This window comes from Pseudomonas sp. VI4.1 (genome assembly GCF_002029345.1).
Taxonomy (GTDB): domain Bacteria; phylum Pseudomonadota; class Gammaproteobacteria; order Pseudomonadales; family Pseudomonadaceae; genus Aquipseudomonas.
In genome coordinates this window covers 1-57,671 of the sequence record NZ_MULM01000144.1, presented here as the reverse complement: position 1 = coordinate 57,671, position 57,671 = coordinate 1, and the positions used below count along the sequence as shown (strand labels likewise).

The window sequence follows — 57,671 nt, the reverse complement described above, 5'->3', positions numbered from 1 at the left end:
GCCGGCGAATTTGTTGAAAAAGCCGAGCTGGCCGAACATCGGCCCGATACCACCCATCTGAAACATCAGCCACTGGATCGTCTCGTAACGAGCGGCCGACTCCTGGGCCAGCAATTGCCCGCTCTTGTCGGCCAGGTAGATCAAAATCGCCCCGGACTCGAACAGCGGCAGCGGTCGGTCGTCCGGGCCATGGGGATCGAGGATGGCGGGAATCTTGTTGTTGGGGTTCAGCGAGAGGAATTCGGCGGACAGCTGATCATTGGTATCGAAGCCCACCCGATGCGGCTCGTAGGGCAGCCCGATCTCTTCGAGCATGATCGAGACCTTGACGCCATTGGGGGTCGGCAAGGAGTACAACTGGATCCACTCGGGGAATTGGGCCGGCCATTTGCGGGTGATCGGGAACGCGGACAGATCGGGCATGGGGGAGAATCCACGGCAAAATTGAGACCGTTGATCATAATGCAGGCGCTGGCGAAGGCTACGAACTTTTGGCGTTATCGATATTGCTGATGAGCAAGATCAAAGGATCGCCGCGTTCGCAGCCGCCATCACCTGTACCCTGTCCATAAATCCGCAACATCCTGTTGATAACCTTTGCCCCAATCCGCTCAAGGTTGCCGCTAAAGTGCTGCGCTCGCTCGGATCGAACCAAATGGGCCCGGGAGACTCCAAGGGACCTGCCCCATGACATGGAAAAACACCGCAGCCGGGCTGCTCGCGGTGTAGAGGTTTGTCAGCCTTAACCGAATGCGCCGAAGATCACCTATCCACATGATGAACCCTTTGAAATTCGCCAAACGTTTTAAACATCGCGCGTACATTTTCCTGCCCTCACTGCTGGCAGTGAGCGCGCTGTTCCTGTCCCTGGAATCCAGCGAAAGCCGCGCCCAACCGGCGGATGGCACCCAGACGCTGGTATTTTTGCGCCACGCGGAAAAACCCGCCGGCGGCCTGGGCCAGCTCAATTGCCAGGGCTTGAACCGCGCCATCGATCTGGCCACCTTGCTGCCGGAAAAATTCGGCAAGGCCAATTACGTGTTTGCCGCCAACCCGACGCGCAATGTCGAGGAAGGCGAGCTGGACAATTCCTACAGCTATATCCGCCCCTTGATGACCATCAGCCCCAGCGCCATCAAGCTCGGTTTGCCGGTGAACATCAATTTTTCAGCCAACGATACCAGCGACCTGGCTGATGAACTGCTGCACGACAAGTACCACAACTCGGTCATCTACACCGCCTGGTCCCACGGCTACCTGCCCGAGCTGATCAACAAGGTCGCTGGCGAAGCCGTCGGCAAGAAACAGAACATCACCGATGACTGGGAATCCAGCGACTTCGACACGTTGTACGTGCTCACGCTGACCTGGCACAACGGCAAGGCCAGTGTGGTGAGCCACAGCTACAAGCAAGGGCTGGATAATGGTCAGGAGACCTGTCCGACCTGAGCATCAGTGAGTCGGGCGGGGCGGTATTGATTCAAGGTTTGTAGCGTCTGCGAGGGCCCCTTCGCGAGCAAGCCCGCTCCCACAGTTGATCTGCGTCGTACACAAATTTCGTGTCCATTGAAGATCAAATGTGGGGTGGGCAAAAACACCATCAACCTCGCAAATTCACCCGCTCGCGAAGGTATTCGAGAACAGCCCCCCGCTCCCCCGCAAACTCGATCCGCGCGCCCTTCTTCTCCCGCTGAAACGCATACATCGGGTCGTAATACTCGCTCAACAACCCTTCGATCCAGCCCCGGTGCAGATCCACCGCCCCACTGTTCGCCTGCTCCGCCAGGGCATCTTCCATCAAGATCAGCATCCGCCGGTGGCGCTCGCCGCCCAGGCGCTTCTGCACATTATTCAGGCTCGCCAGCAACCGCTCGGAAAACAGCCCGAAGCCTTCGTCGCCATGCACCCCCATGAACTCGGCGCACAGATCCACCACGTAGTCGCGCAGGATCCGCTCCACCCGACCTTCCAGGCTGTCTTCCAGCCACACCATGGGAAACTGCTGCATGCCCTGATACAGCGGCAACGGCAGCGCGCAACTGCCGATCGCGCGGCTCTCGTCTTCCAGCACGAACTGCTCGATACCACGGGCACGCTTCTTCAGCACGTCCACGGCGAGGCGGTTTTCAAAGTCGATGTTGGAAGGTTGACCGGTGGCGCGCTTGCCGAAACTGGAACCGCGATGGTTGGCGTGGCCTTCAAGGTCCAGCCCGTTGCTCAATTGGGTGAGCACCTCGGTCTTGCCGGTGCCGGTCATGCCGCCCAGCAACACGAAATCGCACTGGGCAATGGCTTGATCGACCGTGTCCAACAGGAACGTGCGCATCGCCTTGTAGCCGCCACCGACCCGCGGATAGTCGATCCCCGCCTCGTCCTTGAGCCATTGCTGGACGATCTGCGAGCGCAAGCCGCCACGAAAACAGTACAAATACCCCTCGGGATGCGCCCGCGCAAAATCGGCCCAGGCCCGAATGCGCTCGGCCTTGATATCGCCGGATACCAATTGATGCCCCAACGTAATGGCGGCTTGCTGACCGTGCTGCTTGTAGCAGGTGCCGATCCGCTGCCGCTCGTGGTCATTCATCAGCGGCAGGTTGACCACGCCGGGGAATGAACCCTTGAGGAATTCGACCGGCGCGCGGGCATCCAACATTGGCCGGTCGTTGAGAAAGATGTCGCGGTAATCGGTGCAGTCGAGTGACATCAAAACACCTCGACCGCGTTAGTCTGTCGCTCGATCAATTCGCCGATCGGCTCAAGGTTCAGGCCCAGCCCGGCGGCCACTTCGAGAAATTGTGCGTTGCCTTCAGGGGTGACCGCAACCAGCAGGCCGCCGCTGGTCTGCGGGTCGCAGAGCACGCGCTTGTGCAGTTCCTGCAGGCGTCCGAGCTTGCTGGCGTAGCTGTCGTAGTTGCGCAGGGTGCCACCGGGCACGCAACCCTGTTCAAGGTAGTACTCGACACCCGGCAGGCGCGGTACCCGGTCGTATTCGATGCGCGCGGTCAGCTGGCTGCCATCGGCCATTTCCACCAGATGGCCCAACAGGCCAAAACCGGTGACGTCGGTCATCGCGGTCACGCCCTCGAGCTTGCCGAAGCGGCTGCCGGGTTTGTTCAGGGTGCACATCCAGTCACGCGCAAGGCCGATGTCGGCGTGGCGCAACTTGCCCTTTTTCTCCGCGGTGGTGAGGATGCCGATGCCCAGGGGCTTGGTCAGGTAGAGCAGGCAACCGGCGGTGGCGGTGTCGTTGCGCTTCATGTGGCGCTTTTCCACCAGCCCGGTCACGGCCAGGCCGAAGATCGGCTCCGGCGCGTCGATGGAATGCCCGCCGGCCAACGGGATTCCCGCTTCATCGCACACCGAGCGTCCGCCGCGAATCACTTCCCGGGCAATCTCCGGCGCCAGTACATTGACCGGCCAGCCGAGGATGGCGATGGCCATCAGCGGATCGCCGCCCATGGCGTAGATATCGCTGATGGCATTGGTCGCGGCGATGCGGCCGAAATCGAACGGATCGTCGACGATCGGCATGAAGAAGTCGGTGGTCGACACCACGCCACGCTCTTCATCGATGGCATACACCGCCGCGTCATCGCGTGAGGCGTTGCCGACCCAGAGTTTCGGATCAAGGTTCTGCGCGCCGCTGCCGGCCAGGATCACCTCCAGCACCTGGGGCGAAATCTTGCAGCCACAGCCTGCGCCGTGGCTGTATTGGGTCAGACGGATCGGCTCGCTCATGGGGAAATCATCTCGTGAAGTCATAACCCAAGAGTCTACAACAACCCCGATTTTCAGGCGCTGCCACAGCCGTCCGACAATCCGAATGAATTTTCCGCAGCCCCGATGATCCCTCTATTACCACAGGGAGGAATACGGGCTATATGAACAATGCAAAACTTTTCGTCATTGAATACACCCTTCATGGCGCTCCCAAGTCTTTCATTATCCGCCTGGAAAAAATGGATAACGCGGAGGCCTGGCATTGGGCGAGCTGCGACGCCGGCGTGGGTCGGATCCCGCGCTTCGGCCGGGAAAAGGTGCAAAAGACCAGCAAGCCGATGGCGGAGAAATTTGGCGTGGAGAACGTCAAGTGGCGGCCGGCGAGTTGACGGTCGCGCCCCGCTTTGGACATTGAGAGCGGACATTGAGAGGGGACATTGGGAGGAATCAGTGCATGACCACGACACCACTCACCAGCATGGCTCACATCGATTACGGCCTCGATACGCTGTTCGGGCGGGTCACTAAAAGCGCCGAATGCCTGGTCGGGCTGGAACAAGTCGAAAATGATCCGACATGCTTTGCGTTACGCGTTCAACCCCCCGTGCCCGAGGATCTGGAGAAGGCCAAGACGCTGGTGGTGAAGGTTGCAGGACGACGTTTTAATGGTGTCGTGCGCCATACCGAGCGACTGGACGATGAAAGCCTGAAACTGGAAGTGGAGCCCGACTAGGCTCCACCGTTGCCTGGATGAGCTATTTGCCGTGGGCACACTTGCACCCTTTACTGGCGCATTCTTCGCCGTGTTCATGGTGCTTGGCGCAGGCTTCGCAGCAGTAGTGCTTGCCGTGGCGGGCGATCGGATGTTCGCCTAGCTTGCAGGAGCATTTGGGGCAGTCGCAGATACTTTCACTGTCGATCATGAGTCTGACTCCATAGGTATGGTTGTCCGGCGCTGGACTGCGCACCGTAATACCAGTGTAGGAGCGTCATGCCTGCCGTGTAGTGCTGCGGTACATGAACAGCAAGGCCAGGGCGAGTAGCAGCATCGCCAATACCCGACTGCCGGACAGCTCGATCTGCGGGTTGCCCAGCCAGCCGAAGTGATCGATCAACATTCCCATGCCCAGTTGCCCGACGATCACGGCGACCGTTGCCACCGCTGTGCCCACCCGGGGTACAGCGCCGACCATCACCATCATGTAGACCACGCCGAACAACGCCCCGCCGAGCTGCCATTTCGGCACGTCCAGCAGGCTCATGGCATGGGCCGGTTCGAAAAACAGGATCAACAACCCGGTGAGCACGGCGCCCACCACGAACGTCAGCAAACTGCTGCGCAATACGCCGACCGTTTCGCCCAGTCGCCCGTTGATCGCCGCCTGGATACTCAGCACCGCACCGGCGGCCACGACCACCACCAACAATATAATCAGATTCATCATCAACCCCGAGCGATCAGAACAAGTGCCGCGACAATCAGCAGCAAGGCCAGCCAACGTTCACCGTTGACCTTCTTGCGGGTGGTGCCGAACCAGCCGAAGTGGTCGATCAACACGCTTTTGCCGACCTGGCCGGAGAGGATCGCGATCATGGTCATGGCGATACCAATGTGCGGTGTGGCCAGGGTCAGCACCACCACGTACACCGGCCCGAGGAAACCGCCGAGCAACTGCCAGCGCGGCAACTCGCTGAAAGCCGGCCCCTGTTGCGGGCCGCTGAGCAGCAACAGGAAAAACAGAATCGCCGAGCCGACGCCGAAGATGCTGAAGGTGGCCCACAGGTGACCGACCTGAACCCCGAGCGGCCCGAGCAAGCCGGCCTCCACGGATAGGCCCATGCCGGCGAGGATGACCAGGGGCAGCAGCAATAGCCGCAACCCGGGTTTGGGAGTTGGCGTTGCGACAACATCAACGTTGTCGATTGAAGAAGATTGCATCGGGAGTTCCTGGGTAGTCGATCAAAGCACGAACCCCCTGTAGGAGCTGGCTTGCCAGCGAAGAGGCCATCACATCCAACATCACTGTTGCCTGTGCCACCGCCTTCGCTGGCAAGCCAGCTCCTACAGGGGGTTTGCGTTGTCAGTGGGATAGGCGCGCATTATCGGCTGGCGATGCTTTGCGATAAATGGGAGTATCCCGACAACACTTTTGCGTAAAGCGCACAGCAGGATTGATCATGCACGGCCTCAACGAACTGGGATTCAAGGCACTTCGATTGTTTGTCGCCGTTCTCGACCACGGCAGCTTTTCCGAGGTGGCTCGCCGTGAGGGCCTGGCGCCCTCTTCGATTTCCCGGCAGATCCAATTGATGGAGCAGGCGCTGAGTCAGCAACTGCTCTACCGCCACACCCGCGCCGTATCGCCCACTGAAGCCGGGCGTATGCTCGGCCATCACGCGCGCCTGGTGCTGGTGCAACTGGAAGAAGCCGAACAAGCCTTGCAGGAACAGCAAAGCGAACCCGGCGGGCTGGTACGGATCAATGCGCCGGTGGTGTTTGGTCAACGGCATTTGACGCCGTGGCTAGGGCAACTCTGTGAGCGCTACCCGAAACTGCAACTGGATATCCAGCAGACCGACAGCTACATCGACCCGTTGCAGGAAGGCGCCGATCTGTTGTTTCGCATCGGCCCGCTGCACGATTCGAGCATGCAGGCGCGCATCCTGGCGCCCCAGCGTTTTCAGGTGGCGGCGAGCCCGGCCTACCTGAAACGGCACGGCACACCGCAGCATCCCGACGAGCTCGCGGCGCATCAGTGCCTCGCCTACAAGGGCGTGGCCGGTCAGCAGCGCTGGTTCTTTCGCCAGGGTCAGCAGGACTGGACGCCTTACTCGATCAAGGGGCCGATCACCGGCAACCATGCCGACACCCTGACCCAGGCTGCCGAGCAGGGCCTGGGGTTGGTGATGTTTCCATCGTGGCTGATTGGCGAAGCGGTGCGCAACGGCACGCTGGTGCCGGTGCTGAAGGACTATGAGGTGTCCAACAGCCTCGAACCGCAACAGATCGCCGTGCTCTGGCCGGGCAGTCGACGGTTGTCGGTGAAGGTCAGGACGGTGATCGATTTTTTCGTCGAGTGTTTTGGTGCGGTGCCTTACTGGGACAGGCCGTAAAGCCTCTAAACACCGTAATCCTTGTGGGAGCGGGTGTCTGGGAGGGACGGGTTACAAAACCATCGCGGCCACCCAGCCAAACCCCAGCAACGGCAGGTTGTAGTGCAGGAAAGTCGGGACCACGGTGTCCCAGATATGGTGATGCTGGCCATCGATGTTCAGGCCGGAGGTCGGGCCCAGGGTCGAGTCCGAGGCGGGCGAACCGGCGTCACCCAGGGCGCCGGCCGTGCCGACGATGCTGACGATCGCCAGCGGGCTGAAGCCCAGTTGCACGCACAGCGGCACGAAAATCACCGCCAGGATCGGCACGGTGGAAAACGACGAGCCGATACCCATGGTCACCAACAGGCCCACCAGCAACATCAGCAACGCGCCGATAGCCTTGCTGTGGCCGATCCACGAGGCCGAGGTTTCGACCAGCGTCTGCACCTCTCCGGTGGCTTTGATCACTTCGCCAAAACCGGAGGCGGCGATCATGATGAAGCCGATCATCGCCATCATCTTCATGCCTTCGGTGAACAGGTCGTCGGTGTCGCGCCATTTGACGATGCCCGATGCCGAAAAAATCAGAAACCCTGCCAACGCACCGATGATCATCGAGTCCAGCAGCAACTGAACGATGAACGCCGCGGCGATGGCCAGGCCGGCCACCATCAGGCTCAGCGGGTTGTACTGCACCGCGACCTGCTCGACCTGTTCGATTTTTTCCAGGTTGTAGACCCGCTTCTTGCGGTAGCTGATAAACGCAGCGCCAAGGCCAAACACCATGCCCAACGCCGGAATGCCCATGGCATGGGTGACGTTGATACCGCTGATATCGACGCCGCTGCGGGCAACGTTGGCCAGCAGGATTTCATTCAAAAAGATGTTGCCGAAGCCCACGGGCAGGAACATGTACGGCGTGATCAGGCCAAAGGTAATGACACAGGCGATCAACCGCCGGTCCAGTTGCAGCTTGGTCAGCACATATAACAGCGGCGGTACCAGCAGTGGAATGAAGGCGATATGTATCGGCAAGATATTCTGGGAAGCAATGGCCACCACCCACAGCAAGCCAATCAGCAGCCACTTGACCTGTCCGCCACCGCTGGCGTGCTGGCGATCGACCATCGCCAAGGCCTTGTCGGCCAGGGCATGGGCCAGGCCGGACTTGGCAATGGCCACCGCGAACGCACCCAGCAAGGCGTAGGACAACGCGACCGTCGCCCCGCCGCCGAGGCCGCTGTTGAACGCCTTGAGCGTCGCGTCGATGCCCAGGCCACCGGTCAGGCCACCGACCAGCGCGCCGACGATCAGCGCGATCACCACATGTACGCGGGACAGGCTGAGTATCAGCATGACGCCGACCGCGGCAATTACTGCATTCATTATCAAGACCTCAAGACAAACGGAATGAGTCCGGCCGGCAGTCTGCGTGAGCCGCCAGCGGGTTGAAGAATGGGTTTTATTAGAGGGCGCGCACTGTGCCGGACCGTCGCGGCCTTGTCAAAGCCAATGCCCTCCATGCAGACGGGCCGCCACTCCCTGTAGGAGCGAGCTTGCTCGCGAAGGACGTTAACGATAATGCGTTCTTTCTGAGTGAATGCGTCGTCCTTGAGACCATCGCGAGCAAGCTCGCTCCTACAGGGGGGGGGCTGTGCAAGGCATCAATTTCACACTGGTCTCTTATTCGCCGGACGGCATAAAGAAAGCCGAAACCCTGCCGCTACAGTGCCGAGTCTCAGATAATTATCGAATAAAGGACGTCTCCATGCCGCTCAGACAACTGTCCATTCAATGGAAGATCACCCTGCTCGCCGGGCTCTGCCTGGCCGGTATCGTGACCCTGCTGGTGGGTCTTTCGCTGTATCGCATGGAGCACAGCGCCGCGCTGGTGAAAGCCTCGAGCATGGAGATGCTCACCGAAGCCGCCCAGGCCCGGATCGAATCCCAGGGTGAAAACCAGGCGTTGGAGATTCGCCAGCAGTTCATGGACGCCTATCAATACGGCCACGGATTTTCCCGCCAGGTGCTGTTCTTGCGCGACCAGGCCGAGAAGCGCTTTCTCGACGCCTTCGACCTGCGTGAAGACCTGACCCGCCAGGTCAAGTCGGCGCTGCAAGCCAACCCGGAACTGCTTGGCCTGTCGCTGGTGTTCGAAGCCAATGCGCTGGACGGCAAGGACGATCTGTTTGCCGGCCAGGCGGAGCTGGGCAGCAACGACAAGGGCCGTTTCGCCCTGTATTGGTCGCAACCGACGCCAGGCAAGGTGACCTCCATGGCACTGCCCGAAAGCGACATGACCGACACCGCCACCGGCCCCAGCGGCGAGCCGGCGAACGCCTGGTTCACCTGCCCGCGCACCACGCTCAAGCCCTGCGTGATCGAGCCCTACTTCTATGTGATCGACGGGCAGAAGGTGCTGATGACCAGCATCGTTTTCCCGCTGATGGTCAATGGCAAGGTCATCGCGTCGCTGTCGGCGGACATCAACCTTAACAGCCTGCAAGCGGTCAGCCAGGGCGCAAGCCAGAAGCTGTATGACGGCCAGACCCACGTCAGCATCATCAGCCCGGTCGGTTTGCTCGCCGGCTACAGCCCGGACGCCAGCAAACTCAGCCAGCGCCTGGATACCGTGGACCCGACCGACGGTGCCGAACTGATCCGCATGCTGGCCACCAGCAGCCAGACCGAAAGCCTGCACAGCAAACAACAGCTGAAAGTGCTGGCGCCATTCCAGCCGATTCCCGGTGGCAAGCCTTGGGGCGTGTTGCTCGAGGTGCCGGAAAAAGTGCTGGTGGGCCCTGCCGAAGCCCTGAAGAAACAACTCGATGACAGCAACACCGCCGGCACGCTGATGGAACTCGGCCTCGGCGCACTGGCGGCGTTGATCGGCCTGTTGCTGGTATGGCTGATGGCCCGCAGCGTGACCAAACCGATTCTCGGCGTGGCGCACATGCTCGAAGACATCGCCAGCGGCGAAGGCGACCTGACCCGTCGCCTGGCCTATGACAAACAGGACGAATTGGGCCAGTTGGCCGGCTGGTTCAATCGCTTCCTCGACAAGCTGCAACCGATCATTGCCGAGGTCAAACGCTCGGTGCAGGACGCGCGCAGCACGGCGGATCAGTCCTCCGCCATCGCCACCCAGACCAGTGCCGGCATGGAACAGCAATACCGCCAGGTGGATCAGGTCGCGACCGCCTCCCACGAAATGAGCGCCACCGCCCAGGATGTCGCCCGCAGCGCCGCACAAGCGGCACAAGCGGCGCGGGATGCTGATCACGCCACCCGTCGTGGCCTGACCGTAATCGACCAGACCACCACCAGCATCGACAACCTCGCCGCCGACATGAGCGCGGCCATGGTCCAGGTCGAAGGCCTGGCGGCCAACAGCGAGAAAATCGGTTCGGTGCTGGAAGTGATTCGCGCCATCGCCGAACAGACCAACCTGCTGGCCCTCAACGCCGCGATCGAAGCGGCGCGCGCCGGTGAGGCCGGACGCGGTTTTGCCGTGGTGGCCGATGAAGTGCGCAACCTGGCACGCCGGACCCAGGAGTCAGTCGAAGAAACGCGCTTGGTGATCGAGCAGTTGCAGAGCGGCACCCAGGAGGTGGTGGGATCGATGAGCAATAGCCATCGACAGGCTCAAGGCAGCGTCGAGCAGGTGGGTCAAGCAGTGACGGCGCTGCGCCAGATTGGCGAAGCAGTGACGGTGATCAGCGACATGAACCTGCAGATCGCCAGTGCCGCGGAAGAGCAAAGCGCGGTGGCCGAAGAGATCAACAACAACGTGGCGACGATTCGGGATGTGACCGAGTCGCTGTCGGGGCAGGCCAATGAATCGGCGCGGGTGAGTCTGTCGCTGAACAGCCTGGCCAATCAGCAGCAGAGTTTGATGGATCAGTTCCGCGTCTGACCCGATTTTATCTGACGAAACGCCCCCCTGTAGGAGCTGGCTTGCCAGCGAAAGCGGTAGCACATCCAACACATATGTTGCTGTCAGGACGCCTTCGCTGCAAGCCAGCTCCTACAGGGGACCGTGTGAACATTAAGATCTGGGTCAGCGCCTGGGCAATTCGATCACCACCTTCAACCCGCCCCACTCACTCTCCTCCAGCCTCATCAACCCACCCCACGTATCAACGATGTCGCGCACAATCCCCAAGCCCAACCCATGCCCATCCATCTGCTCATCCAGCCGCGTACCGCGACTGAGCACCTGCTCGCGGCGGTCCTCGGGAATCCCCGGGCCATCGTCTTCCACGCTCAGCTCAAACCCTTGCGCCGTCTCGACCACGCTCAAGCGCACCTCGGCATCCGTCCACTTGCAGGCGTTGTCCAGCAGGTTGCCGAGCAACTCCAGCACATCCTCCCGATCCCACGGCAACAGCAAGCCCTTGGGCGCTACATAGCTGAGATCCAGGTGTTCACCGTGGATCATGTTCAACGTCGCCAGCAACCCCGGCAGTTCCGCATCGCAATCAAACAGCGCCCCCGGCAAGGCGTCGCCGGACAACCGGGCGCGGTTGAGTTCGCGGTTAAGCCGCTGTTGCACGTGCTCAAGCTGCTGCTGAATCACTTTGCGCAGTTCCGGCTGAGCGTCGAATTTTTCGCTGGAGGCCAGGCTCAACAACACTGCCAGCGGGGTTTTCAAGGCATGCCCGAGGTTGCCCAGGGCATTGCGCGAACGCTTGAGGCTGTCTTCGGTGTGGGCCAGCAAATGGTTGATCTGCGCCACCAGCGGCTCCAGCTCCACCGGCACCTGATCATCGAGTTGCGAGCGCTGGCCCTGCTGCAACTGGGCGATTTGTTCACGGGCCTTTTCCAGCGGCCGCAAGGCGCGGCGCACGGTGATCCGCTGCAGCAACAGAATCAACAGCAACCCCGCCAGGCCCAGGCCGAGTCCGACCTGTTGCATGCGCAAAAAACTGTCGCGCACCGGGGTGTAGTCCTGGGCGACGCTGATGGAAATCGACTGGCCGAGGCGGCGATAGTCCGAGGCGCAATATCAGCAGCTGCTGCCCTTCCGGCCCCAGCTGCAGGTTGCTGTGCAGCCCGGGATGGTCCAGGCGCGGCAGTTCCTGATCCCACAGCGAACGGGAGCGCCAATGGCTGTCGGCAAAGTCGATGCGGAAATAGTGCCCGGAAAACGGGCGCTGATACGCCGGCGACAGGTGTCGTTCATCCAGCTGCAACCCCTGAGGCCCGCGCACCAGCGCTACCAGCAGGCTTTCACTGTCGTTGCGCAACCCGGCTTCGAGGTAGCGCTGCAAACCCATTTCGAACAGCCACAGGCTGGTCTGCGCCAGCACCAGGCCGACGATCACCATCACGCTGATCAGGCCCAGGCTCAAGCGGCGCTGGATCGACCTCACCGGGCTTGCCCGCCGAACAGGTAACCCTGGCCGCGACGGGTTTCGATCACGCTGCGCCCGAGTTTGCGTCGCAGGTGGTTGACGTGGACTTCCAGCACATTGGAATCGCGCTCGGTCTCACCGTCGTAGAGGTGTTCGGCGAGGTGGCTTTTGGACAAAATCTGTTCGGGGTGCAGCATGAAATAGCGCAGCAGGCGGAACTCGGCGGCGGTGAGCTGGATGTCGGCGCCGTCGCGGCTCACGCACTGGCGGCCTTCATCCAGATGCAAACCCGCCGCCTTGAGCGTCGGCTGGTTGGCCTGCCCATGGGAGCGGCGCAACAGCGCCTGGACCCGCAGGTGCAATTCTTCAGGGTGGAACGGTTTGGTCAGGTAATCGTCGGCGCCGGCCTTGAGGCCCTCGATGCGCTCGGCCCAGGAGCCGCGGGCGGTCAGGATCAGCACCGGTGTGGCCAGGCCGCCGGCCCGCCATTGAGTCAACACATCCAGGCCCGACAGCCCCGGCAGGCCGAGGTCGAGAATGATCAGGTCGTAGGGCTCGCTGCTGCCCTGATACACCGCATCGCGACCGTCCGCCAGCCAGTCCACGGCGTAGCCCTGGCGGTTGAGGCCGGCCATCAGTTCATCGGCCAGGGGCACGTGGTCTTCCACCAGGAGCAAACGCATGGGTCAATCTTCCTTGTCTTTCAGTAACTCGCCAGTGCTGGCATCGAGGTCCAGCTCACGGACCACACCGTCGGTGGTCAGCAGCTCGACTTCATAAATGTAGACGTCATGTTTTTCCTCAAGCTCGGCTTCCAGCAGCTTGGCCCCGGGATAACGGTCCAGCGCCTGCTGCAACAGTTGCTCCAGCGGCAGGATCACCCCTTGTTGGCGCAGGCGCAGGGCTTCGTCCTGATCCAGGTCCCGGGCCATCGCCATCGAGCAAAAAACCAGCAGCGCCAGGGCCAGCCGGCTGCCGGCGCGCCGATTTGCAATACAAAGCACCTTCATTACGTATCCTGATGATCCTTGAGCACCTGCCCGCTGACAGCGTCCAGTTCCAGGTCCCAATCGATCCCTTGAGGGTCACGCATTTCCACCTGATAGATGTACTTGCCGTACTCTTCTTCCAGTTCGGTTTCGGTGATGGTGGAACCTGGGTGTTTGGTCAATGCGGTGGCGTTGAGCTTCTCGAAAGACACAATGGTACCAGCGTCGCGCAACCTCAGGGCTTCATCGGGGCCGAGGTCGCGAGCCTGGGCAATGCTGGCGGTCAGGGTGATGAGGGTGGCGGTGAACAGGGCAGTCAAGGTTTTCATGGGTGTCTCCGTATTTTTATGTGTTGCTTACGGCGGCCACTATAGCGACATCAACTTAACTGAAACTGAATTGCCATCATTGACCCTTTAGTCAGTGTTTTCCCGCAAGCCCAAACGCAAACTGTTAAACTCGCCCCCTGCCCACATCGCCGCGGCGATCGCCACCTGACAGAGCTCAAACCACTGTGGAAATCTTCAAAGAATTTACCTTCGAATCCGCCCATCGCCTGCCCCACGTCCCGGACGGGCACAAGTGCGGCCGCCTGCACGGTCACTCGTTCAAGGTGGCGATTCATTTGAGTGGAGATCTTGATCCGCATACCGGCTGGATTCGCGATTTTTCGGAGATCAAGGCGATCTTCAAGCCGCTGTATGAGCGGCTGGATCATAACTATTTGAATGACATTCCGGGGTTGGAGAATCCGACCAGTGAAGTGCTGGCCAAATTCATCTGGAAAGAATTGAAGCCTCTGCTGCCGGAACTCAGCGCGATCCGCATCCACGAAACCTGCACCAGCGGCTGCATCTATCACGGCGAATAAACCAGACAACACATTTCCTGTGCAGGAGCTGGCTTGCCAGCGAAGGTCGTTAACGATAACGCGTACATTCAGGATAAACGCGGCGCCTGGGAGTCCTTCGCTGGCAAGCCAGCTCCTACACGGGGCATGCGTTTCGTCAGTGAATGATCAAACCACCTTTAGCGGTGGTTTTTTTATGCCTATGCTTTTTCGCTCGCACACGCAAGAGGACGCACCCATGACTGACTGGCCGCTGGCTCAGACCTTTCGTTTCAACGGCCACTCCGTGCGCTTCGCCGTCCGGGGCGACGGCCCGCCGCTGGTGTTCGTGCATGGCACGCCCTTCTCTTCTTACGTGTGGCACCGGATTGCGCCGCATTTCATCACCACGCACCGGGTGCATTACTTCGACCTGCTGGGGTATGGGCTGTCCGATAAAGTCGAGGGCGACGTGTCCCTGGGTGTGCAGAACGAACTGCTGGCCCGGCTGCTGGAGCATTGGGGCCTGGATTGCCCGGATGTGGTGGCCCACGATTTCGGTGGCGCTACCGTGTTGCGTGCGCATCTGCTCAATGGCAAGGATTACCGCAGCCTGACGCTGATCGACCCGGTGGCGCTGACGCCCTGGGGGTCGCCGTTCGTGCAGCATGTGCGCCAACATGAGGCAGCGTTCAGCGCACTGCCCGATTACATTCAACAGGCGATCGTACCGGCCTATATCCGCGGGGCGATCAAACGTGACATCCCGGACGAAGAGCTCGCCCCTTATGTACAGCCTTGGCTGGGTGATCCGGGGCAAGCGGCGTTTTATCGGCAGATCGCGCAGATGGATGAGCGTTATACCCGCGAAGTCGAGGGGCAGTACCCGACCGTTCGCTGCCCGGTGCAGATTCTTTGGGGCGAGGACGATCAGTGGATTCCCGTCGAGCGTGGGCGGGCGTTGCACCGGATGATGCCGGGGTCGCAGTTTCATCCGATTGCGAATGCCGGGCATCTGGTTCAGGAAGATGCGCCTGAAGCCATCGTCGCGGCGTTGCTGCGGTTTTTGCCACTACACAAATCCCCCTGAAGAAACCCATTATCCCCCGTAGGAGCTGGCTTGCCAGCGAAGGCGGTGGCTCAGTGAACACTTGTATTGGCTGACACACCGCCTTCGCTGGCAAGCCAGCTCCTACAGGGTTCTGTGTTCCTTCAGATAGTTCGCGCCCTCTGCCGAACCAAACGCCCGCTCTCGTCTATAAATAACAACACCTGCCCCGCTTGGCACGACCGCTGCAACACCCTCGCGTCCTCCCATCCCGCAAGGAACGCCCCATGACGCAGAACGCTCCCGGCAACGACTACCCCCTCAGCGAAGTGCCGATGCATGCCCGCAAAGGCCTGGCCTCCACAGCCATGGTGCTGCTGGGTTTCACCTTTTTTACCGCGACCATGTTTGCCGGCGGCAAGCTCGGGGTGGCGTTCGGTTTCGGCGAGATGATGGCGGTGATTGTCGTCGGCAATCTGCTGTTGGGGATCTACGCCGCAAGCCTGGGCTACATTGCGTTCAAGAGTGGCCTCAATTCGGTGCTGATGGGACGTTTCTGCTTTGGTGAAATCGGCAGCCGGCTCAGCGACCTGATCCTCGGCTTCACTCAGATCGGCTGGTACGCCTGGGGCACGGCGACCGCGGCCGTGGTGTTGGGCAAGTATTTCGAATTGAGCGAAGGCCCAGTACAGGGCCTGATGGTGCTGTTCGGCCTGATGTTTTGCGCCACGGCCTATGTCGGTTATCGCGGGCTGGAAATCCTGTCGTACATCGCGGTGCCCGCCATGATGGTGTTGCTGATGCTGTCGATGTGGGTCGCCACGACCAAGGTCGGCGGGCTCGATGGCTTGCTGGCGGTCGTGCCGACGGCCACCCTCGATTGGTCGACCGCCATCACGCTGGTGTTCGGCACCTTTGTCAGTGGCGCGACCCAGGCGACCAACTGGACGCGCTTTTCGCGCTCGGCCAGGGTCGCCGTGCTGGCAAGCCTGATCGGTTTTTTTATCGGCAACGGCCTGATGGTGTTGATCGGCGCCTACGGCGCCATCGTCTACCAGCAACCGGACGTGGTCGAAGTGTTGCTGTTGCAAGGCTTCGCCATGGCCGCGATGGCGATGTTGCTGCTCAACATCTGGAGCACCCAGGACAACACCATCTACAACTTCGCCGTCGCCGGCTGCAACCTGTTGCGCACCGGCCGGCGCAAAACCGTGACCCTGGCCGGCGCGGTGATCGGCACGCTGCTGGCGCTGCTGGGCATGTACGACTATCTGGTGCCCTACCTGATTCTGCTGGGCACGGTGATTCCGCCGATCGGGGGCGTGATCATGGCGGACTTTTTTTATCGCTACCGCGGTCAATATCCACGCCTGGCCGATGCCCGGTTGCCGGCGTTCAATGGCTCAGGCCTGAGTGCTTATGCGGTCGGCACCGTTGCTGCGTTCAGCTCGCCATGGGTCGCGCCGCTGGCAGGGATTGCCGCTGCCGCGCTAACGTATGTGATATTGACCGGGGTACTCGGCACCCGTACCGCCAACGCGCCACTAGAAGATCTATAAAAGGATTCGCCCGATGCACATCATCAACGCCCGCCTGCGCAACCAAGAAGGGTTGCATGAGTTGCACCTGGAAAACGGTCTGATCAGCAATATCGGCCGACAGACCGAGGCGCCAACCCTGGGGCCCGATGATCTGGACGCCGGCGGCAATCTGGTGATTCCACCCTTCGTCGAGCCGCATATCCACCTCGATGCGACACTGACCGCCGGCGAGCCGCGCTGGAACATGAGCGGCACGCTGTTCGAGGGCATCGAGTGCTGGAGCGAGCGCAAGGTGACGATCACCGCGGAAGACACCAGGAACCGCGTCAGGAAAACCCTCCAGAGCCTCGCCGCCCATGGCATCCAGCATGTGCGCACCCACGTCGACGTCACCGACCCGCAACTGACGGCGCTGAAGGCGATGCTCGAAGTGCGCGAAGAAAGCCGACACCTGGTCGACATGCAGATCGTCGCCTTCCCCCAGGAAGGCATCGAGTCATACCGCAATGGTCGGGAGCTGATGGAAGAAGCGATTCGCATGGGCGCCGATGTGGTCGGCGGCATTCCGCATTTCGAGTACACCCGGGACCAGGGGGTGAGTTCAGTGAAGTTTCTCATGGACCTGGCCGAGCGCACCGGCTGCCTGGTCGACGTGCACTGCGATGAAACCGACGATCCGCATTCACGCTTTCTCGAGGTGCTGGCCGAAGAAGCCCGCAGCCGCGACATGGGCTCTCGGGTCACCGCCAGCCATACCACGGCCATGGGCTCCTATGACAACGCCTACTGCGCCAAGCTGTTTCGCCTGCTCGGGCATTCCGGGATCAGTTTTGTCTCCTGCCCCACCGAAAGCATCCATCTGCAAGGGCGCTACGACAACTTCCCGAAACGCCGCGGCGTGACCCGCGTCAACGAGTTGCTCGAAGCGGGCATGAACGTGTGTTTCGGCCAGGACTCGATCGTCGACCCGTGGTACCCGCTGGGTAACGGCAACATCTTGCGGGTGCTCGAAGCCGGCCTGCACATCTGCCACATGCTCGGTTACCGCAACCTGCAAAGCGCGCTGGACCTGGTGACCGACAATAGCGCCAAGGCCATGGCCCTGGGTGATCGATATGGACTGGAACGGGGGCGGCCGGCGAATTTGCTGATTCTGTCGGCGGACAGCGATTACGAGGTGATTCGCAGCCAGGGTTTGCCGTTGTATTCGGTGCGGGCGGGCAAGGTGTTGATGAAGCGGCAGATGCCGGTGGTGGAGCTTTTCGGCGATCAGGGCTGAATTTTGCGTTGACTGGGCTGACGCCATCGCGAGCAAGCTCGCTGCCACAGGTTTTGCGTCGTGTACAAGTGTTGTGAACGACATGAATCCTGTGGGAACGAGCTTGCTCGCGATGGCGATCTATCAATCAACCAATCAATCGAGCCGTACCGAACAAGCTGACCCGACTCAACGCCCCCTGCTCTTCTTCCAGCAAAATCGGCGCCGTGCCGCCAGGCATGACGACTTTCACTTCACCCGCCGCAACCCACCCGACCCGCCATGCCGCAAACGCCACCGCACTGGCGCTGGTCCCCGACGACGCCGTCGGCCCTTCGCCCCGCTCGAACACCCGGGCCACGATCCGCCCCTCGGACTCAAGCATCGCCCATTGCAAATTGACCCCGGCCGGACACGGCACGCCTGCCCCGGTCGGCATGGCATAGGCGATCCGCGTCAGCCCTTCGGACAACTCCGGTTGACGCATCTGCTCATTGCTCGGCAAGGCCGCAGCAGCATCCACAAGGGTCACGCAGTGCGGATTGCCAACCCGCGCGAACTGGCTTCGCGACCATGCGGCATTGAGTGACGACAACGGCTGCACATGGCTGAGTTCGCGTCCGTTGAAGGCCACGCTCTCAACCCCCTGGGCACTGACCGCCCCCGGCCCGAACGATGGTTTGCCCAGGTCCAGCCAGAACCCGCGCACATCTTCGACCTGCGCCGCTTTCACCGAGGTCTCCCCTGGTGAATCCACGTCGGCCTTATCGTGATGAACCCTGAGCAGACACGCCTGGCCTGCAGGCCAAAGCCCCTGGTCGCTCAACGCCTGGGAAAAAATCGTCAGCCCGTTGCCACTGCGCTCGGCCAGGGTGCCGTCGGTGTTGACGATCAGCAGATCAAAAGGCTGCGATGACTGGAACGGGCCGACCAGCAAACCATCGCTGCGATGGTCCTTGCTGCCGGAGGGTTGTGTGCCGGGGGCCCATCCACAGTAAGCCTCGATGGCTGCCAACGCCCATGCCTCGCGGGTTTGCACGGCCTGGTCGGCCTGATCGGGCAAGTCGATACCGTCGCGGCGCATCTCCTCAGGCGCCACCACTACGTAAATATTGCCGCGTGCATCGTACATCCGCGCCATGGCGCCCCCCTCTGAAGGAATCGATTCGGGCACAACATATCGCGAAACAGCACTTGGCTGTGCAAGGATGTCACCCTGCCTGAACGCGATTGCATCGAGACGCTGATAGAACCCCACCGGTGCGTCACTGTCCCTTGCAGACGCGACGTTTTTTGCCAAGGATTGATATGACCAACCTCAACACCCGGGCCTCATTCGTTCCCGGTCGCCTCGAACAGATGTCCACGCGCATCGCCTTTTTCATCGCCGGGGCAGGCATCGCCGCGTGGGCGCCGCTGGTGCCTTACGCCAAGACCCGGGCCGGGCTGGATGAAGGCACCCTCGGTTTGCTGTTGTTGTGCCTGGGGGTGGGCTCGATTCTGGCGATGCCGCTGGCGGGGATCCTGGCCACACGCTTCGGCTGTCGCCGGGTGGCGGTCGGCGGAACGTTGCTGATCTGCCTGGCCCTGCCGTTGTTGGCGACGGTGTCCTCGATTCCGGCGCTGATCGCCGCGTTATTTCTGTTCGGCGCCGGGCTGGGCACGGTGGATTCGACGGTGAACCTGCAAGCGGTGATCGTCGAGCGGGCCAGCGGCAAGACCATGATGTCGGGTTTTCATGGCCTGTTCAGCCTTGGCGGAATCGTCGGGGCGGCGGGCGTCAGCGCCTTGCTGGGCTTGGGCGTGTCTCCACTGGGGGCGACGCTGGTGGTGAACGTGATGCTGCTGATCGCGCTGTGCAAGGCCGCGCCGCACCTGTTGCCCTACGGCAGCGAAAGTTCGGGACCGGCATTTGCCGTGCCCCACGGCATCGTGCTGTTCATTGGCGGGATGTGTTTCATCGTCTTCCTCGCCGAAGGCGCGGCCCTGGACTGGAGCGCGGTGTTCCTGGCGCAGGAACGCGGGATCGACACCGCCTATGCAGGGCTGGGTTATGCGGCGTTTGCACTGACCATGACTGTCGGCCGACTGACCGGGGACGCGATCGTGCGGCGCCTGGGCGCCACCCGGGTGATTGTGTTCGGTGGGCTGACGGCCGCTGCGGGGCTGTTCCTGGCGACGTTCGCGCCAAACTGGGAGATGGCGCTGGTGGGGTATGCACTGCTCGGGGCGGGTTGTTCGAACATTGTCCCGGTGCTGTACACCGCGGTGGGAAAACAGACGGTCATGCCCGAAAGCATCGCGGTGCCAGCCATTACCACCCTGGGTTATGCCGGGATTCTTGCGGGGCCTGCGTTGATCGGGTTCATCGCCCATGGCAGCAGTTTGAGTTTTGCCTTTGGGTTGATGGCGATGTTGCTGGTGGCGGTGGCGATTGGCGGGAAGGTGTTGAAAGTTTAAAAGCTTCGCGAGCAGCTCCCGCGAAGGCTGCTTTCCTGCCGATAAAGATGGCGCCTGATACACCGCTTTCGCCAGCAAGCCGGCGCCTACAGTTGATCCGTGTCGTGCACAGATGTTGTGTCCGCCGGAGATCCCTGTAGGAGCAAGCTTGCTCGCGATGGATTCACCGCGGTCTGGTCTATCAGAACCCCACACTGGCCTGCACAAAGAACGTGCGTGGCGCGCCGACGTACATGCCCGAGTTGTTGTCGCTGGAGCGGGTGAAGTACTGCTTGTCGAAGATATTCTTCACCCCGGCCCCGACTTTCAGGTTCGACAGGGTCGGGCCGAAGTCATAACCGCCGCGCACGTTCCAGGTGACGTAACCCGGGATATCGCCGTACTGGCCATCTGCGGTGCCTTCGGTGATGTAATTGCCGCTGAAGCTGCCATCGGCGTTTACCGCAACGCCCGGCGAGCGCTGTTTGGACTGGGCAAAGGCATCGAGGTTGTAGGTCCAGCGGTTGATGTCATACCGCAGGCCGGCGGTCGCTACCTGGCGCGAATAGAACGGCAGGTCACGGCCCTTGAACCCTGGAATCTCCCCTTCATAGACCGCGCGGGTGTAGGTGAACCCGGCATTGGCGGTCAGCCCATCAAGGCGTGGGTCCAGCGCTGCCATGTCGTAGTGCACCGACGCCTCGATGCCCTGGTGCGTGGTCGCGCCGAGGTTGGTCCAGCCCGCGTCGTTGCTGATGTACTGCAATTCTTTATCGAAGTCGATGTAGAACAGCGTCACTTCACCGCCCCACACATCATCGTTGTAGCGCGTGCCGACCTCATAAGTCTTGGCCTTTTCCGGCTCCAGGCCATTGGCGGTTTCGTCACCCGCGCCCCCCTGGCCGAGCTGGAAATACTGCAGGCTGCCGAACGAGGTTTCGTAGTTGGCGAACAGCTTCCAGGCATCGGACAGGTGATACATCACGCTCAGGGCCGGCAGCGGTTCGTTGCTTTCGATGCTGCGGCGCTTTTCCGGCACCGGCCGGCCTGCGGTGTCGAGCACGGGGCGATCGTGCCAGTCGGTGCTGATGTGTTCAAAGCGGATGCCCGGGGTGATGGTCCAGTTACCGACATCGATCTTGTTGTCGACATACACCGAATTGGCTTCAGTGCCGCCGGTACGATCCTGGTACACGTGCCCGTCCGAACCCGGACGCACCACCGGCTCGTTGTTGACCAGCGCCAGGCGGCTGGCCTCTTCGTGCATGGCTTCCTTGAGGTAGCGATAGCCGACACTGACTTCCTGGGTGGTCGGGCCGACGTCGAACACACGGGACACCCGCGGCTCGATGCCAAAGGTGTAGTAAGTGCGCGGGAACGAGCCCAGGGTCTTCTGGTCGCGAGCGGCGATGTTGCTGCCCCGGAAGCTGTCGGTGTAATAGGTCAGCACTTCGGCCTGGGTGCGGTCGTCGATCTGCCGGGTCCACTTGAACGACACGTCCTTGCGGCGCCCGCTGAAATTGTCATTGTTGCGGTCCGACTGAAACGGATTGGCGTCGTACTGCGCCTGGGTCAGGCCGCCGGGCATGTCGGCGCTGGCGTCGTAGTAGTGAAAGTTGAGGCTGAAATCGTCGACATCGGTGGGCGCCCAGTGCGTCTTGAGCAGCACGTCGTCGATGTCGTTGCCGTGGTTGCGTTCGCGGTAACCGTTGCCGTTCACGCCCGAGTACAACAGCGCCATGCCGATGCCATTGTCCGCGGTGCCGCCGACGAATGCCGTGTCGATATGCTTCCAGCCACCGTGCCGGGAGGTTTCCAGGGTGCTGCCGATTTCAGCGGAGGCTTTCTCCGGGATCGCGCGGGTCACGAAGTTGATCACGCCACCGACGTTCTGCGGTCCGTAACGCACGGAACCGGCTCCGCGAACCACGTCGATGCTGTCGAGGTTGCCGGAGGAAATCGGCGCCATCGACAGTTGTGGCTGGCCGTACGGGGCGAACGCTGCCGGCACGCCATCGATCAGCACGGTGGAGCGTGGCGACAGGCGCGAGGTCAGGCCACGCACGCCGACGTTCAGGGAAATGTCGCTGCCGCCGGTGCCGTTGGCTTCCTGCACTTGCACACCGGGCACGCGCTTCAACACGTCGCCGACATTCATCGCGCCTTGCTCGACCATCGCCTCGCGGCGGATCACGGTACGGGCGCCAGGGTGGTTTTGCACCACCGCGGCATCCGCGTCACCGAGCCAGTCGCCGACCACCTTGATGTCCGTCACGCCCAGTTCCAGCGGACCATTGGCAGCGGCACCGGGTGCAGGCAGCAAAGTCACCGAACCTTCGTCGATCTGGTAGTGCAGACCGCTGCCTTGCAGCAGCTGGCGCAGCGCGTCCTCGGGCGAGAGGTTGCCGTCCACCGCCGGGGCCTGTTTGCCGGCGACCAGCTCAGGGCTGAAAAACACCTGCAGCGAGGTTTGCTGGCCCAGTTCACTCAGGGCCTGACCCAGGGGTTGCGCCGGAATGTGAATAGCCTCGGCGGCAAAGGCCTGGGGCAGCGCAACGTTGACCGCCAGTGCGAGGACCAGGGGCAACCAAGGGAGTTTGTTGTTGTTAGCGGTGGTTTTTTTCACGTCGAACCTAGTCCTGTGGATCGCAAGAGTGTGCGTTTGTTAATGCAAACCAGTTGCAGTTGGACTAGAAGACGATGAACTCGAAAAAAAACCTGAATCTATTTTGAAATTATTTGCTGGCTGCCGTCATCGAGGGTCCGCACGGCCACCGGCAGAATGCTCGGCAAGGCCTTGAGCAGTGCGTCGGTGTTGTCGGATTTGAACACGCTGGTCAGGCGCAGATTGCCCACTTTATCGTTGCCGACGGTCAGCGGTTGCTCCCGATAGCGCGACACTTCTTCGGCGACGTCGCGCAGGCTGGCGTTGTTGAACACCAGTTTGCCGCTGCGCCAGGCGGTCAGTTCCGCAGGATTGACCGCATAGGCGGCGGCCACTTTGCCCTGGGCATCGACCCGCGTCCCCAGGCCGGCGGTGAGGCTGATGAATTCACTGTCGCCAGCCTCGCGGCCTTGAACCTTGACGGTGCCCTGCTCGACCACGACCCGGGTTTCAGAGGCGCCGCGACGCACGTCGAAGCGGGTGCCGGTCACTGTGACCTTGCCACTACCGGCCTCGACCACGAACGGCCGGCGGGTATCGTGTTCGACGCTGAACATCGCTTCGCCCTGCAGCAACTCGATGCGGCGCCGGTCCTGTTCATAGTGCACCTGGACGCGGCTACGGCCGTTCAGGTCGATCACCGAACCGTCCGGCAATGCCACCTGCTGTCGCTCGCCCAGGGCCGTGGAAAACTCGGCGGTGTAGATCGCCGGCTGATGCAACTGGCTGAACACGCCCAACCCGACCGCCACGGCCATCACACCGGCGGCCACCGCATAACGCACCAGCGGGCGACGTTTGCCGCGGGCCGGCGGGCTCTCGCACAAGGCCTGCAGACGCGCCGCAGGCAGCAGATCAGCCGCCGTCCACAGCCCCTCGAGCAATTGAAACTCGTCGCGATGCTGGGGATGCTCGTGCAGCCAGCGCTCGAAGCGTCGACGCTCTTCGACGTCCACCGCCGGCTCCTGCAAACGCACAAACCAGCGCGCCGCCTCGTCGCGAACCGTCGTTTGCCCGCACGCGCAATCACCAGTATCCATCATGGAAGTTCCTGTCTGGCCGGGGATGAGAAGGCGCGGCCGATCATGGTTGCAACCCGTCCAGACGGTCGCGCAAATGCCGCAGGGTGCGGATCATATACTTTTCCACCATGTTCTTGGACAGCCCCAGGCGTTCGGCGATTTCGGCCTGGGTCAGGCCTTCGATCTTCTGCCAGACGAACACCTTGCGGCAGTTGACCGGCAGTTCGCTGAGCGCCCGCTCGATGGAATCAGCCAACTGGATCGCATGCATGAAATGCTCCGGGTCGCCGGACGACGACACACTGTGATCGATCGCCTCCGACTCCATGGCGCCCCGCCGATCCTCACGCCGGTAACCATCCACCGCGATATTGCGCGCGGTCTGGTGCAAGTACGCCCGGGGTTGCTCCACCGCGGCCGAATCGGACTCAAGCACCCGCACGAAGGTGTCGTGGGCCAGGTCCTCGGCCTGCTGACGATTTCTCAGGCGACGGGTCCAGGTGCCAACCAACTCTTCGTAATGCTCGAAAAAGCCGTGTCTGCGGGGCAGCTTGGGGGTCATTGCGGCGTGCTGTGAAGACGGGGCGTGAATAGTAATGCTTCCTATTAACTGGAAGCAATGGATTCCAGACAGGTGCTGGTACGGCCAATTCCGGTTATCCGCAAAAAATGACGGGCAGCGAGTTGTGGCTCGTCTGCCCGCCCAAGGGGTTACACGGTGCTGACTTATCCCTTGTTCTCGTCAATCCCCGATTGCAACGTTTGCCTGTCGAAACGACCACCAAGGTTCCCGGGGCCGAATTTGATACCAAGCTCATCGACAATCGAGATCTCGGGTTTGCTGCCCTCGGTCCCCGGTTTTTGCGGCAGGTCGAATCCGCCCTTGACGCTGTAATCCAGGTTGCTCAAGGTCGTTGTACCAACCCCCGAGTCACCCAAACCGACACGGCCTTCGGCTGATGCAATCCGTGCTCCCGTCAGTTGCGTCGTGCCGCCGACGTTGAGATTCACTCCCTGTGTACCGCTGATGCCGGAAGCCTGGCCCACGCTGTCCTTGTATGCATAGGCGCCATCGAACTTGAGGGTAGGCTTGTAATCGAGCGCTTTGAATCCGCTGTTTTGCGCCAGTTTGTCCTGCTCGACCGGCGCTGCTTTTTTGCCGGTCAGCCCCAGGTCAAGATCAGCCTTGGTCGTGGTCTGGTGGTCCTGACGGCTTTCGACGCTCAGATTGCCGGCGACCGTGCCACCGACCTTCCCGGCATCGATCCGCGCCCCCGCCAATTGCACATCGCCTGCGCTGTTGAGCTCGACACTGTCCGCGGTGATCCGGCTGTTCTGCTCAGTCGTGCGGTTGAGCTGATCCACCCCGAGCTTGGCGCCGGCGTTCAACCCATAGTCAGTGGTCGCGACGCCTTCGGTGGCAGTGGGGGTGCTGCTGCCAAGGTTGCCCCCGGCCTTGAGTTCAAGACTCCTGTTGTTGCGGTTCTGCGTGGATTGGGCGGATTGCGCCTGGATCCCGCCCCCCCGTGCATCGAGACGCACATGCGGGGCGTCCGCCCGGGTGCCTTGCAGGTAGATCGAATCGCCGCCGAGACCGATCCTGTCCTGGCTCTTGAGCTGGACGCCCGTCAAGGTCTGCGCCGACTCATCAACCCGACCGGCATTGAAATTGATGCCTAGGGTGCCGGTCTTGGCGACGCTGTTTTCGGTGCTGGTTTTGCTGCCGCCCAGATCCAGGCCGCCCCCCAGATTGCTGCCCTTGACCAGGTGGGTGTCGCTGGCCGCTTGCAGACCGAGTTTGCCGCCGGCCTTGAGGTCTATCGCACCCGGTGTGTCGATCCGGGTCCCTTGCAGCAGCAGATCGCCACCGCTGCTCAGCTCTACCGGGCCTTGACCCTGGATATCGGCGACACGGGCCTGGCTGTCCCGGACCTGACTGCCTTTATGATCGAGCTGCACACCGGCACCGACAGTCGCATTGGTGGCGTTGGTGCCCGGCAGAGTGCCGACGTTCAGCGAGGCCTTGCCGCGCAGGCTGGATGTGTCACTGTCCTGACGGTCGTTGGCCTGATTCAGCGCCAGTTCGCCCCCGGTCTTGATCGTCACGCCGCCCTCCCCGCCATCGAACCGGCTGCCCTCGAACTGCCCGTCGCGCCCCAGGTTGATGTTCACCCCCTGGCTTCCGGCGTAACTGCCGACCACCGCGGTGGACGTGTTCTTCTGTGTCTGACGGCTGCCACCCTCACCGCTGCCCGCAACGTTCACATCCTGGCCGGTCTTGGTGTAGACCCGCACGTCAACCTTGGCGTCCAGCGCCCTATCGATGCTGCCTTCGGTGATGCTGGCGGCGTTGGCGATCAACCGGTCGGCGCTGATATTGACCTTGCCGGCGCTGGCTTCGTACCGGGTGCCCTGGTCTTGCAACGTGCCGGCGACCTTGACGTCTACCGTGCCGCCCTTGAACTGGCTGACCACATCGCTGCCGCTGCGCACCTGGCGGTCGGCATTTTGATGACCGATGGCGACGCTGACCCCGACATCAGGCTGACCGAGCTTGCCCAATGCGCCCACGTCCGGGATTTTTGCATCGATGGCGCTTTTGGCGGCGTCGGCGATGGGACGGGCGATGTCCTTGTACGCGAGATCGATGCCGACGCCTGCCTGCCAGTTGCTTTCCTTGTGTGTACTGCTGTCCGTGTCCTGCGCCACACGGTTGTCGATTTCACCGGCGTCGACCGCCAGGCCTTTGCCGGCACTGACTTGCGCCCCTTCAGTGATCAGTTTGTCGGCAGTGATGTTCAGGTTGCCGTTGCTCTGGACCTTGCTGGTTTGGGCAGTGGTGGTGTCGCGGGTGTCCCGGACCGTCGAATTCGCGAAGTCCAGGCCACTGCCTATCCGATCAAGGCCGCCGGTGTAGTTGAAACCGCCGCTGGTGTTGCGCCGGTCCGTCGAGGTGTGTTGACTGTCCTGTTCGGCCAGCAGTGCCACGGTTTTGCCCGTCAGCGACGTATCGCCCGCGGTGGCCGTGACCTCGGCACCCTTGAGCGTCAGGTCGCCACCTGCCGTCAGTTGCACGTCAGACCCGGCGAGGCTGGAGCCTTGCTGGCGCACTGCGTTGTCGGTCAGGGTTTGCGTCTTGTCTTCATAACGCACACCTGCGCTGTACTGGCCGGCCGCCGGCGTATTCTCCCTGGCGTAGGCATCCAGGCCGCGGCTGGCCGTGGTATTGCTGCTGTCGACGGAGTCCTGCGCCGAATGCACATTCAGATCGCCCGCCGCATCTGCCTTGAGCGTACCGCCCGCCTTGACCGTGGAGCCCGCCACTTCGATGTCCCTGGCGCTCTTGAGGGTGAGGTTGGTGTCCGACGCCAACTCGCTGCGCACCGTGGTGTTGTCCCGGGTGTTTTCGCGAGTTTCATTGTTGCTGATGCCGAAGAATTTGCTGTCCTTGTTGTGGCTGTTGAGATGGGAAGTGTCCTGCACCCCATCGATGATCAGCGAACCCTTGTCGCTGATGACGCTGGCCTCTGTGCCGCCGCGCACCTGGCTACCGCTGACGCGAACGTCGTCGGCCTTGACGATCAATTTGCCGGCGGCATTGATCGCGCTGCCCTCGTGCCGGGTGTTGCCCTGATCCGTATCGCCGGTCTTGCCAAAGAACCCGCCGCCGACCAGATCGCCGGAATAATTCTTTTTACGTATGAGTCCGATGCTGGGGACACCGGTGACTTCCACCTGTTTGGCGGCGATGTGGATATCCTGCTCGGCGGTCACTTGTGCGCCTTCAGTGCGCAGCAACCCGGCTGTGGTCAATGCGACGGTGTCGCCCTTCAACTGGGTGGTGACGTTACGTTGCTCTTCAGTGCGGTTATCCCAGCTTTCTTTCCACAGGTGTTTGCGGCGTTTGCCCTGCTCGGATTTCGTTGGGGTTTCGATGGCTGCGGTGAGGTGCAGATCGCCGCCGCTCTGCACCCGCAGGGCTTTCGCCGCCTCGACCCGGGCGCCTTTGAGTTCGGTGTCGCCACCCGAGGACAGATCAACGTCACGGCGGGCAATAATCTGGCTGCCGTGCTGCCGCGAATCGCTCTCGCTCTGGGCCTGCTCGTAGGTTTCCCAGGTAATGCCCAGGGTCTTTTTTCTCCAGTCGTCGCGTTTTTCCTGGAGCTTGCGGCTTTCGACGGTGGTCAGTCTCAGGTTGCGGCCGCGCCGACCTTGACGTCACGGCCACTGACATCGGCCGCCGCCAGAATCAGGTCCTTGCCGCTGTGCAAGCTGACATCGCCCTGGCTGCTGTTGCGCGCCAGCGCGCACCACCTCGAGGCTGTCCGGCACCGCATCGCCGCTGATGACGAGATCGCCGGCCGAACGAATCCGCACGCCGTCCCGACCGGCCACCTGCACCGGGCCGATTCGCACGCCCGCGCCTTCTGCGGTGCTGATAATGTTGATGCGCCCGGCCTGCATGGCGCCGAACAGGCGGGCGTCAATGCGGCCGTCGCCGCTGTCGCCGCTCGGGTCGACGTACCGCACCTGCCCGCTGGCGAAGTCCACGGAGTTGCGCCCGACCGTGAGGTTCAAGTCATCGCGGGCGCCAATTTTGCCCTCGCTGTCGATACGCGGAGCGATCAGGTTGATCGAGCCTTCGCTGTTCTGAAGACCCGCGCCCCGGATGCTCAGCTCCCCCGTGGCCTCGCGGGTGCTCAGGGCGAGCAGCTTGCCCTCGTTCAGCTCGGGACGCCCGACCAGGAGATGGGCGTTCGGGGTGTTGATGAAACCGGCGCCATTGAGCGATATGCCATTGGGGTTGGCCAGCACATAGTCGGCGCCACGGCCGAAGATTTCCTGGACACCATTGATGGCCGAGGCGTTGCGGCTGATCACTTCGTTGAGGATCACGCTCGCCGCCTGTCCCTGGAACTGCGGGTTGGCGGCCAGTTGTCCGGCGAGTTGCGACTGCCCGGCTTCCAGGGCGTTGTTCAGGACCAGGCCCTGGCGGTCGACGTTGTAGTCGAGGAACTGGTTATGGGACAGGCCGGAGCCGTTGGGCGCCACGATATTGACGATGGGCACGCCGTCCCGGGTTTGCAATTGCGCGGTGCCCCCGGGCCCGGGAGCGACCACGACTCCCGTCGCCAGGGCATTTGGCACAGGTGCAAGGAGAAACAGGCTGGCAATCGCCCAGCGCAATTTGCCACCGGGGGCGAGATGGAACACCAAGGGTTTTGCTGACATAAGAACCTCAAAATTCAAGTGCGATATCACGGCGCGCGGGAAGGACTGCCGTGGCTGGCGCGCACAGCACCCTCGGCAGTTTTGTTGGGTTCATAGTTGCAATCCCACGCGCATCAGCCAGGTCGGTGGCTCGTGCTTGAACTGGCTGGGCAGGCTGAAGCTGCGTTGGTAATCGAGGTCGACTTGCAGGCTTTTCCAGCTGAGGTTGACCCCGACGCTGCCCCCGCTCAGGCGTTGACTCGGGGCACCGCGATCGGCCTGGACCACACCGCTGTCCAGCCCCAGGCGCGGGGTGATCTGCACCGGCAAGTCGCTGCGCAACGGCAGCCGCAGGGTGTTGCGCCAGACCGCCCCGCTGGCGCCGGACGCGCCGTTGATACGAAATCCGCGCACCGCCGAATCGTCGGTGACCAGCAGTTGCTCGATGGCCGCAATGGGTCAGGGCTGTATTGCACATTGAGTTGGCTTTGCCATTGCCAGGCCTGCTGGCCCAACCGGCCGTTGCGCCACTGACCGAGGCCGGCGCGGTACTTGCGAAACTGCGCCTTGGGCTCGCGGTAGAGCCGGCGCTCGGCATCATCGTCCGCGCCAAACCACCGCAGGCCCTGGGCGTAATTGACGTCCAGGTTCCACACCGCACTGTCGAGCCAGAATAGATTCAGCCCGGCTTCGGCCACGGTCAGGGTCGGGCTCTGAATTCTCAGGTGCAAGCCCCCCAGGTGGCTGTCGACCTCTTTGTGGGCCAGTTGCAGATTGGCGCTGAGTTGATGGCCCTGGCCGCGCCATAACACCCGATCGGCGCGCAGGCTAAGCTGATCGGTGGTGCCGATACTTTGTAACGCCAGGTAGCCCAGCTTGAATGGCGCCCGATATTCCCCGTGGCTGGCAAAGACACTCCAGGTCCAGTAGCCGTAAGGAATGCTGTAATACAGGCTGGCGCTGCGGCTGTAGCGATCGCCCTGGTTGAGGGTGTCGCTGACGCTGACATTGAACACATCATTGATTTGCAGCGGCGAATCGAGTCCTAGATTGAGCGTATGACGATTGCGCCCGGTGATGGTGCTGCCGAGATTGTCCAGCCCCAGGTTCAACGCCCAGCGCGATTGATCGCGGGTGCGCGAGCGCAAGATGATCCGCGAGGCGCCAGGCTCGCTGCCGGGTGCGATGTCGGCGCTCAGGTCCACGGAGCGCAGGCGGTTCAATTGATCCAGACCTTGCTCCAGGTCTCGCAGGTTCAGCGCCTTGCCGAGCATCCCGGGAAATGCTCCGCCGAGGGCGACGGGCAGGCTCGGGTCGGCCAGTTCGATGGACTCGACGTAGCCTTCATCCACCAGGATATCCAGCGACTGCCCGGCCTCTGGTGTCGTACCGAGGTAGGGCCGACTGGCGATGTAACCCGCCTGCACATAGAGCTCGGTGATGGTCGCCAGCGCTTGGTTGATCTGGTTTACGCCCATGCACGGCGACAATGTCGGGTTGAGGCGCAGGTCGAGTGTCTTGCGGCTGATCAGCGTGACGCCACCGACGCGCACCTCGCTGACGGCCCAGCAGCGCTCATCGACAGCCAGTGTGTCGGCTGCCGCTGGCGCGGTCGCCGCGCCACTGAAACTGCCGCGTTCAAGTTGTCGGCGGCGTTGTTCCAGTTGCATCTGCTGCAGGTCGCGTTGTTGCTGTTGCTGCTGGCGTAATACTTCCTGTCCATGGGCGGAAGATTCGGCGGCATACAGCGGAAAAATACTCAAACCCAGCAACAAAGCAGGCAAGGACGAGCGAATATGGGAACGACGAGGTACAACGCGAATAGTATTCGGCACCTGACTTCCTGGCGTTTTCGAAAGGGCGTGATGCCGGTTCGTCTATGCGCTTAATAGTTAAAGCATCGTTGTATTTCTGCAATACGCTGATTACGGCTTTTAAACGCTTTCAAGTCTATTAATTACTCGAGCCTTACTTTCTTCCTCCAAAATCCTACCCATCCACTCCTACTTATTACTTTCAAACTAGCGCTTTCAACAGTCAACCTCCTACTTCCTACATACTAGTTCATGGCTTCCTACTGCCGACTTCTTACATCCAACTTTCAGCGTCCTACTTCCTACATAAACAGAGGAAACTAAAATCAATTGGTACAAAATATTAATGGATGGTGATCTTCGTGCTTAAAGGCAGTGAACCTGTTCGCGATGGCGAGCGCTCAGGCAATCGAGACGACAATGGATAAAATCACTGCCCCCTATGCTGTTGCCCGATCCCGGCCAACAGCAACGCCAACGCACCGCACAGCATCAAGGTTTCACCCAACGCCTGCCCCCAGGCTACAAGCATCAGCCCACCACCGATCAACAGGTAATAAAGCAAACCAAACAACGCGCCAGCCGTGCCCAACCGGTCGCCATAGTTCACCAGGGCCCAACCCAGGATGTTCGGGATCGCCATGCCGAACGCCAGTACCACCGGCAACATCGCCAGTACAAATACAATGCTGCCCTGCATCAGCCAGACGCCCAATCCACCCAGCAGCGCCGACACCGCCGCAAGCCGAATCAGCCGAGGGCCACTGTACCCTCGACCCAACAGTCGCTTGTTGAGCCAGGCACCGAGGCCGGACCCCAGGGCCAGGATCACGCCGCTGTAGCCGAACCATGACGCACTCAAGTCCAGTCGCTGAAACACGAAGGGGCCGAGGCTGTAGTAGCTGAACAGGGCAATGTTGAACAGCGCCACCAACAGCGTCGAGCGCCAGATATCGAGGTCCTGGAGCATTCTCCACAGCGTCTCGAACAGCGCCGGCACGGTCACGGTCTGTGGCCGGGTTTCCGGCAAGGTGCGCAGACACCACAGCCATAACATCGCGGCCACCAGCAATAGACATCCCACCACACCTCGATAGCCAAAGGCCTGAACCAGGCTCGCCCCGGTGAACAGGCCAATCGCCGGGCTGGCCGCCAGCGCGATGCCCATCAACGAAAAAACCTGGGCCAATTCCGCACCCTTGAAGCGGTCGCGCAGCAGGGTTTGCGTGACGACCGAACCCACCGCGGCACCGAAGGCCGCCAGTGCCTGGGCTGCCAACAAGGCAGTGAAGTGACTGATACTCAGCGCCAGTACCGATGCACCGATGTACAGCGCCAGCCCGATAAGTATCGTTGGCCGGCGCCCGATCCGGTCGCACATCCGACCCCACACCACCACGCCAAAGGCGAAGGCGAGGAAAAACACCGACAGGGTTTGTGCCGCCTGCTGCGGCCCGACGGCAAAGGCCAGGCCGATGTCGGCCAGGGCCGGGCTATACAGGGTTTGGGCAATTTGCGGAAACATCAGCAAGGCAATGGCCAATACCAACAGATTTCTGGAGTTCATGAAAACGTCGCTCTTTCAGGACAATTGCCGAATAGCATACGAAGTTACGCCTGTCGTATTATCAAGATCCTGACAATCTATCGATGAAATCGGACAAACCATGGCATGGCTCGATGCCCGCGCGCGATTCGATCCTGACGGCTACGCGGCCCCCGTTATCGGCATCGCGGCTGTCCTTGGCGATCACGATTCAGGCGTGCATCAGCATCAACGGGGGCAGCTGCTGTTCACCCGTCAGGGCTGCACGCGCATCACCCTGGCGCAACAGTTGTGCCTGTTGCCACCCTCCCGCGCCGCCTGGATTCCGCCCGGGGTTACCCACCGCGCCGTGATGCAGCAGAGCGTCGACTACCGCTCCATCTACCTGATTCCCGCGTTGTGCGCCGAACTGCCGCAAGAGACCTGCGTGATTGAAGTCAGCCCATTGTTGCGAGCCGTGCTGGAGCCGATGGCCGACGCCGACTTCGACAGCGATTGGCAGCGCGGCAAATTCTTTCATTTGCTGGGGCTGTGCCTGAGTGAAATCCGCGACGCCGCGCACCAACCGATGCTCTTGCCACTGCCCTGGGACAAACGCCTGGCACCGCTGCTGGCAACGCTCGAACAGCTGCCGCCGGAACTTCAAGTCCTGGAACGACAGATCGGCGCCAGCAGCCGAACCATCGGGCGAATCTTCCAGCGGGAAACCGGGATGGGTTTTCAGCAGTGGCGCCAGCAATGGCGGCTGATGCGCGCCATCGAACTCCTGGCTACCGGGCGCAACATCAGTTGCAGCGCTTTCGAACTGGGGTTTGCCAGTGACAGTGCATTCATTGCCTTCTTCAAGGACATGACCGGCATCACGCCGGGTGCCTGGCTGAAATAGTCGCCTGACGATCGGCAGCAAAAAGCAATTGCCACAAAATATTACATACGTCATATTACATATGTAATATAGGCCCGTTCCCCACAGGTAATTCTCCATGACCAGCATGCCCACTCTTGAACCCGACCTTGCTGTCTCGGTGACTACCGCCAAGCCTCGCCTGCTCAAGCGCCTGCTCCTGCTGACGGCCGCCATAACCGCGGTGGTATGCGCCGGGCTGTACGCGACTCACTGGTGGACCGCCGGCCGTTTCATCGAAGAAACCGACGATGCCTACATTGGCGGCGACGTGACGGTGATCGGGCCAAAGGTCGCGGGTTATATCGAAGAAGTGCTGGTCACCGACAACCAGCAGGTCAAGGCCGGCGACGTATTGATACGGCTCGATTCCCGTGACTACCGCGCCCACCTGGCCAAGGCCGAAGGTGCGGTGGCTGCCGAGCAAGCGTTGCTGGCCAACCTCGACGCCACCGAACAATTGCAACACGCGGTGATCGGCCAGGCTCGTGCCGGGATCGATGCCGCCGGCGCCGAGACGGCCCGTTCGCGGGATGACAACGCACGCTACAAACGCCTGGTCGGCAGCAATGCCGTCTCGGTCGAAAGTGCCCAGCGCGCCGACGCCACCTTCAAGACGGCCCAGGCATTGAGCGCCCGGGCCCAGGCCGAACTGCTGGCCGCACAACGCCAGCTGGCCGTCATAGACACCCAAAAACAACAAGCCCGCGCCGCGTTGATGCAGGCCCGGGCCGAGCGTGACCTGGCGCAACTGAATGTCGGCTACACCGAGCTGCGGGCGCCGATCGATGGCGTAATCGGCAATCGTCGCGCGCGAGCCGGCGCTTATGCCCAGGCCGGCTCACAACAGCTGTCGGTGGTGCCGGCCCGCGGGCTGTGGGTCGACGCCAACTTCAAGGAAGATCAACTGGCCCGCATGACGCCCGGCCAGCGGGTGATCATCCATGCCGACGTGCTCTCGGGACAGGAATTCCACGGTCACCTGGACAGCCTCGCCCCGGCCAGCGGCTCGCAATTCAGTGTGCTGCCACCGGAAAACGCCACCGGCAACTTCACCAAGATCGTGCAACGGGTGCCGGTGCGGATCCTGCTCGACCCGGCCGACGGCGTGCTTGGCCATCTTCGTCCGGGCCTGTCGGTGACCGCTGAAGTGGACACCCGCCAAGGGCCTGAAACCCCGGCCGTGGCCAGTGCACCATGAGCCGCGCCCTCGCCGCCCCCGCAGCACCCTTCGATGCCGCGAGCATGGCGACGGCGACCAAGGTCTTCGCCTTCGCCAGCATGTGCATCGGCATGTTCATCGCCCTGCTGGATATCCAGATCGTCTCCGCCTCGTTGCGCGACATCGGCGGCGGACTTTCGGCCGGCACCGACGAAACCGCGTGGGTGCAGACCAGTTACCTGATCGCCGAAATCATCGTGATCCCGCTGTCCGGCTGGCTGTCCCGGGTGTTCTCGACCCGCTGGCTGTTCTGCGCCTCGGCGGTGGGTTTCACCCTGGCCAGCCTGTTGTGCGGCGTGGCCTGGAACATCCAGAGCATGATCGCCTTCCGTGCCCTGCAGGGGTTTCTCGGTGGCTCGATGATCCCGCTGGTGTTCACCACCGCGTTTATCTTCTTCAGCGGCAAACAACGGGTGATCGCTGCTGCAACCATCGGCGCGGTGGCCTCGCTGGCACCGACCCTCGGGCCGGTGATCGGTGGCTGGATCACCGACATTTCGTCCTGGCACTGGTTGTTCTACATCAATTTGATCCCGGGGATTTTCGTCGCGGTGGCGGTGCCGATGCTGGTGAAGATCGACCAGCCGGAACTGTCGTTGCTCAAAGGCGCCGACTACCTGAGCATGCTGTTCCTCGCGCTGTTCCTCGGCTGCCTGGAATACACCCTCGAAGAAGGCCCGCGCTGGAACTGGTTCAGCGACAGCACGATCCTGACCACCGCCTGGATCAGCGGCCTGGCCGGCCTCGCCTTCATCGGCCGCACCCTGCACGTGGCCAACCCGATCGTCGACCTGCGCGCCTTGAAAGACCGTAACTTCGCCCTCGGCTGCTTCTTTTCGTTCGTCACCGGGATAGGCCTGTTCGCCACTATTTACCTGACGCCACTGTTTCTCGGCCGGGTGCGTGGTTATGGCGCGCTGGACATTGGCCTGGCGGTGTTCTCCACCGGCGTGTTCCAGATCATGGCGATTCCGCTGTACGCCTTCCTGGCCAACCGCATCGACCTGCGCTGGATCATGATGACCGGCCTTGGGCTGTTCGCCTTGTCGATGTGGGATTTCAGCCCGATCACCCACGACTGGGGGGCCAAAGAATTGATGCTGCCCCAAGCCTTGCGCGGGATTGCCCAGCAACTGGCGGTGCCGCCCGCCGTCACCCTGACCCTCGGCGGCCTGGCACCCTCGCGGCTCAAGCATGCCTCGGGATTGTTCAACCTGATGCGCAACCTGGGGGGCGCCATCGGCATCGCCGCCTGCGCGACCATCCTCAATGACCGCACCAACCTGCACTTCACCCGGCTGGCCGAAAACCTCAACAGCAGCAACGAAGCCTTGAACCAGTGGCTGGCCCAGGTCGGCACCAACTTCGCCGCCCTGGGCCAGAGCGGCGACGTCGGCGTCACCGCCAGCCTGCGTCAACTCTGGCTGCTGACCTACCGCGAAGCCCAGACGCAAACCTACGGCGACGCGTTCCTGATGATCATGGTCGGCTTCATCATCGCCACGGCGATGGTGCCCTTGATGCGCAAGGTGCAACCACCGGCCGCGCCGAGTGTGGATGCTCATTGAGCGCGCCCGTGGGTCTACACGTCAGATCAATATCACTGGAGGCTGCGCGGCCTCCAATCAACCAGTCAATAACGACGCACCCTCTTGAACCGGCCCTGTTGTGACACCTGGAACTCGACAACCCTATTGAACCTGAACCACGATCTGTGATTTCAAATCGCTCACCATCGAACCAATCACTGAACTCATGCCTTTGAAATCATCAGGACTGCACAACGCACTGGGGTTGTAAAACTTTAAGTATCGACGAACGACCACTGCGCCTGGCTCTTTTGAGTAATTGGAGATGTACTCAAACTTTTGATGGCGCAAGGTCATCGACTTAGGCACCGCGACAATACTGACCTCTTTTGCAAACTCAAAACGCGCCTGCTCTTCAGTCTCTCCCGAGATGCAGGTAAAGGCCTGACCACGATCGCTCTCCGCTGCGAACGTAAAAACGTTCTGCGCAATACCTCCAGCGAAGCTGCTCATAGTGAAAACGCCCGTAGGCCCGGGAAAGCCAACCAGATTCTCCGCCAGACCGACCATTTTTATTGAAAGTTCGTTAGTGCCAGCCTCAAGTTGGGTGGCGCTGAACTCTCCTTTACCCGTCTGTCCGTAGCTCGCCAGGACTTGTTGCACCCACTGGTTTCTATCAACGGCGCTCATGGAGTTAACAGCGTAACGATTGGGTTCTGCTGCCCAACCTGTGATTTGGGATGAGTGAGTAAAGTCGGCGTCACCGTTTGCGCGAACCTTGAACACCGTGTTGCTCTCAATCTTTCCGTCCTGTGTGGAAGGTGTACGTCCCAGCGTTCCTGACTTGCTGAAAACGACAGGTTTATCCAGATTGAAAATAGGCAGATAACCGCCCGCAACTCCTTCTGCGGTCGAGTCCAGATAAAGGTCCAAGGTCGGAATATAGGTAATTACATGATTGATCACACCCAGGGTTGGCACCTTGGGCAAGGTATAGGCATTCTCGGCGTTAAGCAGCGCAGGCGTGCTCTCTATAGCCACTGCCGCGAGCAATGACTCCAACAACACTACGTGATCTTTGCAGTCACCATAGCGATTGGCCAGAATCGTTTCGACCGGATTAGGCACGACACTGCCCGCCCCCACATAGACTGCGACATAGCGGATATTTTTTCGTACCCAATCATTCAGGGCAATCGCTTTGTCCCGAGGGTCAACCAGATGGGCGGTTATCGTTTGTGCCAACTGACTGATGTCTGCTGTTACACGACTCTTCGCCCGGGCATCGTAAGCCTGGGCAAAGGCCTGGAAGTCAGGAAATGTAGAAACTGCCAAATACTGACCGTAATCCTGGTAAGCGACAGAGCCATGTTCGATACGAGCTTTTTTGTCAGGGATATTGTCCCACCGGTAAATGGTCCGTCCCGCCATAGTGACAGGATCGCTGGCCTTGAAGCCTCGAGCATCGGCGTACAATGGCATGCTCCGCGGCAAGTCATAAACAAGCGTGTACCGCTCGGTTGGGTGAAATGTGGGATGCGATAACGACTCGAAGTGCTGCGGGAACAGTGCAGTGTTGCGATGAGTTTTGTATCGAATGGAAAGACGGTCACCCACGGCGACGTCGGGAAAGATGACCACCTTGACCAATGTATCCTGAAACATTGGTGCGTCCGCTGAACCGCGCTCTTGCTGCTCTTTGATCTGGTCAGGCTTGACCACAAACTTTCGACCATCCGGCTTTTGTGTGAATGCCTCGACGACCTCCAGGCTTTCCAAGGTGCGGTTGTAGCTCAAATGATGCTGTGCATAAACGTTAATGGCGCGTTCTTCGTTAATCAAGATCACTATGTCATTGGTAGCCATGAAGCTGCCGTCTGCGTTAATGACATGCTTGCGAATATCTTTTTCGATGGTGATCGAGGTGTCTGTGCCATCGTTGTTGGCCAACGCGGAGGTTACTGCCATAAGACAGCAGGCGATGAAACCAAGTAATCGCACACACTGGAAGATATAAAGTCGCATATGAACACACTTGATAAATTAGATGTGTTCGCAATATACCGCAGCATTACATCGAAAAGTGCGCCCCCTCGACGCTGAAAGCAGAATCAGAACACTCCTACATTGGTCCTACAGAAACGTCCTTCAAATGTCCGTATTCCGTTTCATCCTTGCCACGGCGATGACGCCCTTATAAGTAAGGTGCAACTACGGGCCGTGGCGAGTGCTCAATGAATCTTGCGTGTCACTCCTGCGGCATCTTGCGAAAACCAACCGCCAACCGGTTCCAGCTATTGATGGTGGAAATCGCCACGGTCAGGTCGACCATTTCCTTGGGCGTGAACTGGGCCGAGACCAATTCATAGTCTTCATCCGGCGCGCGGGTCAGGCTCAGTTGGGTCAGGGATTCGGTCCAGGCCAGGGCGGCGCGCTCGCGGGGGCTGAAGAATGGCGTCTCGCGCCAGGCGGTCACGGCGAACAGGCGACGCGGGGTTTCACCTCCCTTGATTGCATCGGCGGTGTGCATGTCGATGCAGAAGGCGCAGCCGTTGATCTGCGAGGCGCGCAGCTTGACCAGTTCGATCAGCGACTGTTCCAGCGGCAGCTTCGACACCGCGGTCTCCAGGGCGATCATGGCTTTGAGGGCGTCGGGGGACGCCGTGTAGAAATCGATACGAGGTTGCATGGTGAACTCCGGTAACAAAGGATGTGGCGTTACGTTAATCCCGCACCGGCATGGAGCAAATAGCCAATTATTGGGAAGTCGAGGATGCCAATGGCGGCCTGCTCGATTGCAGCCGCCAGCGTGATCGTCGAACTCCTACGTCCGATTGCGCAACCATTGCAGGAACCCCCTCTTCGCCTCGACCTTAGGCACTTCCTGGGTGAGCGTGCGCGCCTTGTTCAAGCGGAAATCCAGCAGCGCTTTCATCGCCTCGCTGATGTCATGCCGCGCATCCAGGCAGGGTTTGAGGTATTCCTTCTCGATCCGGTACAGGCTGCAGAAGGTCTTGGCGGTGAATTGCGCCGGGAGCGCCGTATCGGACACTATCCCGCCCTCGCCGATCACCTCGCCCGGCCCCATGCGTCCGGACTCGAACATCACGCCGCCACGGCTCAGCTCCACCGAGACCACGCCGGATTCGATGATCAACAGATGATCGCTGACCTCCCCTGCCGCCAGGATCAGTTCCCCGGCGCGGAAGGTTTGCAGGGTCATGTTCTGGCTGAAGGTTTCCTTCTCTTCCTGACGCAGGGTCGAGAAGATGGTCGAGGTATCCAGCAATGCCCGTGGCCGTGACAGGTTGACCGGGGCATTCGATTCGACGCTCGACAACAGGCTGACGCCGCAGGCATGCAAGTGCCGGAACGCCAGGTCGAACAGCTGGTTGCGCACCATGCGTTTCTGATCCATGGACTCGACGAAACCGCTGATTTCGTATTCCATCCCGGCGCTGCTGGCGCTTTTCAACGAGACGCTGGGCGCCGGTTTGCTCAACAACTGGCGGCAGCCCTGCATGGCCCGTTCCAGGGCTTCGATCACCGTGTTCGGTCGCGCATGGGGGCTCAGTTGCAGGCTGATCGAGACGCCGAAAATGTCGCTCGGGCGGCTGAAGTTGATGATCTTGGCCTTGGCCGCCAGCGAATTGGGGATCACCGCCATGCTACCCTGGGCGGTTTGCAGGCGCGTGGCGCGCCAGTCGATGTCGGTGACCCGGCCTTCGGTGCCGTCGATGGAGATCCAGTCATCCAGTTGATAGGGTTTGGTGGTGTTGAGGACGATGCCGGAGAACACGTCACTGAGGGTGCTTTGCAGGGCCAGGCCGACGATGATCGCCAACGCGCCGGACGTGGCCAGGACGCCCTTGACCGGGAGTTCGAGCACGTAGGCCAGGGCGGCGATGACGGCGATCAGAAAGATCACCGCGCCGAGTAAATCCTGCAACAGCCGCCCGGTGTGCCCGACCCGCTGCATCATCGCCGCGCCGATCAGCACCGTCAGGGTTCGCGCGGCGAACAGCCACCAACCGATCTGCAAACCGACCGCTGCCAGGTGCAGCGGGATGTTGTCAGCCCAGGGTGCCGGCTCCAGCGGGTTCAGGCCTTCGTTGAACAGCACGACGCTGAACAGCGAGAAAATCACCAGGCGCACCACCAGTTTCCAATGACTGCCATTGGCACTGATCAACCGCCACAGGCCGAGATCGATCAGGACCAGGGCCAAGGCGCAGAGCAAGGGGTGATCGGTGAGCAGGGACAACATCGAGCGACTCCAGACACGTGCGGATGGGCACAGTGTAGGAGGATTTGATGCCTTCAGAACAACACAAAACACTGTAGGAGCAAGCTTGCTCACGATGGCGGTCTGACAGTCACTGATTCGGTGACTGCTCTACCGCTATCGCCAGCAAGCCGGCTCCTGCAGAGGGCGATGTGTGTCAGGGGTTACTTGCTGCTGGTCAGCGCGTTATAGCTGGTAAACAGGTTGCGATAGTCCGGGATGTGGTTGGAGAACAAGGTGCCCAGGCCTTCCACGTCGTTGCGCCAGTCGCGATGCAGCTCGCACGCCAGGCCGAACCAGGTCATCAATTGCGCACCCGAGGACGACATGCGGTCCCAGGCCGATTGCCGGGTCAGTTCGTTGAACGTACCGGAAGCGTCCGTCACCACAAACACGTCGAAGCCTTCAGCCAACGCCGAGAGTGCCGGGAACGCCACGCACACCTCGGTCACTACGCCCGCGATGATCAGTTGTTTCTTGCCGGTGGCCTTGATCGCCTTGACGAAGTCTTCGTTGTCCCAGGCGTTGATCTGGCCAGGACGGGCGATGTAGGGCGCATCCGGAAACAGCGCCTTGAGCTCGGGCACCAGCGGGCCGTTGGGGCCGGTTTCGAAACTGGTGGTGAGGATGGTCGGCAACTTGAAGTACTTGGCCAGGTCGGCCAGGGCCAGCACGTTGTTCTTGAAACGGTCCGGTTCGATGTCGCGCACCAGAGACAGCAGGCCCGCCTGATGATCCACCAACAGAACGGCGGCGTTATCCTTGTCGAGACGTTTGTAAGAAGTAGTCATGGGGAAATCCTCGCTTTTTAATCGATGCCTGAAGTGCAGGCGTGAGTGAACTCTGTTTTTTCGTCAAATGCGGTCCGGCAAGCGTAGTCAGCCAAACCTGGCCCGCCACAGCGATGTCGCATTGATTCAACCGTGCATCTGGCCGAACCGGCCGGATTGGAAGTCGGCGAACGCCTGGTGAATCTCCTGCTCGCTGTTCATCACGAACGGACCGTGACCGACGATCGGCTCGTCGATCGGTTCGCCACTGAGCAGCAACACCACGGCGTCGTTGTTGGCTTCCAGGCTGAGCTGATGGCCGTCGCGTTCGAACAACGCCAACTGCCCTTCCCGCACCGGCTCCCGCCCGTTGACCTGAACCGTGCCGCGCAGCACCACCACGGCGGTGTTGCGCCCTTCGTGCAGGTCCAGGGTCAGCAACTTGCCGGCGTTCAAGCGAAGGTCCCAGACATCGATCGGCGTGAAGGTCCGCGCCGGGCCGGTGTGGCCGTCGAACTCGCCGGCGATCAAGCGCAGGCTGCCGGCGTTGTCTTTGAGCGGGATGCTCGGGATGTCGCCATCGAGGATCGTCTGGTAGCCGGCGTCGGCCATTTTGTCCTTGGCCGGCAGGTTGACCCACAGCTGCACCATTTCCAGGGTGCCGCCGCTCTTGGCGAATCCTTCGGAGTGGAACTCTTCGTGGAGAATCCCCGACGCCGCGGTCATCCACTGCACGTCGCCTGGGCCGATCTTGCCGCCGCTGCCGGTGGAGTCGCGGTGCTCCAGCTCGCCCTTATAAACGATAGTCACGGTTTCGAAGCCGCGGTGCGGATGCTGACCAACGCCACGACGTTCGGTGGTCGGGGTGAAATCAGCGGGGCCAGCGTGATCGAGCAGCAAGAACGGGCTGATGTGTTTGCCCAGGTTGTCGTAGGAAAACAGCGTACGGACCGGGAAGCCGTCGCCGACCCAATGGGGGCGTGGGCTGGTGTAGATACCGATGATGTTTTTCATCTTGCCTCCGAAATCTGTGGTGTGATGCGATGGATAAAGCTTAAATCCAGCGCCTTTGATGCACTAGACTGCAAAAATCAGCCTTAGCGTTCTATCTGGAGAACGATGATGGAAGACCTCAACACCCTCTACTACTTCACCCAAGTGGTGGAACACGGCGGTTTCGCCCCGGCCGGACGGGCGCTGGACATGCCCAAGTCCAAGCTCAGCCGGCGTATCGCCGAACTCGAAGAGCGCCTCGGGGTGCGCCTGCTGCACCGCACCAGTCGGCAATGTTCGCTGACCGAAATCGGCCAGGCCTATTACCAGCGCTGCCTGGCCATGCGCGTGGAAGCGGAAAGCGCCGCCGAACTGATCGAACGCAACCGCTCCGAACCCCAGGGGCTGGTGCGCATCAGTTGCCCCACCGCGCTGCTCAATTCCTGGGTCGGGCCGATGTTGACCCGCTATATGCTCAAGTACCCCTTGGTGGAATTGTTCATCGAAAGCACCAACCGCCGGGTCGACCTGATCCACGAAGGGTTCGACATCGCCCTGCGGGTGCGCTTTCCGCCGCTGGAAAACACCGACATGGTGATGAAGGTCCTGGGCAACAGCACCCAGAGCCTGGTGGGCAGCCCGGCGTTTTGCGAACGCCTGTCGGCACCCGCGGCCCCGGCCGACCTCAGCGGTCTGCCAAGCCTGCATTGGGGCGCGGCGCAGCGCGAGTATCAATGGGAACTGTTTGGCACCGACGGCGCCAGTGCGGTGATTCGGCATGCGCCGCGGATGGTCACCGATGACCTGTTGGCGCTGCGTCACGCGGTGCTCGCGGGGATCGGCATCGCCCACCTGCCCAACGTGGTGGTGCGCGATGACATCGCCGCCGGACGCCTGGTGGAGCTGGTGCCGGGCTGGGCGCCCAGGTGCGGGATCGTGCATGCGATATTCCCGTCGCGCCGCGGGTTGCTGCCGTCAGTGCGGGCGTTGATCGACTTTTTGGGGGAGGAGTTCAGTCATAGCGATATTGCTTAGGGCTGCGGGGGGAGAGCTTAAGATCTTTTGATCTTGATTCGTGACTTGCGGTAAACATTGCTTTGCCGATCCAGCGGTTTTTCTCAAGGATGCAGGCGGGGATACTCGTGTCCATTCCCACTGCAACCCCTGGAGTCATTGATGTCTATTCCCGCATTCGGTCTGGGTACGTTTCGCTTGCAAGGCCAGGTGGTCATCGATTCGGTGAGCACTGGCCTCGAGCTTGGTTATCGAGCCATCGATACCGCGCAAATCTACGAGAACGAAGCCGAGGTCGGCCAAGCCATTGCCGCCAGCGGCGTTGCCCGTGAAGACCTGTTCATCACCAGCAAGATCTGGGTCGCCAATTTCGCCAGGGACCGCCTGATCGACAGCCTCAAGGAGAGTCTGCAGAAACTGCAGACCGATTACCTGGACCTGACCCTGATCCACTGGCCGTCGCCGGAAGACCAGGTGCCGGTGGCAGAATTCATGGGCGCCCTGCTCGAAGCCAAAAAACTTGGCCTGACCCGGCAGATCGGCGTGTCCAACTTCACCGTCGACCTGATGCAACAAGCGATCGCTGCAGTCGGTGCCGAGAACATCGCCACCAACCAGATCGAACTGCACCCGTACCTGCAAAACCGCAAGGTCGTCGAGTTCGCGCAGAGCCAGGGCATCCGCATCACCTCGTACATGACCCTCGCTTACGGTGAAGTCCTCAAGGACCCGGTCATCCGGCAGATCGCCGATCGCCTGCAGGCGACACCGGCACAGGTCACCCTGGCCTGGGCCGCACAAATGGGTTACGCGGTGATTCCCTCGTCCACCCAACGCGCCAATCTGGCGAGCAATCTGAAAGCCAGTGCGATGAAATTGAGCGACGCCGACATGGCCTTGATCGCGGGCCTGGATCGCGGCCAACGCTTGACCAGTCCCAAAGGTATTGCCCCGGACTGGGACTGAACGTCAGCCCTGGGCAAGGCTTCGATCCAGGCGCGTCATGGCCTGTTGCAACTGATCGACGGCCTCGTCGATCAGTGCCACGCGGCCGTCGCCACAGGCCCGCTCCAGTTGCTCGCAACACTGGGTCAGCCGGGCCGCGCGAACCATCAGCGCGCCGCCCTTGATCCGGTGCGCCAGGATCGGCAAGTCATGGAGATTGCCACTGGTGTGCAGCTGCAACAGAAGCTCGCGGTCATCGCGGTTGGTCACGGCCAGATCGCGCAGCAATTGTTCGATCAGCTCACGGTCCGCGCCGACGTAGAGTTCCAGGCCGCTCAGGTCGATCTCGGCCGTCGCAGGTGCTGCAGGTGCTGCAATCACCTTGGGTCCCTCGCCCGCAAACCTCGATGCCAACCATGCACTCAGATCGGCCAGCCGGATGGGTTTGAACAGGCAATCGTCCATCCCCGCTTCGATGCAGCGGATCTTTTCCTCGGGCTGCGCATTGGCGGTAAACCCCAGTATCCGCGTCGGTTGCAATCCCTGGACCCGCTCGTCATCGCGAATCGCCCCCGCCAATTCATAGCCACTGCTCACTGGCATGTTGCAGTCGGTAATGATCAGATCGAACTCATGTTCGCGCCATTGCGCCAAGCCGCGCGCGCCGTCCTCGGCCTCGAGCACCTGGTGCCCCAGAAAGCTAAGCTGCCGTGACAGCAACAATCGATTGGCCGGGTAATCGTCTACCACCAGGATCAGCAGCGCCCGGGTGGGCACCTGAACTTCACTGGCGCACGACTCGCGCGAAGGCAACGGCTGCAACGCCTCCAGTTCCAGGCTGACGTCGATCCGGGTGCCCTGCCCGAGGACGCTGTCGAGCTGCAAGCGACCGCCCATCATTTCACACAAGGAACGGCTGATCACCAACCCCAGGCCGGAACCACTGCGGCCGGACTGCTGGCTGTTGCCGGCCTGAACGAACGGACTGAACAACCGCAGCTGATCCACGGTGCCGATGCCGATGCCACTGTCTTCGATGCACACACTGACCGCCAGATGCCCCGACACAACAGGCTCGACCCGCAGCGTCAGGCTCACTTCACCTTGGTGGGTGAACTTGATGGCGTTGCTCAACAGATTGGACAGCACCTGCTTGAAGCGCGTGGGGTCGATCAACACGTCGCAGTCGCTGTGCCGGTCCAGATCGACGCGCCACTCCAGGTGCTTCTGCCGTGCCAGGCCCTCGAAAACCCGACACACCGATTCCACCAGTGTCCGCAAGTTGGCTCGCTCAGGGGTCAACGACAAATGCCCGGATTCGATGCGGGCGATGTCCAGGATGTCGCCGATCAACGCCAGCAATTGTTGCCCGGCATTCGACGCCACCTCGATGGCCGAACGGTCGGCAATACCTTCATCGGCACGTTTCTGCGCCAGTTCGAGCATCCCGAGCAGGGCATTCATCGGCGTGCGGATCTCATGGCTCATGTTGGCCAGGAACGTGGTCTTGGCTCGATTGGCCTCGTCGGCGGCGTCCTTGGCGTCCTGTAGCTGGCTGAGCAACAGCTGGCGCTGGCGGATCTGCCGGCGCTGATAACCGATCCAGACCAGGGCGAGCACCAACAAGGCGCCAGCGCCGGCAAATGCCTGAATAATGGCCTGGCGATGACGCAGCCAGAAGCTTTGCTCCACCATCAGGTCATTGCGCCAATAGAGCGTCAGGTCATCGATTTCTTCAGGGGCGATACTGAGCAGCGCCTTGTCCAGGATCGAATGCAGTTCAAACGCTTCGCGACGGGTGGCCAGGGTACTGCGGGCGGGATCGGTGCCGACGGTGCTGGTTACCCGCAGCTGCCCCCGATAACGCCGGGAAATCATGTAGCGGGCAGCGATCAACGAGTTGATACCGCCGTCAGCCTTGCCCCGGGCGACCATGTCCATCGCATCCGCGGTCAGGGGGGCATTGACCAGCCTGATCTGCGGGAAATGCTGACGAATGAATTCACCGGCACTGTTGCCCTGGGTGACCGCCAGGGTTTTGCCGGCCATTTCATCCAGGGTCGTGGGGTTGTTCGGCCCCGAGCGAGTCACCAGCACATTCGGGCTGGTGAGAAACGGCCGGGTGAAGCGCAAATCGGCCTCGCGCTCGAGACTGGGACTGATCCCCGCCACAAGATCGACTTCTCCGGTCTTGAGCGCCTCCAACATCTCGGCGATCGATCTGGCAGGCCGTATATCGAACTGCAGGCCGGTGCGCAGACTGATTTTGTCCAGTACATCCGCGCTGATGCCGCGGAACTTGCCATCGCTGTCGATAAACGAAATCGGCAGGATGTTTTCGTTCATCGCCACCCTGGCTCGCGGATGTCCATCCAGCCACCGCTGCTCGGCCTCGCTCAATTGCAGCGCTTGCGTACCCGGGATGGACGTCCCGCTGGCGCCCCATCGACGCAGGATGTTCATCCGTTCATTGGTGCTCACCGCCGCCAGCGCGCTGTTGACGATGCGATGCAAGGGTTGATTGTCGCGGGTCATCGCGAATGCAAAGAGACCGGGCTCCATGGGCGAAAAATCGGCCAACTGCACGTTGTTCAGATAGTTCTTGCTGATCAGGTAATGAGCGCTGATCGCGTCGCCCAGATAAACGTCCGCTTGCCCGAACGCTACGGCCCCCACCGCACTCAGGGTAGAGGGAAACAATTGGACGCTGGCCTCGGGGTAGAACGCCTGCACGTCATGCGCAGGTAAATAGTGGTACAGCGTCGCGAGCCGTTTGCCGGCCAGGTCCGGGTCCAGCGGCGGCGATGACTCAGTGTGCGTCACCAGCACCGGCTGGTCGACGGCATAGGCACTGGACATGCGCAGCGCTGTGTTTTCGGCCTCATATCTGTTGGCCGTGCCGAGCAAGTCCGCGCTACCTTGCTTGATGGCTTGCACCGCGTCCTCTCGCGATTCGTACCGCTGCACGTCGATCTCTACGTGCAGCAGCTGCTGCAACAGACCGGCATAGTCAGCGGTCAATCCCTCGTAATCAGTGCCGGTGGTGGTGATGTCGAAGGGCGGATAATCCGGTGCGGAGACGGCGAGCACCAATCGGCCCTTTTGCCGCAGCCAGCGTGAATCGGAGTCTGACAGTTTGGCGACTTGCCCCTCGGCACTGGAGCGCCCCAGCAACGTCAGTGTCTGCGGCTGCGCACAGACACTCGAGATCCAGAAGCATCCCGGTAGCAGCAGGCATGCCAGGCTGCGCCAACGCCGCAAGGTGCTCATTCAGATCAAGTGATTGCGCATGGCGAAATCCCTCAGGTGCACCGGGGATTCCACATTGAGTTTTTCTATGGTCCGGGTCTTGTAGGTGCTGACCGTCTTGTGGCTCAGGTTCATGATTTCGGCGATGGCCTTGTTACTCAGGCCACGGGCCAGATACTGGAAGATCGTCAATTCCCGGTCGGAGAGTTTGTCGATCAACTCTTTTTCGCTACGTTGCAAGCTGTTCAACAACACCGAGCTTGAAGGCAGCCTCGCGAAATAACTATAACCGGCCATGACCGCCTGCACGGCCTTGTGCAAATGTTCCAGATCATTGGCCTTGGACACATACGCCACGGCACCGGCACACATGCAACGCCCCTGATAAAACAAGCCTTCCTGGGAGGTGAACACCACGACCCGGCACGGCACGTCACCGGACTGGATCCGCGCCAGCACCTCTAGCCCGTCCAGCGAGGGCATGATCAGATCCAGTATCACCAGCTCCGGTTTATGTTCGCGGATCATCGGCAAGACTTCGTTACCGTTGGACACCTCGTAGATCTGTTTGAACCCCTCCTGTCCGAGCAAGATTTTCACTGCAGCGCGAACCACCGGATGATCGTCCGCTATCAGCGCTGACTTCGCTGACTTCATGGCAACTCCCTGTGCAAAGGCACTACGAATGGGCAATCACTGCCCTTGGGCCGGGCCCGGGTTAACACAACGGCTGCGCAGAGACTGTTGCATGGAATTTCAGGTGAATCTACCTGACAGAAATGACAGTGCCGACGAACGGTTCGGGGCAATCGACGATTGCCATCAGCCGTTCAATGGACGCCAGATCCGGCAGCGAACCATGGCTCACTTGAACCTTCTGCTGCCCGCAGGCCGGAATCGGCGGCAATTGCGCCTGTTGGCCGTCGTAGATCAAGGCGTAATGGACCTGCGGGTGATCGCGGAAAAAATCGAGCAAGTCCAGCGCGCCGCCGGCCAACGAGGCATTGATGACCACCACATCGAATGGCGTGGCGCTGTATTCGACCAGCGTCAGCAGCTCCGGCAGGTGTTGCACAGGTGCCACCCGGTGGTAGCCAAGCTGGTTGAACAGGCGCTCGATTCTCATCCGCTGAAAATGTTGCTCGTCGGCAATCAGGATACGTAACGCTTTGTTCGACAACAGAGGCCCCCGGCAGGGTGTTTCGTGAGGGCACAAGGCTACGGAAGAGTGGGCAAGCTTTCTGTAGGACTATTCCGAAAATCGGGAGTGCCTGATCTGGTGTCGTGTAGGGATGTCGGGTGGCGAGCGAGTAACTGCTGCACTGGGGGTGGGGAAATTGCGAGGTTCGTAAGGTAGGGGGCTGGGTGCAGAATTTGTATTGTTCTTTCGGGCCTCTTCGCGGGCAAGCCCGCTCCCACAGGGGATCCCGGTCGTACACAAAATTTGTGTTCACTGGTGATCCAGTGTGGGAGCGGGCTTGCTCGCGAAGGCGGCTTGATAGGCGCTACATATTTAGCTGGCAGTCGCGAGCAGCAAATCCATCACCGACCGCCCCTGCCCCCGCGCCCTGCCATGGTCATACAACGAACCGGCAATCTCATCGGCACGAATCGGCAGGATCGACAACAAGGTGTCGCTCAAGCCGTGACTGGCCTGGCAGAAGCCCTGCATGTAGATGCCGGCCTTGCAGCGCTCGTCGGTGATGAGTTTGTAGTTGCGATCCACTTCGAAATCGCCCAGGTATTGTTCCAGAGGGGCCAGCAGCTTGCGGTGCATCTGCCGCTCGTAACCGGTGGCGAGCACCACGGCATCGTAATGCCGCACCGTCACTTCACCGGTGGCGTTGTTGCGCACGGCCAGTTCGATGCCGCGCTCGGTGGCGGTGGCTTTTTCCAGGGTGGTCAGGGTGCGGAAGGCATGACGGGCGATGCCCGAGACTTTCTGTCGGTAGAAAATGCCGTAGATGCGTTCGATCAGGTCGATGTCGACCACCGAATAATTGGTGTTGTGGTACTCGTTGACCAGACGCTCGCGCTCGCTGCTCGCCTGCTGGAACACCAGGTCGGTGAACTCCGGCGAGAACACTTCATTGACGAACGGGCTGTCATCGGCCGGTTTCAGTGCCGAGCCGCGCAGGATCATGTCCACCTGCACCGACGGGAAGCTGTCGTTCAAGTCGATGAAGGCTTCCGCCGCGCTCTGCCCGCCGCCGATGATCGCAATGCTCATCGGTTGGTTGTTCACGCACGGCTGTTTGGCCATCTGGGCCAGGTACTGGGAGTGATGGAACACGCGACTGTCATTCTTCAGCGCCTTGAACACTTCGGGAATGCGCGGGGTGCCGCCGGCGCTGACCACCACCGAACGGGTGGTGCGAACGTGCTGCTGACCCTGGGTATCGCGGGAGATCACCCGCAGCGCTTCGACCTGCTGGTTGTGCAACACCGGCTCGATCGTCAGCACTTCTTCACCGTAACGGCTCTGCGCTTCGAACTGCGCGGCGACCCAGCGCAGGTAATCGTTGTACTCCATGCGGCACGGATAAAAGGTGCCGAGGTTGATGAAGTCCACCAGACGACCGTGGTGCTTGAGGTAATTGACGAACGAGTAAGGGCTGGTCGGGTTGCGCAGGGTCACCAGGTCCTTGAGGAAGGAAATCTGCAGCTCGCTCTGGGTCACCAGGGTGTTGCCGTGCCAGCGATAATTGGCCTGCTTGTCGAGAAACACGACATCCAGTTCGCCCTGGCTCGGCCCGCGCTCTTGCAGAGCGATGGCCAGCGCCAGGTTCGAAGGGCCGAAACCGACGCCGATCAGGTCGTGAACGATGGGCGATGCAATTGCCTGTGTCATTTCCAGTGTCCTCTGGATGATCCCCCCAGCAGCGGGGCGTAAGCCTGAATGACCTGACCGGCCTGGAGCAGGACAGCAGATCGTCTGTTGATAGGGAACGAGGACAATGAAACAAAATTTAATATAGTTTTTTCACGGGCCCGACGCGGTCAATGGGCATCCCACTGCCGCATCCGTACGCGGCAATGCTTCATGGCATTGACGATGTGCTTCTCCACCAGGGCCCGGGAAATCCCCAACTGTTCGGCGATCTCGGGGTGGGACAAACCCTCGATCTTGCGCAGCAGGAAACTCTCGCGGCATAGCCGCGGCAGTTCCGCCAGGGCGCGCTGGAGCATGTCCAGGCGCTGACCGTGATCGAGACTGTTGTGCGGCGAGGGGGTGAAGTAGCGTTCTTCGTTGTCGAGCACTTCCAGCGACTCGACCTGACGCAGGGCATTGCGCCGATGGTCATCGATCACCAGATTCAGCGCGGTGCGATACAGGAAAGCCCTGGGCTGCTCGATCGGCGTGTCGCTGGAACGCTCCAGAATCCGCAAATAAGCGTCATGCACCACATCTTCGGCCACCTGACGGTTGCCCAGCTTGGCGTTCAGGAAACACACCAGCTCGCGATAGTAGTTTTCCAACATGACTCCCGGCCGCACCCGTGCGGTTTCTATCCTTGAGCCACCGCGACAACCACCAAAAAAGGCAGCGGCACGATAGTGGCAATTTGAGTCGCGTAATTTATAGTAATTCTCATATAGATTTAAAGCGTTGCTTTGTCCTGCCCGATAAATAGTAAGTGTTACACCATATGTCTTTAGCTAAATTGCCCGCCGCTTTCCTCGTTTACAGGACAGCTCCCCGTCCCTGCCGTTTCCCCGGCAGAGTTCAACCGAACGACGGGCCGATACTCATTGGCCGGAACCCTGCATGAAACGTCCCCGACAGACCCGACGCGCCCTGCTAGTAGCCCTGTGTCTGCTCCCCGTTATCGCCGTCGCCGCCTGGCAGATCATTCCCCCCCGGTCGTGATCAGTTCGCCACCGTCCCCGTGACCCGGGGCGACATCGAAAGCAGCGTCACGGCCCTGGGCACCTTGCAGCCGCGACGTTATGTCGACGTGGGCGCCCAGGCGTCGGGGCAGATCCAGAAGATCCACGTGGAAGTCGGCGACCGGGTCAAGGAAGGCCAACTGCTGGTGGAAATCGATCCCTCCACCCAGCAGGCCAAACTCGACGCCGGGCGTTTTTCCATCGAAAACCTCAAGGCGCAGCTGCAGGAACAACGGGCGCAGCACGACCTGGCCCGACAGAAATACCAGCGGCAGCAGCACCTCAAGGCCGGCGGCGCCACCCGCGAAGAAGATGTGCAGACCGCCGAGGCCGAACTGCGCGCCACCCAGGCCCGCATCGACATGTACCAGGCGCAGATCCGCCAGGCCCAGGCCAGCTTGCGCAGCGATCAGGCCGAACTCGGTTACACCCGAATCTATGCGCCCATGGGCGGCACCGTGGTCGCACTCGATGCCCGGGTTGGCCAGACCCTCAACGCCCAGCAACAGACGCCGCTGATACTGCGCATCGCCAAGCTGTCGCCGATGACCGTCTGGGCCGAGGTGTCGGAAGCCGACATCGGTCACGTCAAACCCGGCATGACGGCGTGGTTCACCACCCTCAGCGGCGGCCAGCGTCGCTGGAACAGCACCGTGCGGCAAATCCTGCCGGTGCCGCCCAAGCCGCTGGACCAGACCGCCCAGGGTGGCGGCAGCCCGGCCAGTTCGAGCAAAAGCGGGAGCGCGCGCGTGGTGCTGTACACCGTGTTGCTCGACGTCGATAACGCCGACAACGCACTGATGGCGGAAATGACCACCCAAGTGTTCTTTGTCGCGGACCAGGCGAAAAATGTCCTCACCGCGCCGATTGCGGCCCTGCAAACCGGCACGCAAGCGCACAGCCAGACCGCCCGGGTCGTCGCCAAAAACGGTCGCATCGAGCAACGCGACGTGCGCACCGGCATCAGCGACCGCCTGCGGGTACAGATCCTCGACGGCTTGCAGGAAGGCGATCACTTGCTGATCGGTCCGGCCGATGGGAGTGGCGGCTGAATGCTCACGCCCCTGATCGAACTGCAGGACATCCGCAAAGCCTACGGCGGTGGCGATTCACCTGAAGTTCACGTATTGCGCGGCATCGACCTGTCGATCCATGCCGGGGAGTTCGTGGCGATTGTCGGCGCGTCCGGCTCCGGCAAGTCGACGCTGATGAACATCCTCGGCTGCCTCGACCGCCCCACATCGGGCGAGTACCGCTTCGCCGGGGAAAATGTCGCCGCCCTCGACAGCGACGAACTGGCCTGGCTGCGCCGCGAAGCCTTTGGCTTTGTGTTCCAGGGTTATCACCTGATTCCCTCCGGCTCGGCCCAGGAAAACGTCGAGATGCCGGCGATCTATGCCGGTATTCCGGCGGCCGAACGCCACGCCCGCGCCGCCGCCCTGCTCGACCGTCTCGGGCTGGCCTCGCGCACCGGCAACCGCCCGCATCAACTCTCCGGCGGCCAGCAACAACGGGTGTCCATCGCCCGCGCCTTGATGAATGGCGGGCACATCATCCTCGCCGATGAACCCACCGGCGCCCTCGACAGCCACAGCGGCGCCGAGGTCATGACCCTGCTCGACGAACTGGCGAGCCAGGGCCATGTGGTGATTCTCATCACCCACGACCGCGAAGTCGCGGCCCGGGCCAAACGCATCATCGAAATTCGCGACGGGCTGATCATCAGCGACAGCGCCGTGGACCACCCTGAAGCACAGATGTCCGCCAATCACGGCGCGTTGCAGGCAGTGGACCTGCGCAAGCGCCTCAGCGAAGGCGCCGAAGCCACCGGTGCCTGGAAAGGCGAGCTGGTGGATGCGGTGCAGGCGGCCTGGCGGGTGATGTGGATCAACCGCTTTCGCACCGCGCTGACGTTGCTCGGGATCATCATCGGCGTCGCGTCGGTGGTAGTGATGCTGGCGGTCGGTGAAGGCAGCAAGCGCCAGGTGATGGCGCAGATGGGCGCGTTCGGTTCCAACATCATTTATCTCAGCGGCTCGTCACCGAACCCACGCACGCCATTGGGCATCGTCACCCTGGACGACGTTGCCGCCGTGGCCAGCCTGCCGCAGGTGACACGGATCATGCCGGTCAACGGCCAGGAAGCCGGGGTGCGCTTCGGCAACCTCGACCACTTGAGCTACGTCGGCGGCAACGACACCAACTTCCCGGCGATCTTCAACTGGCCGGTGGTCGAAGGCAGCTATTTCACCCAGGAAGATGAACGCAATGCTGCAGCGGTCGCGGTGATCGGGCACAAGGTCCGCACCAAGCTGCTCAAGGATGTGGCCAACCCTATCGGTCAGTACATCCTGATCGAGAACGTGCCGTTCCAGGTGGTCGGGGTGCTCGCCGAAAAAGGCGCCAGTTCCGGCGACTCCGACAGCGACGACCGCATCGCCATCCCCTACTCCGCCGCCAGTGTGCGGCTGTTCGGCACCTACAACCCGGAATACGTGGCCGTCGCCGCCGCCGACGCGCGCAAGGTCAAGGAGACGGAACACGCCATCGAGCAGTTGATGCTGCGCCTGCACAACGGCAAAAAGGATTTCGAACTGACCAACAATGCGGCGATGATCCAGGCCGAAGCGCGCACGCAAAATACCCTGTCGTTGATGCTCGGCTCGATTGCCGCGATATCCCTGCTGGTGGGTGGCATCGGGGTGATGAACATCATGTTGATGACCGTGCGCGAACGGACCCGCGAGATCGGCATTCGCATGGCCACCGGCGCCCGCCAGCGGGACATCCTGCGCCAGTTCCTCACCGAAGCGGTGATGCTCTCGGTGGTCGGCGGCCTCGCCGGGATCGCCCTGGCGCTGATCGTCGGCGGCGTGCTGATCTTGAGCGAAGTCGCGGTCGCGTTCTCCTTGATAGCGGTGCTCGGCGCCTTCGGCTGCGCCCTGGTCACCGGTGTTGTCTTCGGCTTCATGCCGGCCCGCAAAGCTGCCCGGCTCGACCCGGTCACGGCCCTTACCAGTGAATGATCTCTTGATGAAGCCGCACTTAAGTTTGCTGAGCCTTTGCCTGTTGCTTGGCGCCTGTGGCAGCCCCGCCCAGCGTCCGGACAGCGGCATCCAGCCGCCTTCGTCCTGGCAATCGCCCCACTCGCAACAGGCCACGCACAGTAACCTGCAATGGTGGACGCAATTCGGCAGCCCGGCGCTTGATCGCCTGATCGAACAAGCCCGGGTCGGTAGCTACGACCTGGCCGCCGCCATCGCCCGGGTACGCCAGGCCCAGGCCGATACGGTGATTGCCGGCGGCTCACTGCTGCCGGAAGTCACTGCCGCGCTGAATGCCAATCGGCAAAAATTGCTGCGAGGCAATGGCTACAGCCAACTCGACGCCGACAGCAGCAACAAGGCGGTGGATTACTTCGACGCCAACCTCAGCGCCAGTTACGAGATCGATTTCTGGGGCGGCCAACGGGCCTCCCGCGACAGCGCGCAATTCGGTTTGCGGGCGAGCGAATTCGATCAGGCGACGGTGGAGTTGACGCTGCTCAGCGGTGTTGCCAACAGCTACGCGCAAGCCTTGTCATTGCGCGAGCAACACCGCATTGCCGGGTTGAACCTGGCCAACGCGCAGAATGTCCTGAATCTGGTGCAGACCCGTTTTGACTCGGGCTCGGCAACGGCGCTGGAACTGGCCCAGCAGAAGAGCCTGGTCGCCACGCAACGACGGCAATTGCCGCTGGTGCAGCAACAGGCCCAGGATGCCTTGATCAGCCTCGCCGCGCTGCTCGGTCGACCGGTTCAGCAATTGCGCCTGGGTGTGGAACGCTTCGATCAACTGTCATGGCCGACCATCGCCGCCGGTGTGCCCAGCGAGTTGCTCACCCGTCGCCCGGACATCGCCCGGGCCGAAGCACAACTGGCCGCCGCGCAAGCCGATGTCACCGTCGCCCGCGCCGCCATGCTGCCGGCCGTGACCTTGAGCGCCGAACTGGGCTCCGGCGCCGACCGCGCCGCCGACATCCTGCGCAGTCCGTTCTATAACCTCACGGCCGGATTGCTGACACCGGTGTTCAACAACGGCCGCCTGAGCGCCGAGCGCGACAAGGCCACGCGCGCCAGGAAGAACTGCTGGAGAACTACCGCGGAGCGATCATCAACGGTTTCGCCGACGTGGAAAAAGCGCTTAACAGCATTCGCGGGCTGGATGAACAGCGACAGTGGCAAGGGGAAGAACTGAACCAGGCACAGACCGCGTTCAACATCGCCCAGAGCCGTTACGAGGCCGGGGCGGAGGATTTGCTGACGGTGCTGGAGACACAGCGCACCTTGTACGCGGCGCAGGATTTGAATGTGCAGCTGCGGTTGTCGCGGTTGCAGGCGAGTATTGCGTTGTACAAGGCGCTTGGGGGCGGGTGGCAGGCGTTATAAATTTGCGGGGTCTGATCAGCCGCCATCGCGGGCAAGCCCGCTCCCACAGGGATTTTCAGTGAACACAATATTTGTGTACCGCCGAGATCATGTGGGAGCGAGCCTGCTCGCGAAGAACGATAACGCGGTGTTCCTGCTTAACTGGTCATCGGCTTGGCCTTCAAATGCCGCGCATACCAAGGCCGCTGCGGCACTTTACGGAACAGGTTCGCCAGCTTCTTCTCATCCTCGCCAAAGGTAATGCGCAACGCCAGCTTCATGGTTTCCGGGTCCATTTCCACCGACTTTCCCGCCTGCAACCCCGGCGTAGTGCTGCAGCCGTGGGTGCTCGGGCCCAGCCACGGGTCGTCGATCTCGACCCAGCGCCCCGGCGCGAACCACGCCACGCCATTGATCTCCAACCGGCTGACCTCCCCCGGGTGAAAGCGCTCATGGGCGCGGAACCAGTCTTCCAGGCGATCGTCGATCCAGCCGTGGAAATGCCAGAACACCGGGCTCACATGGGACGAAAACGGATCGCCTAGGAAGTCGTTTTCCGGGGCAAACCAGCGCGCCGAAAAGTCCGACGGATCCCGGGCAAACGGCACCGGCTGGCCGTTGGACGGATCGCGGGGCACCGAGGCCCAGCGCATGTGCAGCCAGTCGTGCAGCCCCAGCTCCACCTCCGAGCCAAACTGACCCAAGGTCAGCTTCGACAGATAGCGCGGGTCACGGTAGCGCGACTCCCAGACCTGGAAATTGCTGTGGTAGGTCTCGGCGGTCTTGATGTCGGCGACCCATTGCGAGTACTCGGCATCGTCGTCCGCCCGCCAGGTCGGCGGCAGCGCGGTGCCGTCGTGGTTGTCGCAATAATTGGCGAAACCGATGCGATCCCGCGCCAGCTCCGGCTGGGGCAACGGGAAATGTGGCCACGACGGCAAGTCCTGCAGGGAGCGCGCCGTGCCCAGCATGTGCCGGTGCATGAAGAAAAAATCCACCCCCGAGCCGTTGCGATCCTTGCGCGCGCCACGGGCATCACGCTCCTTGTCGCGCGGGCCAGGCTGCCAGCCGATACCGCGCAGGGCGCCGCGTTTGTCTTCGGACAAGCTGTGCCATTTGTCCCGAGAGGCATGCCAGAGCTGGTGAAACAGCCGATGCTCCGGGGACACCAGCCAGGCCAGCAGCGCCGGGTTGAGGCCAGTGCGCTCGCGCGCTTCGGGGAACATCCGCTTGACCGCGATAAAGCGGTTGTCCTGGGCGGTCATCATCAACGGCCGATCGAGGTTCAACACCCGGCCACTGAGTGTGCCGCTGCCGGCGTTGCCAAACGCGGCCCAGACTTCGTCCAGCGCCATGCTGAATTCGTAATCCGGCGTGCCGTTGGCCGCGTCGGCGCTGACCAGCCGCCAGCTCAATGCGGCGGGTTTGGCTTCGGCCAGGTCGCCAAGCACCCGGTAGCGGGGTTCTTCACTCGAGCGCAAACGCTCGGCGGTGTCGAGGAAGCCGATCACACCGCGTCCTTTATGACCGACGTCGAGGAACACTTCCAGCCCGTCCCGGGGCAGGCCCTCGATGCCGGCGTCACGGCCTTCGAAACGAATCTGCCAGACCCCGCGCAAGGTGTTTGCCAGGTGCTGGCCGGCGACATCCGCGACATCGAACGACGCTTCGCCGGGGGTGATCGTCGGATCCGGTTTCGTCCATTCACGATGCCCATAAAACGCCGCAGGCACGGCGGCGCCGGTCAGCGCCAGGCCTGCCATGAACCATCGTCGAGAAATCGTCATTGCCCTACCTGTGTCAGCCATGAAGCAGGCTTTATCCAAGCTAGAACGGTTGTTGCTGCCGAAAATTTAAGAGCTTCGCTGGCAAGCCAGCTCCTACAGGGGATTGCATGAACACTGAAAATCCTCTGTCAGGACGCTGGC

Annotated in this window: 42 protein-coding genes and 6 pseudogenes (1 of these 48 running past the window's edge); 19 read left to right on the top strand and 29 right to left on the bottom strand. The window is 61.5% G+C overall.

Going from position 1 to position 57,671, the window contains the following annotated elements; genetic code table 11:
• A protein-coding gene (locus BZ163_RS13030; RefSeq protein WP_128871254.1) for a glutathione binding-like protein crosses the window boundary here: on the bottom strand, nucleotides 1–423 show its 5' portion. The gene continues 288 nt to the left of window position 1, outside the view; the window shows 423 of its 711 coding nt (coding positions 1–423); it begins with the start codon at nucleotides 421–423; its stop codon lies off the left edge, out of view.
• Between the two features lie 354 nt (nucleotides 424–777).
• On the opposite strand from BZ163_RS13030, the gene BZ163_RS13025 reads away from it, so the two are divergent.
• Nucleotides 778–1,449 (top strand): histidine phosphatase family protein, encoded by a 672-nt coding sequence (locus tag BZ163_RS13025; protein WP_371916800.1) that lies wholly within the window; start codon nucleotides 778–780, stop codon nucleotides 1,447–1,449.
• Between the two features lie 151 nt (nucleotides 1,450–1,600).
• On the opposite strand, the gene mnmH is transcribed toward BZ163_RS13025, so the two are convergent.
• Together mnmH and selD are read right to left on the bottom strand one after the other, a co-directional pair.
• Complete coding sequence (gene mnmH / locus BZ163_RS13020) at nucleotides 1,601–2,704, bottom strand: tRNA 2-selenouridine(34) synthase MnmH (protein WP_128871252.1); 1,104 nt, start codon at nucleotides 2,702–2,704, stop codon at nucleotides 1,601–1,603.
• Nucleotides 2,704–3,738, bottom strand: coding sequence for a selenide, water dikinase SelD (gene selD / locus BZ163_RS13015; protein ID WP_128871251.1), 1,035 nt, complete (start codon nucleotides 3,736–3,738; stop codon nucleotides 2,704–2,706). The genes mnmH and selD overlap by 1 nt, the downstream gene beginning before the upstream one ends.
• 143 nt (nucleotides 3,739–3,881) lie before the next feature.
• On the opposite strand from selD, the gene BZ163_RS13010 reads away from it, so the two are divergent.
• Nucleotides 3,882–4,109 (top strand): DUF6555 family protein, encoded by a 228-nt coding sequence (locus tag BZ163_RS13010; protein ID WP_128871250.1) that lies wholly within the window; start codon nucleotides 3,882–3,884, stop codon nucleotides 4,107–4,109.
• 65 nt (nucleotides 4,110–4,174) lie between these two features.
• Entirely contained in the window at nucleotides 4,175–4,453 is a 279-nt protein-coding gene (locus tag BZ163_RS13005) for a hypothetical protein (RefSeq protein WP_128871249.1), read from the top strand.
• Between the two features lie 22 nt (nucleotides 4,454–4,475).
• On the opposite strand, the gene BZ163_RS13000 is transcribed toward BZ163_RS13005, so the two are convergent.
• From BZ163_RS13000 to BZ163_RS12990, 3 genes are all read right to left on the bottom strand, one after another.
• Nucleotides 4,476–4,643 (bottom strand): metallothionein, encoded by a 168-nt coding sequence (locus BZ163_RS13000; RefSeq protein ID WP_064678787.1) that lies wholly within the window; start codon nucleotides 4,641–4,643, stop codon nucleotides 4,476–4,478.
• Nucleotides 4,644–4,709: 66 nt separating this feature from the next.
• On the bottom strand, nucleotides 4,710–5,162 hold the full coding sequence (locus tag BZ163_RS12995) for a DMT family transporter (RefSeq protein WP_128871248.1): 453 nt from the start codon (nucleotides 5,160–5,162) through the stop codon (nucleotides 4,710–4,712).
• A 2-nt stretch (nucleotides 5,163–5,164) separates the two neighbouring features.
• On the bottom strand, nucleotides 5,165–5,659 hold the full coding sequence (locus BZ163_RS12990; RefSeq protein ID WP_128871247.1) for a DMT family transporter: 495 nt from the start codon (nucleotides 5,657–5,659) through the stop codon (nucleotides 5,165–5,167).
• Nucleotides 5,660–5,898: 239 nt separating this feature from the next.
• Between BZ163_RS12990 and BZ163_RS12980 the strand changes: the two genes are divergently transcribed.
• Complete coding sequence (locus tag BZ163_RS12980) at nucleotides 5,899–6,834, top strand: LysR family transcriptional regulator (RefSeq protein WP_128871246.1); 936 nt, start codon at nucleotides 5,899–5,901, stop codon at nucleotides 6,832–6,834.
• A 51-nt stretch (nucleotides 6,835–6,885) separates the two neighbouring features.
• Here BZ163_RS12980 and BZ163_RS12975 read toward each other — a convergent pair whose 3' ends face one another.
• Nucleotides 6,886–8,202: a Na+/H+ antiporter family protein gene (locus tag BZ163_RS12975; protein WP_128871245.1), complete on the bottom strand. Its 1,317-nt coding sequence runs from the start codon at nucleotides 8,200–8,202 to the stop codon at nucleotides 6,886–6,888.
• A gap of 382 nt (nucleotides 8,203–8,584) precedes the next feature.
• Here BZ163_RS12975 and BZ163_RS36395 point away from each other — a divergent pair.
• Together BZ163_RS36395 and BZ163_RS36390 are read left to right on the top strand one after the other, a co-directional pair.
• Nucleotides 8,585–9,874, top strand: a pseudogene (locus tag BZ163_RS36395) (HAMP domain-containing protein); the annotation flags it as partial.
• A 102-nt stretch (nucleotides 9,875–9,976) separates the two neighbouring features.
• The gene (locus BZ163_RS36390; RefSeq protein ID WP_371916799.1) at nucleotides 9,977–10,732 is read left to right on the top strand and encodes a methyl-accepting chemotaxis protein; all 756 of its coding nucleotides are present in this window, start codon (nucleotides 9,977–9,979) and stop codon (nucleotides 10,730–10,732) included.
• Nucleotides 10,733–10,876: 144 nt separating this feature from the next.
• Here the strand turns inward: BZ163_RS36390 and BZ163_RS12965 are convergent.
• The 4 genes and pseudogenes from BZ163_RS12965 to BZ163_RS12950 form a co-directional block, all read right to left on the bottom strand.
• Nucleotides 10,877–12,191: pseudogene (locus BZ163_RS12965) on the bottom strand (sensor histidine kinase).
• On the bottom strand, nucleotides 12,188–12,856 hold the full coding sequence (locus BZ163_RS12960; RefSeq protein ID WP_128871243.1) for a response regulator transcription factor: 669 nt from the start codon (nucleotides 12,854–12,856) through the stop codon (nucleotides 12,188–12,190). The pseudogene BZ163_RS12965 and the gene BZ163_RS12960 overlap by 4 nt, the downstream one beginning before the upstream one ends.
• A 3-nt stretch (nucleotides 12,857–12,859) precedes the next feature.
• Nucleotides 12,860–13,183 carry a PepSY domain-containing protein gene (locus tag BZ163_RS12955; RefSeq protein ID WP_128871242.1) on the bottom strand — a complete coding sequence of 108 codons (324 nt, stop codon included), beginning with the start codon at nucleotides 13,181–13,183 and terminating at the stop codon, nucleotides 12,860–12,862.
• On the bottom strand, nucleotides 13,183–13,491 hold the full coding sequence (locus BZ163_RS12950; protein ID WP_128871241.1) for a PepSY domain-containing protein: 309 nt from the start codon (nucleotides 13,489–13,491) through the stop codon (nucleotides 13,183–13,185). Before BZ163_RS12950 ends, BZ163_RS12955 begins: the two co-directional genes overlap by 1 nt.
• Nucleotides 13,492–13,676: 185 nt before the next feature.
• Between BZ163_RS12950 and queD the strand changes: the two genes are divergently transcribed.
• The 4 genes from queD to codA all read left to right on the top strand — a co-directional run bounded on the left by queD (nucleotide 13,677) and on the right by codA (nucleotide 17,859).
• Complete coding sequence (gene queD, locus BZ163_RS12945; protein ID WP_059405420.1) at nucleotides 13,677–14,033, top strand: 6-carboxytetrahydropterin synthase QueD; 357 nt, start codon at nucleotides 13,677–13,679, stop codon at nucleotides 14,031–14,033.
• A gap of 217 nt (nucleotides 14,034–14,250) precedes the next feature.
• Nucleotides 14,251–15,081 carry an alpha/beta fold hydrolase gene (locus BZ163_RS12940; protein ID WP_128871240.1) on the top strand — a complete coding sequence of 277 codons (831 nt, stop codon included), beginning with the start codon at nucleotides 14,251–14,253 and terminating at the stop codon, nucleotides 15,079–15,081.
• A gap of 245 nt (nucleotides 15,082–15,326) precedes the next feature.
• Complete coding sequence (gene codB / locus BZ163_RS12935; protein ID WP_128871239.1) at nucleotides 15,327–16,598, top strand: cytosine permease; 1,272 nt, start codon at nucleotides 15,327–15,329, stop codon at nucleotides 16,596–16,598.
• A 13-nt stretch (nucleotides 16,599–16,611) separates the two neighbouring features.
• Complete coding sequence (gene codA / locus BZ163_RS12930; protein WP_128871238.1) at nucleotides 16,612–17,859, top strand: cytosine deaminase; 1,248 nt, start codon at nucleotides 16,612–16,614, stop codon at nucleotides 17,857–17,859.
• A 127-nt stretch (nucleotides 17,860–17,986) separates the two neighbouring features.
• On the opposite strand, the gene BZ163_RS12925 is transcribed toward codA, so the two are convergent.
• Nucleotides 17,987–18,979: a diaminopimelate epimerase gene (locus BZ163_RS12925; RefSeq protein ID WP_128871237.1), complete on the bottom strand. Its 993-nt coding sequence runs from the start codon at nucleotides 18,977–18,979 to the stop codon at nucleotides 17,987–17,989.
• Between the two features lie 167 nt (nucleotides 18,980–19,146).
• Here BZ163_RS12925 and BZ163_RS12920 point away from each other — a divergent pair, with 167 nt between their 5' ends.
• The gene (locus tag BZ163_RS12920) at nucleotides 19,147–20,298 is read left to right on the top strand and encodes an MFS transporter (protein WP_128871236.1); all 1,152 of its coding nucleotides are present in this window, start codon (nucleotides 19,147–19,149) and stop codon (nucleotides 20,296–20,298) included.
• 181 nt (nucleotides 20,299–20,479) lie between these two features.
• On the opposite strand, the gene BZ163_RS12915 is transcribed toward BZ163_RS12920, so the two are convergent.
• The 6 genes and pseudogenes from BZ163_RS12915 to BZ163_RS12890 form a co-directional block, all read right to left on the bottom strand.
• A complete protein-coding gene (locus tag BZ163_RS12915; RefSeq protein WP_128871235.1) occupies nucleotides 20,480–22,903 on the bottom strand; it encodes a TonB-dependent receptor in 2,424 nt (807 codons plus the stop codon).
• Between the two features lie 98 nt (nucleotides 22,904–23,001).
• A complete protein-coding gene (locus tag BZ163_RS12910) occupies nucleotides 23,002–23,985 on the bottom strand; it encodes a FecR family protein (protein ID WP_128871234.1) in 984 nt (327 codons plus the stop codon).
• Nucleotides 23,986–24,025: 40 nt separating this feature from the next.
• On the bottom strand, nucleotides 24,026–24,526 hold the full coding sequence (locus BZ163_RS12905) for a sigma-70 family RNA polymerase sigma factor (RefSeq protein ID WP_128871233.1): 501 nt from the start codon (nucleotides 24,524–24,526) through the stop codon (nucleotides 24,026–24,028).
• Nucleotides 24,527–24,690: 164 nt separating this feature from the next.
• Nucleotides 24,691–29,196, bottom strand: a pseudogene (locus BZ163_RS12900) (hemagglutinin repeat-containing protein).
• 90 nt (nucleotides 29,197–29,286) lie between these two features.
• A pseudogene (locus BZ163_RS12895) lies at nucleotides 29,287–31,010 on the bottom strand (ShlB/FhaC/HecB family hemolysin secretion/activation protein).
• 409 nt (nucleotides 31,011–31,419) lie between these two features.
• Nucleotides 31,420–32,556 (bottom strand): MFS transporter, encoded by a 1,137-nt coding sequence (locus BZ163_RS12890; protein ID WP_128871232.1) that lies wholly within the window; start codon nucleotides 32,554–32,556, stop codon nucleotides 31,420–31,422.
• A gap of 100 nt (nucleotides 32,557–32,656) precedes the next feature.
• Between BZ163_RS12890 and BZ163_RS12885 the strand changes: the two genes are divergently transcribed.
• The 3 genes from BZ163_RS12885 (at nucleotide 32,657) to BZ163_RS12875 (ending at nucleotide 36,229) form a co-directional block, all read left to right on the top strand.
• A complete protein-coding gene (locus BZ163_RS12885) occupies nucleotides 32,657–33,421 on the top strand; it encodes a helix-turn-helix transcriptional regulator (RefSeq protein WP_128871231.1) in 765 nt (254 codons plus the stop codon).
• A 97-nt stretch (nucleotides 33,422–33,518) separates the two neighbouring features.
• Nucleotides 33,519–34,640, top strand: a complete 1,122-nt coding sequence (locus tag BZ163_RS12880) for an HlyD family secretion protein (RefSeq protein WP_128871230.1) — start codon at nucleotides 33,519–33,521, stop codon at nucleotides 34,638–34,640.
• Nucleotides 34,637–36,229, top strand: a complete 1,593-nt coding sequence (locus BZ163_RS12875) for a DHA2 family efflux MFS transporter permease subunit (RefSeq protein ID WP_128871229.1) — start codon at nucleotides 34,637–34,639, stop codon at nucleotides 36,227–36,229. The genes BZ163_RS12880 and BZ163_RS12875 overlap by 4 nt, the downstream gene beginning before the upstream one ends.
• Before the next feature lie 123 nt (nucleotides 36,230–36,352).
• Here BZ163_RS12875 and BZ163_RS12870 read toward each other — a convergent pair whose 3' ends face one another.
• The 5 genes from BZ163_RS12870 to BZ163_RS12850 form a co-directional block, all read right to left on the bottom strand.
• A complete protein-coding gene (locus tag BZ163_RS12870) occupies nucleotides 36,353–38,215 on the bottom strand; it encodes a DUF3857 and transglutaminase domain-containing protein (protein ID WP_128871228.1) in 1,863 nt (620 codons plus the stop codon).
• Nucleotides 38,216–38,438: 223 nt separating this feature from the next.
• Nucleotides 38,439–38,879: a carboxymuconolactone decarboxylase family protein gene (locus BZ163_RS12865; RefSeq protein WP_128871227.1), complete on the bottom strand. Its 441-nt coding sequence runs from the start codon at nucleotides 38,877–38,879 to the stop codon at nucleotides 38,439–38,441.
• Nucleotides 38,880–39,014: 135 nt separating this feature from the next.
• On the bottom strand, nucleotides 39,015–40,457 hold the full coding sequence (locus BZ163_RS12860; RefSeq protein WP_128871226.1) for a mechanosensitive ion channel family protein: 1,443 nt from the start codon (nucleotides 40,455–40,457) through the stop codon (nucleotides 39,015–39,017).
• Between the two features lie 182 nt (nucleotides 40,458–40,639).
• Nucleotides 40,640–41,266: an isochorismate family cysteine hydrolase YcaC gene (gene ycaC / locus BZ163_RS12855; protein WP_128871225.1), complete on the bottom strand. Its 627-nt coding sequence runs from the start codon at nucleotides 41,264–41,266 to the stop codon at nucleotides 40,640–40,642.
• Between the two features lie 126 nt (nucleotides 41,267–41,392).
• Complete coding sequence (locus tag BZ163_RS12850; RefSeq protein WP_128871224.1) at nucleotides 41,393–42,259, bottom strand: pirin family protein; 867 nt, start codon at nucleotides 42,257–42,259, stop codon at nucleotides 41,393–41,395.
• Between the two features lie 108 nt (nucleotides 42,260–42,367).
• Between BZ163_RS12850 and BZ163_RS12845 the strand changes: the two genes are divergently transcribed.
• Both BZ163_RS12845 and dkgB read left to right on the top strand, forming a co-directional pair.
• A complete protein-coding gene (locus tag BZ163_RS12845) occupies nucleotides 42,368–43,273 on the top strand; it encodes a LysR family transcriptional regulator (RefSeq protein WP_218190511.1) in 906 nt (301 codons plus the stop codon).
• A gap of 141 nt (nucleotides 43,274–43,414) precedes the next feature.
• Nucleotides 43,415–44,218, top strand: a complete 804-nt coding sequence (dkgB, locus tag BZ163_RS12840; RefSeq protein WP_128871222.1) for a 2,5-didehydrogluconate reductase DkgB — start codon at nucleotides 43,415–43,417, stop codon at nucleotides 44,216–44,218.
• Between the two features lie 3 nt (nucleotides 44,219–44,221).
• Here dkgB and BZ163_RS12835 read toward each other — a convergent pair whose 3' ends face one another.
• The 5 genes from BZ163_RS12835 to BZ163_RS12815 form a co-directional block, all read right to left on the bottom strand.
• On the bottom strand, nucleotides 44,222–47,467 hold the full coding sequence (locus tag BZ163_RS12835; protein ID WP_128871221.1) for a transporter substrate-binding domain-containing protein: 3,246 nt from the start codon (nucleotides 47,465–47,467) through the stop codon (nucleotides 44,222–44,224).
• On the bottom strand, nucleotides 47,468–48,103 hold the full coding sequence (locus tag BZ163_RS12830) for a response regulator transcription factor (protein ID WP_128871220.1): 636 nt from the start codon (nucleotides 48,101–48,103) through the stop codon (nucleotides 47,468–47,470).
• A gap of 109 nt (nucleotides 48,104–48,212) precedes the next feature.
• Nucleotides 48,213–48,626, bottom strand: a complete 414-nt coding sequence (locus tag BZ163_RS12825) for a response regulator (RefSeq protein WP_128871219.1) — start codon at nucleotides 48,624–48,626, stop codon at nucleotides 48,213–48,215.
• A 333-nt stretch (nucleotides 48,627–48,959) separates the two neighbouring features.
• Complete coding sequence (locus tag BZ163_RS12820; RefSeq protein WP_128871218.1) at nucleotides 48,960–50,297, bottom strand: lysine N(6)-hydroxylase/L-ornithine N(5)-oxygenase family protein; 1,338 nt, start codon at nucleotides 50,295–50,297, stop codon at nucleotides 48,960–48,962.
• A gap of 149 nt (nucleotides 50,298–50,446) precedes the next feature.
• Nucleotides 50,447–50,929, bottom strand: coding sequence for a sigma-70 family RNA polymerase sigma factor (locus BZ163_RS12815; RefSeq protein WP_128871217.1), 483 nt, complete (start codon nucleotides 50,927–50,929; stop codon nucleotides 50,447–50,449).
• 286 nt (nucleotides 50,930–51,215) lie between these two features.
• On the opposite strand from BZ163_RS12815, the pseudogene BZ163_RS12810 reads away from it, so the two are divergent.
• From BZ163_RS12810 to BZ163_RS12800, 3 genes and pseudogenes are all read left to right on the top strand, one after another.
• Nucleotides 51,216–52,389 (top strand): annotated as a pseudogene (locus BZ163_RS12810) (efflux RND transporter periplasmic adaptor subunit).
• A complete protein-coding gene (locus BZ163_RS12805) occupies nucleotides 52,390–54,363 on the top strand; it encodes a MacB family efflux pump subunit (RefSeq protein ID WP_128871216.1) in 1,974 nt (657 codons plus the stop codon). It abuts the pseudogene before it with no gap.
• Nucleotides 54,364–54,370: 7 nt separating this feature from the next.
• A pseudogene (locus tag BZ163_RS12800) lies at nucleotides 54,371–55,764 on the top strand (efflux transporter outer membrane subunit).
• A gap of 137 nt (nucleotides 55,765–55,901) precedes the next feature.
• On the opposite strand, the gene BZ163_RS12795 reads toward BZ163_RS12800, so the two are convergent.
• Complete coding sequence (locus BZ163_RS12795) at nucleotides 55,902–57,530, bottom strand: PvdJ/PvdD/PvdP-like protein (protein WP_128871215.1); 1,629 nt, start codon at nucleotides 57,528–57,530, stop codon at nucleotides 55,902–55,904.
• Between the last annotated feature and the right edge of the window lie 141 nt (nucleotides 57,531–57,671).

What these genes read in the sequence shown, in the direction of transcription:
- BZ163_RS13025 (WP_371916800.1), top strand. Translation starts at nt 778, where the DNA reads ATGAACCCTTTGAAATTCGCCAAACGTTTTAAACATCGCGCGTACATT.
- mnmH (WP_128871252.1), bottom strand. Translation starts at nt 2,704, where the DNA reads ATGTCACTCGACTGCACCGATTACCGCGACATCTTTCTCAACGACCGG.
- selD (WP_128871251.1), bottom strand. Translation starts at nt 3,738, where the DNA reads ATGAGCGAGCCGATCCGTCTGACCCAATACAGCCACGGCGCAGGCTGT.
- BZ163_RS13010 (WP_128871250.1), top strand. Translation starts at nt 3,882, where the DNA reads ATGAACAATGCAAAACTTTTCGTCATTGAATACACCCTTCATGGCGCT.
- BZ163_RS13005 (WP_128871249.1), top strand. Translation starts at nt 4,175, where the DNA reads ATGACCACGACACCACTCACCAGCATGGCTCACATCGATTACGGCCTC.
- BZ163_RS13000 (WP_064678787.1), bottom strand. Translation starts at nt 4,643, where the DNA reads ATGATCGACAGTGAAAGTATCTGCGACTGCCCCAAATGCTCCTGCAAG.
- BZ163_RS12995 (WP_128871248.1), bottom strand. Translation starts at nt 5,162, where the DNA reads ATGAATCTGATTATATTGTTGGTGGTGGTCGTGGCCGCCGGTGCGGTG.
- BZ163_RS12990 (WP_128871247.1), bottom strand. Translation starts at nt 5,659, where the DNA reads ATGCAATCTTCTTCAATCGACAACGTTGATGTTGTCGCAACGCCAACT.
- BZ163_RS12980 (WP_128871246.1), top strand. Translation starts at nt 5,899, where the DNA reads ATGCACGGCCTCAACGAACTGGGATTCAAGGCACTTCGATTGTTTGTC.
- BZ163_RS12975 (WP_128871245.1), bottom strand. Translation starts at nt 8,202, where the DNA reads ATGAATGCAGTAATTGCCGCGGTCGGCGTCATGCTGATACTCAGCCTG.
- BZ163_RS36390 (WP_371916799.1), top strand. Translation starts at nt 9,977, where the DNA reads ATGGAACAGCAATACCGCCAGGTGGATCAGGTCGCGACCGCCTCCCAC.
- BZ163_RS12960 (WP_128871243.1), bottom strand. Translation starts at nt 12,856, where the DNA reads ATGCGTTTGCTCCTGGTGGAAGACCACGTGCCCCTGGCCGATGAACTG.
- BZ163_RS12955 (WP_128871242.1), bottom strand. Translation starts at nt 13,183, where the DNA reads ATGAAGGTGCTTTGTATTGCAAATCGGCGCGCCGGCAGCCGGCTGGCC.
- BZ163_RS12950 (WP_128871241.1), bottom strand. Translation starts at nt 13,491, where the DNA reads ATGAAAACCTTGACTGCCCTGTTCACCGCCACCCTCATCACCCTGACC.
- BZ163_RS12940 (WP_128871240.1), top strand. Translation starts at nt 14,251, where the DNA reads ATGACTGACTGGCCGCTGGCTCAGACCTTTCGTTTCAACGGCCACTCC.
- codB (WP_128871239.1), top strand. Translation starts at nt 15,327, where the DNA reads ATGACGCAGAACGCTCCCGGCAACGACTACCCCCTCAGCGAAGTGCCG.
- codA (WP_128871238.1), top strand. Translation starts at nt 16,612, where the DNA reads ATGCACATCATCAACGCCCGCCTGCGCAACCAAGAAGGGTTGCATGAG.
- BZ163_RS12925 (WP_128871237.1), bottom strand. Translation starts at nt 18,979, where the DNA reads ATGGCGCGGATGTACGATGCACGCGGCAATATTTACGTAGTGGTGGCG.
- BZ163_RS12920 (WP_128871236.1), top strand. Translation starts at nt 19,147, where the DNA reads ATGACCAACCTCAACACCCGGGCCTCATTCGTTCCCGGTCGCCTCGAA.
- BZ163_RS12910 (WP_128871234.1), bottom strand. Translation starts at nt 23,985, where the DNA reads ATGATGGATACTGGTGATTGCGCGTGCGGGCAAACGACGGTTCGCGAC.
- BZ163_RS12905 (WP_128871233.1), bottom strand. Translation starts at nt 24,526, where the DNA reads ATGACCCCCAAGCTGCCCCGCAGACACGGCTTTTTCGAGCATTACGAA.
- BZ163_RS12890 (WP_128871232.1), bottom strand. Translation starts at nt 32,556, where the DNA reads ATGAACTCCAGAAATCTGTTGGTATTGGCCATTGCCTTGCTGATGTTT.
- BZ163_RS12885 (WP_128871231.1), top strand. Translation starts at nt 32,657, where the DNA reads ATGGCATGGCTCGATGCCCGCGCGCGATTCGATCCTGACGGCTACGCG.
- BZ163_RS12880 (WP_128871230.1), top strand. Translation starts at nt 33,519, where the DNA reads ATGACCAGCATGCCCACTCTTGAACCCGACCTTGCTGTCTCGGTGACT.
- BZ163_RS12875 (WP_128871229.1), top strand. Translation starts at nt 34,637, where the DNA reads ATGAGCCGCGCCCTCGCCGCCCCCGCAGCACCCTTCGATGCCGCGAGC.
- BZ163_RS12870 (WP_128871228.1), bottom strand. Translation starts at nt 38,215, where the DNA reads ATGCGACTTTATATCTTCCAGTGTGTGCGATTACTTGGTTTCATCGCC.
- BZ163_RS12865 (WP_128871227.1), bottom strand. Translation starts at nt 38,879, where the DNA reads ATGCAACCTCGTATCGATTTCTACACGGCGTCCCCCGACGCCCTCAAA.
- BZ163_RS12860 (WP_128871226.1), bottom strand. Translation starts at nt 40,457, where the DNA reads ATGTTGTCCCTGCTCACCGATCACCCCTTGCTCTGCGCCTTGGCCCTG.
- ycaC (WP_128871225.1), bottom strand. Translation starts at nt 41,266, where the DNA reads ATGACTACTTCTTACAAACGTCTCGACAAGGATAACGCCGCCGTTCTG.
- BZ163_RS12850 (WP_128871224.1), bottom strand. Translation starts at nt 42,259, where the DNA reads ATGAAAAACATCATCGGTATCTACACCAGCCCACGCCCCCATTGGGTC.
- BZ163_RS12845 (WP_218190511.1), top strand. Translation starts at nt 42,368, where the DNA reads ATGGAAGACCTCAACACCCTCTACTACTTCACCCAAGTGGTGGAACAC.
- dkgB (WP_128871222.1), top strand. Translation starts at nt 43,415, where the DNA reads ATGTCTATTCCCGCATTCGGTCTGGGTACGTTTCGCTTGCAAGGCCAG.
- BZ163_RS12835 (WP_128871221.1), bottom strand. Translation starts at nt 47,467, where the DNA reads ATGAGCACCTTGCGGCGTTGGCGCAGCCTGGCATGCCTGCTGCTACCG.
- BZ163_RS12830 (WP_128871220.1), bottom strand. Translation starts at nt 48,103, where the DNA reads ATGAAGTCAGCGAAGTCAGCGCTGATAGCGGACGATCATCCGGTGGTT.
- BZ163_RS12820 (WP_128871218.1), bottom strand. Translation starts at nt 50,297, where the DNA reads ATGACACAGGCAATTGCATCGCCCATCGTTCACGACCTGATCGGCGTC.
- BZ163_RS12815 (WP_128871217.1), bottom strand. Translation starts at nt 50,929, where the DNA reads ATGTTGGAAAACTACTATCGCGAGCTGGTGTGTTTCCTGAACGCCAAG.
- BZ163_RS12805 (WP_128871216.1), top strand. Translation starts at nt 52,390, where the DNA reads ATGCTCACGCCCCTGATCGAACTGCAGGACATCCGCAAAGCCTACGGC.
- BZ163_RS12795 (WP_128871215.1), bottom strand. Translation starts at nt 57,530, where the DNA reads ATGACGATTTCTCGACGATGGTTCATGGCAGGCCTGGCGCTGACCGGC.